48 protein-coding genes and 1 pseudogene (1 of these 49 only partly in view) are annotated in these 47,495 nt (G+C 69.1%); 20 read left to right on the top strand and 29 right to left on the bottom strand.

The window, feature by feature from the left end; all coding sequences use genetic code 11:
* Positions 1-1,219: 1,219 nt before the first annotated feature.
* Together ACZ43N_RS36590 and ACZ43N_RS36585 are read left to right on the top strand one after the other, a co-directional pair.
* The gene (locus ACZ43N_RS36590; RefSeq protein WP_468103380.1) at positions 1,220-1,918 is read left to right on the top strand and encodes a hypothetical protein; all 699 of its coding nucleotides are present in this window, start codon (positions 1,220-1,222) and stop codon (positions 1,916-1,918) included.
* The gene (locus ACZ43N_RS36585; protein ID WP_468103379.1) at positions 1,915-2,337 is read left to right on the top strand and encodes a MarR family transcriptional regulator; all 423 of its coding nucleotides are present in this window, start codon (positions 1,915-1,917) and stop codon (positions 2,335-2,337) included. Before ACZ43N_RS36590 ends, ACZ43N_RS36585 begins: the two co-directional genes overlap by 4 nt.
* A gap of 923 nt (positions 2,338-3,260) precedes the next feature.
* Here the strand turns inward: ACZ43N_RS36585 and ACZ43N_RS36580 are convergent.
* From ACZ43N_RS36580 to tpg (ACZ43N_RS36555), 6 genes are all read right to left on the bottom strand, one after another.
* Positions 3,261-3,518, bottom strand: coding sequence for a hypothetical protein (locus ACZ43N_RS36580; protein ID WP_093780635.1), 258 nt, complete (start codon positions 3,516-3,518; stop codon positions 3,261-3,263).
* Positions 3,508-3,738: a hypothetical protein gene (locus ACZ43N_RS36575; protein ID WP_468103377.1), complete on the bottom strand. Its 231-nt coding sequence runs from the start codon at positions 3,736-3,738 to the stop codon at positions 3,508-3,510. The genes ACZ43N_RS36580 and ACZ43N_RS36575 overlap by 11 nt, the downstream gene beginning before the upstream one ends.
* 308 nt (positions 3,739-4,046) lie before the next feature.
* Positions 4,047-4,214 (bottom strand): hypothetical protein, encoded by a 168-nt coding sequence (locus tag ACZ43N_RS36570; RefSeq protein WP_468103375.1) that lies wholly within the window; start codon positions 4,212-4,214, stop codon positions 4,047-4,049.
* A 361-nt stretch (positions 4,215-4,575) separates the two neighbouring features.
* The gene (locus ACZ43N_RS36565) at positions 4,576-4,845 is read right to left on the bottom strand and encodes a hypothetical protein (RefSeq protein WP_468103374.1); all 270 of its coding nucleotides are present in this window, start codon (positions 4,843-4,845) and stop codon (positions 4,576-4,578) included.
* Positions 4,842-5,450, bottom strand: coding sequence for a hypothetical protein (locus tag ACZ43N_RS36560; RefSeq protein WP_468103372.1), 609 nt, complete (start codon positions 5,448-5,450; stop codon positions 4,842-4,844). The genes ACZ43N_RS36565 and ACZ43N_RS36560 overlap by 4 nt, the downstream gene beginning before the upstream one ends.
* 129 nt (positions 5,451-5,579) lie before the next feature.
* On the bottom strand, positions 5,580-5,894 hold the full coding sequence (gene tpg / locus ACZ43N_RS36555) for a telomere-protecting terminal protein Tpg (protein ID WP_468103370.1): 315 nt from the start codon (positions 5,892-5,894) through the stop codon (positions 5,580-5,582).
* A 1,642-nt stretch (positions 5,895-7,536) separates the two neighbouring features.
* On the opposite strand from tpg (ACZ43N_RS36555), the gene ACZ43N_RS36550 reads away from it, so the two are divergent.
* Positions 7,537-8,991, top strand: a complete 1,455-nt coding sequence (locus tag ACZ43N_RS36550) for a helix-turn-helix domain-containing protein (protein WP_468103368.1) — start codon at positions 7,537-7,539, stop codon at positions 8,989-8,991.
* A gap of 203 nt (positions 8,992-9,194) precedes the next feature.
* Here the strand turns inward: ACZ43N_RS36550 and ACZ43N_RS36545 are convergent, their stop codons facing one another.
* Complete coding sequence (locus ACZ43N_RS36545; RefSeq protein ID WP_468103366.1) at positions 9,195-9,422, bottom strand: hypothetical protein; 228 nt, start codon at positions 9,420-9,422, stop codon at positions 9,195-9,197.
* 433 nt (positions 9,423-9,855) lie between these two features.
* Between ACZ43N_RS36545 and ACZ43N_RS36540 the strand changes: the two genes are divergently transcribed.
* From ACZ43N_RS36540 to ACZ43N_RS36525, 4 genes and pseudogenes are all read left to right on the top strand, one after another.
* On the top strand, positions 9,856-9,996 hold the full coding sequence (locus tag ACZ43N_RS36540; protein ID WP_468103364.1) for a hypothetical protein: 141 nt from the start codon (positions 9,856-9,858) through the stop codon (positions 9,994-9,996).
* A 118-nt stretch (positions 9,997-10,114) separates the two neighbouring features.
* Positions 10,115-10,927 carry a hypothetical protein gene (locus ACZ43N_RS36535; protein ID WP_468103363.1) on the top strand — a complete coding sequence of 271 codons (813 nt, stop codon included), beginning with the start codon at positions 10,115-10,117 and terminating at the stop codon, positions 10,925-10,927.
* A gap of 77 nt (positions 10,928-11,004) precedes the next feature.
* Positions 11,005-11,358: a hypothetical protein gene (locus ACZ43N_RS36530; protein WP_468103361.1), complete on the top strand. Its 354-nt coding sequence runs from the start codon at positions 11,005-11,007 to the stop codon at positions 11,356-11,358.
* An 80-nt stretch (positions 11,359-11,438) separates the two neighbouring features.
* Positions 11,439-12,062, top strand: a pseudogene (locus ACZ43N_RS36525) (relaxase domain-containing protein); the annotation flags it as partial.
* A gap of 33 nt (positions 12,063-12,095) precedes the next feature.
* Here the strand turns inward: ACZ43N_RS36525 and ACZ43N_RS36520 are convergent.
* Positions 12,096-13,271, bottom strand: coding sequence for a site-specific integrase (locus ACZ43N_RS36520; protein WP_468103360.1), 1,176 nt, complete (start codon positions 13,269-13,271; stop codon positions 12,096-12,098).
* Positions 13,272-13,417: 146 nt separating this feature from the next.
* Between ACZ43N_RS36520 and ACZ43N_RS36515 the strand changes: the two genes are divergently transcribed.
* Positions 13,418-14,491 (top strand): hypothetical protein, encoded by a 1,074-nt coding sequence (locus ACZ43N_RS36515; RefSeq protein ID WP_468103358.1) that lies wholly within the window; start codon positions 13,418-13,420, stop codon positions 14,489-14,491.
* A 180-nt stretch (positions 14,492-14,671) separates the two neighbouring features.
* Here the strand turns inward: ACZ43N_RS36515 and ACZ43N_RS36510 are convergent, their stop codons facing one another.
* Entirely contained in the window at positions 14,672-15,109 is a 438-nt protein-coding gene (locus ACZ43N_RS36510) for a hypothetical protein (RefSeq protein ID WP_468103356.1), read from the bottom strand.
* 508 nt (positions 15,110-15,617) lie between these two features.
* Here ACZ43N_RS36510 and ACZ43N_RS36505 point away from each other — a divergent pair.
* On the top strand, positions 15,618-16,481 hold the full coding sequence (locus ACZ43N_RS36505; protein ID WP_468103354.1) for a recombinase family protein: 864 nt from the start codon (positions 15,618-15,620) through the stop codon (positions 16,479-16,481).
* A 1,202-nt stretch (positions 16,482-17,683) separates the two neighbouring features.
* Here the strand turns inward: ACZ43N_RS36505 and ACZ43N_RS36500 are convergent.
* Both ACZ43N_RS36500 and ACZ43N_RS36495 read right to left on the bottom strand, forming a co-directional pair.
* Positions 17,684-17,818 carry a hypothetical protein gene (locus tag ACZ43N_RS36500; protein ID WP_468103353.1) on the bottom strand — a complete coding sequence of 45 codons (135 nt, stop codon included), beginning with the start codon at positions 17,816-17,818 and terminating at the stop codon, positions 17,684-17,686.
* 1,356 nt (positions 17,819-19,174) lie between these two features.
* Positions 19,175-19,300: a hypothetical protein gene (locus ACZ43N_RS36495; RefSeq protein WP_468103352.1), complete on the bottom strand. Its 126-nt coding sequence runs from the start codon at positions 19,298-19,300 to the stop codon at positions 19,175-19,177.
* A 437-nt stretch (positions 19,301-19,737) separates the two neighbouring features.
* Between ACZ43N_RS36495 and ACZ43N_RS36490 the strand changes: the two genes are divergently transcribed.
* Positions 19,738-19,974, top strand: coding sequence for a hypothetical protein (locus ACZ43N_RS36490; protein WP_468103350.1), 237 nt, complete (start codon positions 19,738-19,740; stop codon positions 19,972-19,974).
* Between the two features lie 40 nt (positions 19,975-20,014).
* On the opposite strand, the gene ACZ43N_RS36485 is transcribed toward ACZ43N_RS36490, so the two are convergent.
* The 5 genes from ACZ43N_RS36485 to ACZ43N_RS36465 all read right to left on the bottom strand — a co-directional run bounded on the left by ACZ43N_RS36485 (position 20,015) and on the right by ACZ43N_RS36465 (position 23,207).
* On the bottom strand, positions 20,015-21,052 hold the full coding sequence (locus ACZ43N_RS36485) for a hypothetical protein (RefSeq protein WP_468103349.1): 1,038 nt from the start codon (positions 21,050-21,052) through the stop codon (positions 20,015-20,017).
* A 6-nt stretch (positions 21,053-21,058) separates the two neighbouring features.
* Positions 21,059-21,235, bottom strand: coding sequence for a hypothetical protein (locus ACZ43N_RS36480; RefSeq protein ID WP_468103347.1), 177 nt, complete (start codon positions 21,233-21,235; stop codon positions 21,059-21,061).
* Positions 21,236-21,403: 168 nt separating this feature from the next.
* On the bottom strand, positions 21,404-21,667 hold the full coding sequence (locus ACZ43N_RS36475; protein WP_468103346.1) for a hypothetical protein: 264 nt from the start codon (positions 21,665-21,667) through the stop codon (positions 21,404-21,406).
* 341 nt (positions 21,668-22,008) lie between these two features.
* Complete coding sequence (locus ACZ43N_RS36470; protein WP_468103344.1) at positions 22,009-22,854, bottom strand: hypothetical protein; 846 nt, start codon at positions 22,852-22,854, stop codon at positions 22,009-22,011.
* Between the two features lie 98 nt (positions 22,855-22,952).
* A complete protein-coding gene (locus tag ACZ43N_RS36465; RefSeq protein ID WP_468103343.1) occupies positions 22,953-23,207 on the bottom strand; it encodes a hypothetical protein in 255 nt (84 codons plus the stop codon).
* A gap of 134 nt (positions 23,208-23,341) precedes the next feature.
* On the opposite strand from ACZ43N_RS36465, the gene ACZ43N_RS36460 reads away from it, so the two are divergent.
* The gene (locus tag ACZ43N_RS36460; protein ID WP_468103341.1) at positions 23,342-23,491 is read left to right on the top strand and encodes a hypothetical protein; all 150 of its coding nucleotides are present in this window, start codon (positions 23,342-23,344) and stop codon (positions 23,489-23,491) included.
* Positions 23,492-23,750: 259 nt separating this feature from the next.
* Here ACZ43N_RS36460 and ACZ43N_RS36455 read toward each other — a convergent pair whose 3' ends face one another.
* From ACZ43N_RS36455 to ACZ43N_RS36440, 4 genes are all read right to left on the bottom strand, one after another.
* Positions 23,751-24,884, bottom strand: coding sequence for a tyrosine-type recombinase/integrase (locus ACZ43N_RS36455; RefSeq protein WP_468103339.1), 1,134 nt, complete (start codon positions 24,882-24,884; stop codon positions 23,751-23,753).
* A gap of 55 nt (positions 24,885-24,939) precedes the next feature.
* Positions 24,940-25,551: a hypothetical protein gene (locus ACZ43N_RS36450; protein WP_468103338.1), complete on the bottom strand. Its 612-nt coding sequence runs from the start codon at positions 25,549-25,551 to the stop codon at positions 24,940-24,942.
* Positions 25,552-25,952: 401 nt separating this feature from the next.
* Entirely contained in the window at positions 25,953-26,120 is a 168-nt protein-coding gene (locus tag ACZ43N_RS36445; RefSeq protein ID WP_468103337.1) for a hypothetical protein, read from the bottom strand.
* A gap of 96 nt (positions 26,121-26,216) precedes the next feature.
* Positions 26,217-29,150, bottom strand: a complete 2,934-nt coding sequence (locus ACZ43N_RS36440) for a hypothetical protein (protein ID WP_468103336.1) — start codon at positions 29,148-29,150, stop codon at positions 26,217-26,219.
* Positions 29,151-29,385: 235 nt separating this feature from the next.
* Between ACZ43N_RS36440 and ACZ43N_RS36435 the strand changes: the two genes are divergently transcribed.
* Positions 29,386-29,568: a hypothetical protein gene (locus tag ACZ43N_RS36435; RefSeq protein ID WP_468103335.1), complete on the top strand. Its 183-nt coding sequence runs from the start codon at positions 29,386-29,388 to the stop codon at positions 29,566-29,568.
* 146 nt (positions 29,569-29,714) lie between these two features.
* Here ACZ43N_RS36435 and tpg (ACZ43N_RS36430) read toward each other — a convergent pair whose 3' ends face one another.
* Both tpg (ACZ43N_RS36430) and tap read right to left on the bottom strand, forming a co-directional pair.
* The gene (tpg, locus tag ACZ43N_RS36430) at positions 29,715-30,272 is read right to left on the bottom strand and encodes a telomere-protecting terminal protein Tpg (RefSeq protein ID WP_468103334.1); all 558 of its coding nucleotides are present in this window, start codon (positions 30,270-30,272) and stop codon (positions 29,715-29,717) included.
* 6 nt (positions 30,273-30,278) lie between these two features.
* Entirely contained in the window at positions 30,279-32,474 is a 2,196-nt protein-coding gene (gene tap / locus ACZ43N_RS36425) for a telomere-associated protein Tap (RefSeq protein WP_468103333.1), read from the bottom strand.
* Positions 32,475-32,717: 243 nt separating this feature from the next.
* Here tap and ACZ43N_RS36420 point away from each other — a divergent pair, with 243 nt between their 5' ends.
* On the top strand, positions 32,718-33,053 hold the full coding sequence (locus ACZ43N_RS36420) for a hypothetical protein (RefSeq protein ID WP_468103332.1): 336 nt from the start codon (positions 32,718-32,720) through the stop codon (positions 33,051-33,053).
* Between the two features lie 20 nt (positions 33,054-33,073).
* On the opposite strand, the gene ACZ43N_RS36415 is transcribed toward ACZ43N_RS36420, so the two are convergent.
* A complete protein-coding gene (locus tag ACZ43N_RS36415; protein ID WP_024126132.1) occupies positions 33,074-33,265 on the bottom strand; it encodes a hypothetical protein in 192 nt (63 codons plus the stop codon).
* 121 nt (positions 33,266-33,386) lie between these two features.
* Here ACZ43N_RS36415 and ACZ43N_RS36410 point away from each other — a divergent pair, with 121 nt between their 5' ends.
* The gene (locus ACZ43N_RS36410; protein WP_468103331.1) at positions 33,387-35,891 is read left to right on the top strand and encodes a hypothetical protein; all 2,505 of its coding nucleotides are present in this window, start codon (positions 33,387-33,389) and stop codon (positions 35,889-35,891) included.
* Positions 35,892-36,224: 333 nt separating this feature from the next.
* Here the strand turns inward: ACZ43N_RS36410 and ACZ43N_RS36405 are convergent, their stop codons facing one another.
* A complete protein-coding gene (locus ACZ43N_RS36405; protein ID WP_468103330.1) occupies positions 36,225-36,419 on the bottom strand; it encodes a hypothetical protein in 195 nt (64 codons plus the stop codon).
* Positions 36,420-36,549: 130 nt separating this feature from the next.
* Here ACZ43N_RS36405 and ACZ43N_RS36400 point away from each other — a divergent pair, with 130 nt between their 5' ends.
* The gene (locus tag ACZ43N_RS36400; protein WP_468103329.1) at positions 36,550-37,653 is read left to right on the top strand and encodes a three-Cys-motif partner protein TcmP; all 1,104 of its coding nucleotides are present in this window, start codon (positions 36,550-36,552) and stop codon (positions 37,651-37,653) included.
* Here ACZ43N_RS36400 and ACZ43N_RS36395 read toward each other — a convergent pair.
* Positions 37,640-38,395 carry a DUF5131 family protein gene (locus tag ACZ43N_RS36395; RefSeq protein ID WP_468103328.1) on the bottom strand — a complete coding sequence of 252 codons (756 nt, stop codon included), beginning with the start codon at positions 38,393-38,395 and terminating at the stop codon, positions 37,640-37,642. The two genes, ACZ43N_RS36400 and ACZ43N_RS36395, sit on opposite strands and share 14 nt — an antisense overlap.
* Positions 38,396-39,202: 807 nt before the next feature.
* Between ACZ43N_RS36395 and ACZ43N_RS36390 the strand changes: the two genes are divergently transcribed.
* The 4 genes from ACZ43N_RS36390 (at position 39,203) to ACZ43N_RS36375 (ending at position 42,054) form a co-directional block, all read left to right on the top strand.
* Complete coding sequence (locus tag ACZ43N_RS36390) at positions 39,203-40,120, top strand: hypothetical protein (RefSeq protein WP_468103327.1); 918 nt, start codon at positions 39,203-39,205, stop codon at positions 40,118-40,120.
* The gene (locus ACZ43N_RS36385) at positions 40,117-40,917 is read left to right on the top strand and encodes a hypothetical protein (protein ID WP_468103326.1); all 801 of its coding nucleotides are present in this window, start codon (positions 40,117-40,119) and stop codon (positions 40,915-40,917) included. The genes ACZ43N_RS36390 and ACZ43N_RS36385 overlap by 4 nt, the downstream gene beginning before the upstream one ends.
* Positions 40,914-41,468, top strand: a complete 555-nt coding sequence (locus ACZ43N_RS36380; RefSeq protein ID WP_468103325.1) for a hypothetical protein — start codon at positions 40,914-40,916, stop codon at positions 41,466-41,468. The genes ACZ43N_RS36385 and ACZ43N_RS36380 overlap by 4 nt, the downstream gene beginning before the upstream one ends.
* A 190-nt stretch (positions 41,469-41,658) precedes the next feature.
* Positions 41,659-42,054 carry a hypothetical protein gene (locus ACZ43N_RS36375; RefSeq protein ID WP_468103324.1) on the top strand — a complete coding sequence of 132 codons (396 nt, stop codon included), beginning with the start codon at positions 41,659-41,661 and terminating at the stop codon, positions 42,052-42,054.
* Positions 42,055-42,147: 93 nt separating this feature from the next.
* Here the strand turns inward: ACZ43N_RS36375 and ACZ43N_RS36370 are convergent, their stop codons facing one another.
* The 4 genes from ACZ43N_RS36370 to ACZ43N_RS36355 all read right to left on the bottom strand — a co-directional run bounded on the left by ACZ43N_RS36370 (position 42,148) and on the right by ACZ43N_RS36355 (position 46,781).
* Complete coding sequence (locus ACZ43N_RS36370; protein WP_468103323.1) at positions 42,148-43,170, bottom strand: hypothetical protein; 1,023 nt, start codon at positions 43,168-43,170, stop codon at positions 42,148-42,150.
* A 704-nt stretch (positions 43,171-43,874) separates the two neighbouring features.
* Positions 43,875-44,372, bottom strand: coding sequence for a lamin tail domain-containing protein (locus ACZ43N_RS36365; RefSeq protein WP_468103322.1), 498 nt, complete (start codon positions 44,370-44,372; stop codon positions 43,875-43,877).
* An 811-nt stretch (positions 44,373-45,183) separates the two neighbouring features.
* On the bottom strand, positions 45,184-45,381 hold the full coding sequence (locus tag ACZ43N_RS36360; RefSeq protein WP_468103321.1) for a hypothetical protein: 198 nt from the start codon (positions 45,379-45,381) through the stop codon (positions 45,184-45,186).
* Positions 45,378-46,781, bottom strand: a complete 1,404-nt coding sequence (locus ACZ43N_RS36355; RefSeq protein ID WP_468103320.1) for a hypothetical protein — start codon at positions 46,779-46,781, stop codon at positions 45,378-45,380. The genes ACZ43N_RS36360 and ACZ43N_RS36355 overlap by 4 nt, the downstream gene beginning before the upstream one ends.
* A gap of 369 nt (positions 46,782-47,150) precedes the next feature.
* On the opposite strand from ACZ43N_RS36355, the gene ACZ43N_RS36350 reads away from it, so the two are divergent.
* Positions 47,151-47,495: the 5' portion of a hypothetical protein gene (locus tag ACZ43N_RS36350; protein ID WP_468103384.1), read on the top strand. It continues 216 nt past the right edge of the window; 345 of the gene's 561 nt are visible here — the first part of the coding sequence; its start codon is at positions 47,151-47,153; the stop codon falls past the right edge of the window.

Below are 47,495 nucleotides of genomic sequence, written 5' to 3'. Positions count from 1 at the left end.
CCCCGCGGAGCGGGTTCCTCCGGGCTTCGCCCGGAGGAAGCGACGGTCGCGCTGCGCGCAACCGTGGCGCACCCGCTCCGCGAGTGCGCCAGCTGTGCCACTGCGTGGCACAGCGTCAACTCGCGGGCTGCGCCCGCGAGTTGCGCGCGAGCCGCTGCGCGCCACGCGCCAGCGGCCGCAGCGCGGCCGCGCCCTCACTCCCGCCCGATCCGGGGCCTCCGCTCCGCTCCAGCCCCAACACTCCCCGCCCGCAGGGGAACCGGTCGGAAAAGCAGCAGCAGTGAGAGGGGGAGGCGGTGAGTGGAGAAAGGGTGCGGGCCGAATCGGGCGAGTACGGAGAGAGGTGACGGAGGGTCATGGAGAGGTCGGGTTAGGGGAGGGGCAATCGGCCCGAGCGACACCCCGGCCGGTTGAGTGCTTCACTTTGAAGCACTAGATAGGCTCTGGAACTAGCAGGCCACACCTGGCGCGGGCTAAAAAGAGACCCTAATTTCCACTCGGCACCTTCTGGGAATCCATCGGATAGGAAGCCTGAGAATTCGACCTACCGGACTGACCTTAGCCATAGAAAGGAACCTCGGATATGGGGACTTCGAAATTCGGCGTGCGGAGGTGCAGAAGCCGATCGGCCCTCAGGGCCGGGCGGCGGAACCGAGTTCCGGCCCGAGCCACGCCCTTGCTGCTGTTTGTCCGTCACGGCCGGCACCACCCGAGACTCAGAGCCGCTGGTGCCGCCTACGGTCCGTAGCTGCTCGACGGAGCCGCACGCGAAGCCGCTTCGGCCACGACGGTGCCCGGTGCGCGCCTTACGACGAAACATCAGATAAGGGCAGACCTCGCGTTTCCGCTGGTCATAGCGTTGCCGGTGGGGTGGCTTGTGACTCCTGAGGACGGACATAGGGCCTCTCGTATGTCCCTCTTGGGTAGACACATCGCCCCCGAAAGGTCGGCATTCCTGACGTAGCAGCGCGCGAGAGGTCAGGAATGCCGACTTCCCGGGGTGCGGAAGGTCAGCATGGCTGACTTTCCGCACCGGGCGTCGCGTTCGGCGCGACACCCCATAGATTCCCGGCGCGCAGGAGTTCGTGCCAGAGATGTGTCACCCCTGGGGGGACACAAGACTCGCCGGAAGTCAGGAATGCCGACCTGGAGGTCAGAAGTACTGACCTTCTGCTACGTTGCTGCACGCCCGGGATCTTGGAACTTTGGAGAGCTGCTCGTGTCCGAGTCACAGCGCCGCCGGCGTGCCGCCAGGCCCGCGCCCAACCCCGGCCTGGCACCGGACGATCCGCTGCGTGCCTTCGGCGAGCGGCTCCGGAAGATCGATGGTCTGGACGACCTGGCGCGGGCGTATCCCGGCCGGGAGATCAGCATCGGCCGCCAGCGCCAGCAGCTGGAGTTCTACTCCGACCCGGACCGGCCCAACGCCTTCGCCATGGTGGCGCTGGAGTTCTTCCTTGTGATCGCCCAGTACTACCGCGAGGCGCTGCCGCTGCGGCTGATCCTGCTGCTGATCGCCGGGCAGAGGGCCGGCGGGCGGATCCCGCTCACCCAGGACGACATGGCGCAGATCCTGGATGTCCCGCGCCAGAAGGTGAACGAGTCGCTGCGCGAGATCATGAGCCACGGCATCGTGATCAAAATCGGGCGCGGCGTCTACCAGTTCAACCCGCCGTACTCCTACGTCGCGGCCGAACTGGTCCGGCTCTCCGACGGGACCACCGAGTATGTTCAGGTGGACCAGGCCGACGCGCTCGCGGAGCTGCGGGCCGCGGCGCTGCCGGACCTGGTCCGGTTCCCCTCGCTGCAGCACATGCGCGAGGCGATCGAAGAGTTCCGCAAGGAACGGGCCCGGCAACGCCGGGAACGGCGGGAACGGTTCGAGGCGATGACGACGCAGAAGGAGGGCGATCGGTGAGCAGGGGCATGTTGGTTACACCGGTCAACGCGGAGGGCGTCGTCGCGGCGCTAGACCTGCCAGGGCCGGCCTACCGCGTCCTGTTCACCCTGCGCTCCCGCAGCGAGCCCGGCGGGCGCGTGGAGATGGGCCAGAGCCAGATCGCCGACCTGCTCGGACTGAGCCGCCCCAGCGTCACCTCCGGCCTGCGCGAGCTGATACTCGCCCGCCTGGTGAAGAAGCAGCGCAACGGCGTCTACCGCATCAACGCGATGCTCGCCGCCTACGAGACCCCCGCCGACGCTCGGGCCGCCATCGACGCCATGGACCCCGCGGACCGGATGGACGACCCGTACTTCGTCGCCCGCTACCACCAGGCCGTCGAGGACTACCGCGAGCAGCTCGCCCGCGACCGCCGCAAGAAGCTGCGCGTCGCCTGACCCAGCCCGGCTGGCACCACGGCGCTGCACCCCACGGTGCGGCGCCGTTCGTGTGTCTCGGTGTCGGCGTCGACACCAAAGATCCCTGCCATCCTGGACAAAGGCCCCCTCGCGCAGGGACAACTCGCGCGCTGCGCGAGTTCGTGTGCGGGTGCGGTGTGTCAGCTCCGTGCACACCGTTCCCGCGGGCGGGAAACGCCCAGGTCAGTGGCCGACGGATCGAAGTGTCAACGCTCTCGGTATAAGATCAGCACCCCAGCCAAGAGACGCACCGACGACGTCCAGGACCTCACGATCGTGCTCGCCGCCGGCGACGCCCAGGCGCTGGGCGGCGACGCCCAGCTGCTCGCCACGCTGTTCGGCAGCGCCCTGCACGGGATCGCCCTGCTGCGCACCGGCGGGGCAGGCGTCGACGACCTCGCGGCCGCCATTGAGGGCCCCACCGGACTGCTGGAGCGGACTCACTGCCGCCCGGAAGGCTCAGATGCGTCAGTGCGACGCGCAGGGCGGCTCCCACGGCGTCCTGGGCAAGGCGATGGGCGTCACCCGGGCGACGGCTCAGTCCCGCCGCCCGGCTGATTCTGCAGGAGCCGCCCGGCGCCCTGGAGCAGTGGGCCACCAGCGAGACGGAGTAACCCAGAGCAGCAGCGCCGTGCAGCAAACAATCGTTTGGTTGCTGCACGGCGCTGCTGCGTGCAGCAACGGGTCCGCTACCCGAGCAGCGCCCTTGTGCCGCCTGGCCCGCGGACCGGAGTGTCAACGCCCCTCCTGCATGACGAGCAGCACCCCAGCGACTCACGAGCAGCAGCCGGGCAGCACCGAGCAACGGACGCCACTGCAACCGGCACTGCACCGTGCAGCAGCAAGCAGCAGCGCCCCGGACCGAGGAGTCCGGGGCGCTGCTGCAGGGTTCTCGAGAAGCCCTACGCCTCAACGTACGCGACGATCGTGATCGACCCCAGGGCCGTCACGTAGTAGATCACCCGCACGCCGTCGATCTCGTCCACGTAGTCGCGCAGCAGGGTGCCGGGCACCTCGGTGCCGAGCTCCGGGTTGACGCTGATCGCGACGATCGCGCGGTCCAGGCGGTGCGTCTCGGACGCGGTGAGCTTCGCCAGCTGGGTGAGCGCGGGCTCCACCAGGATGACCCGGGAGCGCCGCGCGCCGTGCTCAGGCGACACGGGGCTCCTCACCGGCGAGGCGGGCGAGGTGGGCGTCGCGGGCGACCTCCCACGGCACGCCGGCCTCCGGCGAGGGGTAGCCGTGTTCGGCGATGTCCTCGAGCACGGAGGCGAGGACCTCGACCTTGGCGCGCTGGTCGGCCGCGTACTTGCGGACTGATTCGGCGGCGGCTTCGTCGATCGGCTGGCGTTCGGGTGCGGCGGCCGGCTCCTGGCTCATCGAGGGCTCCCCGGGGCGTCATCTGGCGTGTGTTCCCACGGTATCGCCGGGGCGCGGCGCCGGTCTGCGGTACGGGCGAAACCCGCCCGATGACACAGCTGAACAGTGACACAGATGGTCACGACCACCTGGGAAAACAGGGGGTTGATGACACAGTCCGGGGTCGATGACACAGATCCACAGCCCCCGGCTGGACCCAGGACCCAGGTGGACCCAGGTCGCGTGGTCGCCTGGGAAACGCCGGACCCAGGACCCAGGGACCCAGGTTCGTACGGCGCTGCTGGGTCCCGTCGGGCGTCAGGCCGGGGTCATTGGCCGGCCTGCGACAGGCCTTTCACGAGCTGGGTGACGACGTCCAGGATCGTCTGCCCAAACGCGGTCGGCGCGATCAGTACCCCGAACGTGAGGCAGATGACCACGGTCATCTTCTCGTCGAACCGGCTCCGGGAGTGCGTCCGGCGGCGCAGCCGCACCACGATGACTCCCGGTCGCGGCTACCAGGTCACTGGCATGCTGCTCGATGCTGAGGGCGAACCGTTCCGATCCGCTGGCTGCACCCACTGCACCCAATGGATACGCCCGTCTAGTCCTTCAGCAGCTGAGTCCATTCCGCACCCGTACAACTGCGCCCGCCCGTGTCGGGTGACGCCCGGTGATCGGTCCGGGGTGCCTGGGGCGGTCATGTCACAGGGTTACAGGTCGCCTCACAGGAACGCGTCCACCTGGGAATTCGGAGGTTCGACCTCACAGGCGAACAGGGTGAATAGGGCATTCGGGCTCACAGGTTCCCGCTTGTGTCACAGGTGGGCCGGGAACCTGCGAGGTCACTCTCCGTGATCAGAACCGGGCCGGGGGCCAGGTGTGCGGGCCGCGGCACTGCCCACAAGCGGCACAGCCCGCGCACTCTATGCAGAACTGCTTCGGGAGGCGCGGGCACCAGCAGATCGGGTTGTAGTCGGGGTCGTCCTCGCCCTCGAACCACGGCTCGCCCAGCGGGGGTCGGCCGTCGACGTGCACCTGGCCGTCGGCGGTGAGCGTCTCGAACCGGGTGCCGCACCAGGTCGACTCCGTCCACACGGCGATCACCGTGTCCGGGGCGCCGGTCACGACGCGGCTCCCGGGCGCGAGCCGCGGCCGGCCTCGTGGGCGCGGGCGAGCAGGGCGTTGACGGCGAGCGCGGCCGCGGGGTCGGACTCGGGCAGCCGGCTGACGGCGGCCCGCTCGTCCTCGCTCAACCCGTCCAGCAGGCCGGTGCGGGCCAGGGTGCGCAGCAGGGCGTGGCGCAGGACGTCGGGGGCGAGCGCGGCGTGGCGGGGGGCTTCGGCCTTCTCCTCCTGGAGGCGGCGCTCGTCCTCCAGCTGCCGGGCGTGCTCGCGTTCGGCGTCGGCCGCGAGCTCGTCTTGGACCACGGCGTCGGCGTCCGGGTCGTACACGCCGCCGGTGTCGGCGAGCAGCTGCACGATGCGCGTCCACTCCGCGACTTCGGCCGGGCCGCGCTCATCGCCGGCGAGGTCCTCGTGGTCGCGGACCATGTGCTGCTGCAGCTCTGCGTCCTCGAGGGCGGCCGCCGCCTCCGGGTGGGTCATGCCGCGGGCCCGCCGTCGGACCGAGCGGCGCCCGACCTTCGCCCAGTCGATCGGCTCGCGGGGCGCGGCCGCGCGGCGGGCGGGCACGCGCGGGCGCCGGTGGGATCGGGGTGCGTGGGTGCTCACACGAGCCTCCCATTCGTCGCGGAAACGGGTGCAGGGAATCCGGCTGCCGCGCGGTGGGTGCGGCAGCCGTAGACAGGTTTTATCGCACGTCGTGAATTCCGTGCGGCTAAAACGAGATATCGAGCCGTTCTATGTCCTTGAATTCGACGTGCAGGCCCGCGCGCCCGCCTCCCTCCTTGCGAAATAGGCGTCGGCGATGGCCTCCGTAACCAACTCGTGCAGGTCATCATCCGTCGCTCCGTTCTCCTGCGCGGTCAGGATCAGGTCGACGTGCGTGGGTGAGACGGCGGTCATGACGTCCCTCATCCGTCCCGCGTCGGAGCTCCCCTCCGGGCCGAATCCGAAGTCGGCCCGGCAGGAGATGACGAGCCCTCCAGACGTGGCCGCGCGCTGCCTCGCCTGTGCCCTGACCTGCGGTTGCCACTGCGCCTCGGTCTCCTCCACCTAAGCCGCCTGGAGGCGCTTCTGCGGCCTCTTGACGGCGCCTGAGCGGTAGCGCTCCACGGTGCGCCGGGAAACGCCCAGGCGCTCGGCTTCGGCCGCCGTGGATCCCTTCGCGCGCGTGAGAAGGAATTTCATCTGGGCTTGCGGGGATTGCGGCGCGGGACGGGTGAACATGGTACGTTCGGCCAGTCTGAGGCCCTCGAAGAGCTTGCGTCGAAGCGCGGCCGACGCCGGGGTGTGTGCTGATCATCCATACAGACAGCGTCAGGCCAGGCCCCTGTGGACAAGTGGCAGGAACGATCGCGCCGTCACGGACCCGCGGCAGGCCCAGCCGCTCCCGCCCGGGGCAGGCGAACTTGACGACGCCGGCCCTGCCGCTGCGTTCCACGCCTGGTGCAGCAGGACGTACGGCTTCTCGGCGACCGTGCCCGTCGGCCGCCAGGTAGTAGCCGCTGCCGATCCGGACAGGGTCGATCGACCTCGATGGCATTGGCTGTGGCAACGGCATGCCGGAGAGTTCGTCGTCGGCTCACCGGGATGAGCGTGTTCGCCCTACCTGCGATGTCCCGAGACTGGATTTATGCAGTGGCCTTGGAAGTCAAGGCGGCTCGCGCAGGACGTTGTGTAGATAGGGGAGACATCGGTGGTCAGGGCACCCTTCACATCGAAGGTGATTTCTGTCACTTGGGGTGATTGAGTGCACAACTACCCGTTCGCGCAAATGCGTTGGGTAAGTCGATCTCCGCAGGAAAGAAGCAGCTCATCGCGGGGTGGCGCAGGATGGCGCGGAGTGGCGTTCGGAAGTGGTGAACATATGCAAATCCTCGTGGGTGCTGTCGGTGTGAGAGCAGGCCCCCTTCGTTGCCCTGTCTCGTCGTGAAGGCTGCACTTTTGCGCGGGCTGATCGGGTTATCTGTTCCCCAGAGCAATGAGGCTTGAGGCGGCTGCATCTGACCTTCGGGGCGTGAATGTCGTCGACGGGAGTGGAGAGGGAGCGACCGCCGTGAGCTGTGAGTCAGCCAGTACGGCGCTGACCGGTGGCTGTTGTCGCTATGGGGCACGCGCGGGACAGGGAGGGCTTGGTCTGGCGCCTGCCCGGTGTCGAGGCGACTCGCTGCGTCCGGGGTTCGGCTGGGCGCCTTCATCCGCAGTCGTGTCCCACCTCGGTATGCGCACAAGGTGGGACACGCTTGCGGGAAACGGGTTGGCCCCCGCGTCTGTGAGCTGGAGAAACAGGGTTCTGCGGCATGGCCTGCTGCTGGATGGCCAAAGGGACGGTTCTGCGGGATCTGCCCGCCGTGCGTTCGCTCAGCGGTGCAGGGATGCTGCACCATCACTGTTCACACGGGCAGCGCTTACCGGTAACGGCCGTACTGCGCAGCCATGTTGGCCTGCATCGCCCGCGATCCCGGGAAGGGAAAGCATGAACCTTTTGCCTTGTGTGACATCCCTCGCCCGGCCTCGCCAGATGAGACTGGACGCCCCGGTGTCAGCGCTTATCACCGGCTTCACGGAGGCTCCGGCCGTTCCCGGTCTGCCCTCGGGTCCATTGCTGCTGGGAGCGGTCCCAACCGGACGCCGGGTGCTGCGCCAGCCGCGCAGTCGCCGGCGTGACCCTGACGCCGCGGAGGTCTGACAGCGCATGGGTCGTCGTGAGCAGCCGATCAAACCGTGCAGCAGATCTCTGCACAACCTGGCCTCCTGGCTTCGTGCCGGCCGCGAGGACGCGGGACTGACCTATGAACAGCTCGCCGCCGCCACAGAGTTCAGTGCGGACACCCTGAGGCGCGCCGTTTCCGGAAACAGTGTGCCGAGGAACCTCGGCGTGGTGGTCGCCTATGCCCGTGCGTGCGGGCTGTCGGGGGCTGAGGCCGAGAAGCTCTGGAAGCTCGCCCGACGTGACGAGGCACGCGCCGCAGGGGTGGTGAGCGGCCAGCGCAGCGGCATGCACATCAGCGTCGTCAAGGACTTCGCCGACCTCCACTCGGCCATCGTCGATCTGTACCAGGGCGCCGGCAGTCCGTCGTTGCGCAGCCTGGACCGTATCGGCGGCCACGGACGGCTTCCGCACAGTACGGTGGGCCGGGTCCTCAAGGGCCAGTCACGGCCCAGCCGGTCCTTCGTCATGGCGTTTGCCGAGGTCCTCGGCGTCCGCAGATCGGAGGTCGCCGAATGGGGCAAGGCGTGGGACCGCGCGGACCGGGACCGGCGCAGCACCCGCAGCCGCCAAGTGGCCCCGGCCCAGGGCGACGTTCAGGACCGGCTGACCAAGCACCAGCATGTGACCCCCCGCGATCTGCAGTTGCTCATGAGCGATCTGGAAGCCTTCGCGCGCCGGGGGCCGGGCATCAAGCTCTTGGTCATCCCTGAGGCCGAGTACAACCAGACCTACGGGTCCGCCTCCCGTATGACGCGGGAACTCCTCGTCGACCAGGCGCAACGGCAGGGAGACCTGTCCTGCCCCCGGTGCCGTCGGCCTTCCTTCGGCTACGACGGCGCCCAGGGTTGGCGTGCGGAAGTCTGTACCGACTGCGCGAGCGGGCCCGTGTCCTCCGCAGAGTCCCGAACCGGCCTTCTGAGGCAGGAAAAGGCCATGGTCCTCGCGCCCGAGCGGCCTCAGCTGCCTCAGCGGGTCCCCGGTCAGTGCTGGCCCCCTCCGGGGCACCCCGTTCTCTTCGAGGCGCTGAGCACGGACGTGTTCGAGGCCGCTGACGCGCCCCTGCCGCAGGTGTGCTGCAGGCTGTGCAATGACTTCCATGAGGCCGAAGAGGGGTGCCGGCCGTCGTCGGGCTGCACGGCGGCAGCGTCCGCAGCCCGCACAGGTCCTGTCCCTCAGCGGGAAACCGTGCATGCGCCGGATGCTGTGAGGCGAGTTGAGGCACGAGAGCGTGCCGAAGAGGAATTCCTAGCTGCGGCTGCCGCCGCTGCCTGCGCCGGTCGTCGTGCTGCACGAGACGACGGGCGGCCAGGCACCGGGCAAGCCGCGGCCGTCGCGATGACTGTCCGGGCTGGACTTCGCCCTGGCTACAGGTTCACGGGGCCCACAGCGGGAGGGCTGCATGCCAGAGCATCGCCTGCTGCCTCCGGTCCCGGCTAGCCGTTCCAGTCCGCTACGGCTGTCACGGGACGGAGCCAGACGAGACGCGGCCATGAACCGGAGAAGAAAGGTGGTGATCGTCGAAGCACAGCAGAGCCGAGGCCCACGGGGGGCGGGCCTCGGCTCGGGAGGGACCATGACTGGGATCGGTTGTTGAGCATCGTCGTGCCCAAGTCGCCTGCCGGATCCGGTGGCTGGAACGGTCAGGCCGGGTGGGCACTGTCGGCGGAGTGATCCTTCAGGGCCGCTGCCACGTGGGCCTGGGCCTTGGCCACGTACGCCTCGCTCTGGGCGCGGAACTCGGGGCTGGCGACCCGTTCGCGCACGTAGGCGTCCATCCCCGCCCGGATGACGGCGTTGGCGGTGGTGGACTGGACGGCAGCTATGGCCTGGATACGGTCGAGTAGCTGACTGGGAAAACGGACAGACACTACGACTTGTTTGTCCTTCTCAGCCTTCTTGGAGTCGCTGGGCACGCGGGTTCCCTTCGTCGGGGCATGGTCGGCCCCGTCCACGCCAGGGTCGGGGCTGCCATCCCGGTTCATACAGGTGCTGACAGGCGAGTCGAGGCACCGTAACTGACTGACTGAACGCCCCACAGCGTAGGGCACTACAGCACTACACGGTGCGTCGCACGTCACATTCCATACGCATTCCTAGCATCCCAGTTACCGCAACTACATCCCGGATGTGGCTTACAACACTTCCGCACTTCAAAGAGTGTCGACACGTAGATGTAGTTCCACATGGGATCCTCCATACGGACTACATGAAGTACCTCGATGGTGTTCACTACGCCAAGCAACATTGCGAACACACAGCGCACATGCCCTGGGGTGCGCCTCGACGCAAGGAGGAACCGACTTGAACCACCTGCTGCCCTTCCTGGACAACGGCGCCGACGCTGTTACCGGACTTGCTGCTCAGGCTGCCCTGCACACGCTGAACACCGTCGACCGCGAGGTTTCAACCGGCCAGGACATGAACCAGACGCTCCCCCCCTGACCAGGCACTCGCCAAAGTCCTCGCCCTGCAGGACGAGTGGACGCGTTCCCCCAGGCATCGTCCGCCGGCCGGAGTCCCGAGCCAGGAAGAGGGCTGGAACGACAGGGCCACCGCCGTCATGGGCCGTGTCGCGCGCGCCGTCCAGGAGAGCCTCGACGCCACGGGCATCTCCGGAAAGCCGATCACCGTCCTGGGATCCCACGGCAGTCTGGCCGAACGCACAGAAGCCTTCCGGGAGCAGGTGCGCAGCGGCCAGCCCGTAGTCTCCGTCTCCGCCAGCGGCTGCATGCGCCGCTGGCTCACCACCAGGGACACCACCGCCACCTCCCTGTCCATCCTCACCTACGTGCCCGGCCACCCTCTCTACGCGGCCACGGTCACACCCACAACGGCACTGCTGTCGGACTGCTCCGGATCCTGGCGCCTCACCCTCAATGAGGGCTGGCGGGCCATGACCGGCGAACCCCTCGTCGCCGACCCCGCACCCGACTACGTCCTCCTGCCCCAGTCACTGGAACACCTCGCACCCCAGCTCCGCCAGCACTACAAAGAGCTCCTCTTCCCCCACGACACCAGCTCCGCCATCGTCCAGGCCGTCCTCGGCGGCGCCGTGCCCGTGGCAGTCCACTTCACCGAACACGTCCTGGATTCCGCGATCCTGCCCGTCGCCATCGGCCACGGAATGATCGTCCGCCTCCAGGACAGCGGCGACCTCCTGGAAAAGCCCTGGGAAGCCAGCAAATACATGTACAAGGCCGTCACCGGCGAAGTCGCCTTCGGAGACGGCCTCGTCATCGCCCGCAACCTCTGGGACGCCCGCCGGGTCAGCCGCATCCTCGCCCGCGAGACCACGCTCCTCGAACAGCTCAACCCGATCGACGCCTTCCTGGCCGACGAGGACGACCTCTTCGGCTTCGAAGAGAACGACTGACCCATCCTCACCTCAGCACACCTTCCCCCACCGGACCCGGCCGGCGCCCCCGGCCGCCCCCATCAAGGACAGTGCACGTGAACAACCTCACCCTCATCCCCGACACCCCCCAGGGTGACGAACAACAGAGCACCACCGGATGGCGCTTCAGCGTGATCCCACCCAAGGACGTCTGGGCCCGCTGGTACACCGGCATGAAAACCCTCCGCCGCCCCGCCGGCACCCTCGCCCTCCCCGCGATAGCCACCACCGGCGCCCTGCACTTCACCCACGTCCTCCAGGACAGCGACACCGCCATGGCACTCGGCCTGACCGCCCTCACCGTCGGCTACGACGCCGTCATCGCCATCTGCCGCACCTGGCACAAGACCAGCCTCGCCGAGCAGCAATACCCCCACCACAACGCCCACAGCAGCCGCACGGCAGCCTGAACGGCGCACGGGTGCTCCGACGGCTGTCGGGGCACCCCATACATCCGTGCGGCGACGGCCGGTGCATCAGGGTCTGTTCGATGACCACCTCCGAAGCCGCAACGTCTGCGAGTTCGATCCTGATGACTTGGAACGCTTCGAGCCCGGCCAGGAACGTGCCCCGTGGATGTGGGAGGCGGGAGGCCGACCCCCGGTTTCGTCGCGGGCATCGCGGCCTCCTTCAGGCCCTGCACGGCGAGCCGGTGCGGCTGGCGACCGGCGGTCTGCTCGCCTGGTCGGTCGAGCACCAGAGCCCCGGCCCCATCCGGGCCGGGGAGCCCGGCGACCTGCATCTGCATCTGCACCTGCACGTCACGATCGCCAACATGGCGCTGTGCTCGGACGGCGGGTGGCGGTCCATCGCCAACAGCGGCCAGGACCTGCACCGGCACGCGTCGGCCGCCGACGCTTACTTCAAGGCGCGCGTCCGGTATCTCACGTACGAGCGCTTCGGCGTACGGCGCGAGCGCAACGAGCGCACCGGCGCCTGGGAAGTCCGGGGCGTCCCCGAGGAACTGCGCGACGCCTTCAGCCGCCGGGCCGCGATCGTGGACGAGAAGGCCGGCGCCGACGCCTCCCGCACGGAGAAGCAGGCCGCCTCGATGGAGACCAAGCGCGACAAGGTCGACGTCGACGCCACCACGATGCGCGACAGCTGGCGCCGGCGCGCCGAAGCGGTCGTCGGCGACGTTGGGAGGTCAGGCGGTCGCCTGCTCCCGGGCCCTGGCCCGGGCGGCGGGCAGCGGGTTGTTGGCCTTGCCCCGGGCGGGTTCGATGTAGTGCTTGCGGACGGTGGGGGAGCCGGGTTTCCAGCGGCCCTGTGCGGTCGGGTCGCCGCCCGCTTCGGAGATCTCCTGGGCCGGGCCGCGGCGCACACCGTGCGCGGTCGCCGTGCGGCCGTCGGGTGCCGTGACCCCGGCGAGCCGGGCGCGGGCCTTGACGATGTCCCCGATGGCGTCGGGGCTGAGGAAGTCGCCGCGCGGCCCGGAACGCGGGCGGATGCTGCCGCCCCGGGTGATCTGCCGGAACAGCGGGCCCGACGTGATGCCGTGGCGGCGCAGCTCCTCCAGCCAGGCGCGCACCCGCGTCACGGGGCACACGGCCGGCTCGTCGGGGTCGGCCGGCACGAAGGTCTGCTCGCCCTTGGCGGCCTGGTCGGTCTTGGAGAACGCCACCAGCACGCTCACGCCGTCGTCCTCGACGAGCAGCTGCTCGATGAGGAGGTTCGCCAGCTCGCTGCGGCGGGCCAGCATCCCCCAGCCGAGCGTGAGCAGGGCCGCGTCCCGTGCGGCCTTGGGCCGCTCGCGGTCGCTCGCCGCGGTGCACGTGGCGACCATGGCGGCGAAGGCGGGCGTACGGATGGGCGGGGCCTTGCGGGGGGTGCGGCACCGGGCCCACTCCCGGGCCCGCTTGCGCAGGATCTGCCGGGCCTCCTTCGTGCCGGGCTGCTGCCCGTCGGGGTGGGCGGAGCGGATCGCGGACATGTGGACCTGGATCGAGGAGGGCGCCATGTCCCGCTGGACGAGGTGGCCGACGTACTCCACGAACGTCGCCGTGGTGCACGGCATCGGCACCCGGCCGTGCTCGGCGCACCAGGCCTCGAACTGCCCGAGGGCGGAGTTGTAGGTACGGGAGGTGTTGGCTGGCGGCGCGGTGTCGATCAGGTCGGCCGTCTCCTGCGAGATCCGGAAGTCGGCCTCGGTGTACGCCGGCAGGTCCGCCGCCGTCGGGACGGGCGCGGCCGGGCGCAGCAGGGTGTGCCGGTCCACGAGTGCCCGGGGCCCGGGCGCCGGCGCGGGGACGGGCAGGGGCCGTTCTTCCTCCTCGTCGACGAGCTCGGCGTCGACCACGTTGGCCTCGGCGGAGTCGGCCACGTACCCCCCCCTCAAAGTAGCCCTGTATAAGGGAAATTATACGGGGCTAAGCAGGATCTCGCCGGTACGATGGGTCGTCTGACGCTCTGTCGGACACGGACGCCCCAGGGTCGCCCGTCACCCTCGTCTCGCACCAAGGGGTTTCCTTGACCACGCTCCTCGACGTCACCCTCACCCCGGACCAGCACAACCTCCTCGCCACGATCGCCCGGTCGTGGCTCGACCGGGGCGACTGGCCGGTCTGGGGCAGCGTTCAGCACCACTTCGATCAGCGGGACGTGGACGCCGACGCGGTGTTCCACTCCCTGCCACGGATCGGGGCGGATGTGCCGTACGCCGCCGGGTACGGCTTCACCGTCCCGATGCGGGCGCCCATCAACCCGCGCGACCAGGTACGGCTGACCGTGGCCTCCTCCGTCGTCCTGCCCGAGATGCGGATGATGGCCGGCGAACCCTTCGTGCGCGCCCTCGAGTACATGGTCGACCTGTACCGGAACAGCCCCGTCCTACACAACGACACCCCCCGCGCGATCATGCGCTCTGGCTCCCTGGCGGACGCGATCCCCGGTCTCAAGCCGCAGTTCATCCAGGTGCTGCCGGACCTGCTCTCCAACGAGCCTGCCGTCAACACGAACGGAGGCGGCGGCTTCACCGACGGGACGTGGGAGCGGGAACTCAACCGCAGCGTGTGGCAGTTCCGTGACGTGCGCAGCGTAGAGGAGTACGTCAAGAAGACGTGCGAGATCGTCGCCGCGACGGCTGCCCAGTTCGTAACCGCTCCCACCGTGGAGGAGGCGGCAGCCGTGGCCGTCGACCCCGAGCCCGCGTCGTACGTCGACCTCGCTCTCCTGGCCGACCTGGAGCAGGCTGCCGCGACGACCCGCTGGAAGCTGCACAAGCTCCTCGACCTGTGCCGGGAGCTGAACCACAACTACGCGGCCGGGAACCCCTACTCCTCCGCCGCCATGATCCGGGCCATCCTCGACCACATCCCCCGGGTCTTCGGGTACTCGGACTACAAGGAGGTGGCGAACCAGCACACGTTCGCCATGAAGCACACCGACGGGCAGCACGCCAAGAAGCTCCTGGACTTCAAGGACATCGCCCACGACGCACTGCACCGGCAGATCGGCACCAGCGTTCCCGCCCTCCGCATGAACGACCTGCCGGAGTCTGTCCGACTGAACGCGATCCTCCACGAGCTGTTGACGCTCCTGTGACCCGGCAACAGCGCGGGATGGGCCGGGGCGAGGCACTGGTGTGATCGTGCCGACAGGCACACGGAACTCCGTGGGACTCCGGACGGTACCGACGACCAATCCCCGGCCTCCGAGCCGCGGGCGTGACGTGCACGCGACCGAAACCTGACACGTGGTCCGGCTTCACATGCTTGGGCGTCCTCAGAACGGTGGTTCGTCGGCGTAAAGGGCGCGGCCTCCCCAACCGGAGGGCGGCGGGGCGGACGAGGGGGGTGGAGCGTCCAGTGCCTCGTTCCACAGGCGCCGCAGGTCCTGCCGCCACGTGGACGTATCGTCCCCGAAACCGCCCGTGTGGTACTCCGCGTCGGGATCGATGTGGGCTCGCTCGCACAGCACCGTGAGAACTGCATCGACTACGGCCCAGCTCAATGGGACAGTCTTACCCCGCAGCATCTTGCGGACCGTCTCCCGGCTGACTGTGAAGGCGTCGAACTGTGACTTGCCTGCGATGTCATCAGAGATGGTCCGCAGCGTGGGACGCCCAGCATCCCGGTAGTACGAAAACAGCGCCTCAACAAACCGGCGTCGCGGGCCGCTCGGCAGCTCCGCCTCGGTCGGCATACGCAAGACCTGTGCCACGAACCCTCCCCTGGCCTCGACCAGGTAAGTCTACTGATGACAACCGATGGCACGCTAAAACCTACTAATGACCAGCCTTGGCAACCAAAGAACCCGCGCTGACCAGCGCAAACCCGAGTGACCAACTAGTCGGAGCAGCCCCCAGACTGGATGTGAGAGCGCCGAACTCCCAAGCACCTCGTGGAGTTCGCTGCGGCAGCCGTCGCCCGCAAAAAGGCGACGGCCCCCTGTTGCCTCAGGGAGCCGCCTCGTGAAGCGACCGACAGCTCCACACCAGGAGGAACCATCAGCACTACATCCGAGCCTACGGGCCAGCCGAACGAACCGTCACCCCGACTTCGCTGGATCTTCTGGAAGAGCCGGGGCCCCGACCTGCGCAAGCACCGACGTAACCGCCACCTGTGGTCCCTTCTCCGCACTGCTGGCTACGGCCTCGTTCGCGGCATCACCACGACTGCGGGCGGCGTACTCGTCACCGGCATCCTCTGGTGGATCCAGCACCAGTGACATGACGGCGTCCTGCCCCAGGGCAGGTGGCTGGGCCCCGGAGACACCTCCGGAGCCCAGCCACCTGCGCCGCCCATCTCTGGAGCCGGAGACGTCGTGCCGGGCACTCAGGGAGGCAAGGCCGCGGTCGGCTCTCCAGTGTCACAGTTATGCCCTATTCCGGGTCTCGACGGGCAGTCAGCTCGACGGGTTCGGACTGGAGGACCAGGAGCGCATCGTGCGCCGCTGGACGCGCGAGCACGGGCACCGCCTCGTAAAGCTGTTCATCGAGAAGGCCGTGCCCGGCACCGTCGCCGGAGACGAGCGGCCCGAGCTGGCCACCGCCCTGCTGTGGGTCGAGGAGAAGAAGGCCCAGGGCATCGTGGCCCCGAACCTTGACCGCCTGGCCCGCGAGTTGGTGGTGCAGGAGGCAGCCCTGGCCCAGACGTGGAAGCACGGCGGCCGCGCGTTCATGGCCGATCAGGGCGAGATCCTGCCTGACGACCCTGACGACCCGATGCGCACCGCCATGCGCCAGATGATGGGCGTCTTCGCCCAGCTGGACCGAGGCATGACTGTGGCCAAGCTCCGGCGCGGCCGCCGCATCAAGGGGGAGAAGGGGCAGTACGCCTACGGCGCCCCGCCGTACGGCTGGCAGGCCCACAAGAAGGAGCTGACCGAGGAGGAAGCCGAGCAGGCTGGCCGGACCCGTGCCCGCCAGCTCCGCGACGAGGGCGAACTGTCCTTCCGCGAGATCGCCGCCGCCCTGGACGCCGAGGGCATCCGACCCAAGCGCGGGGAGCGCTGGCACCCGGAGACCGTCCGCCGGATGCTCGCCAACACTGCCGACCGGCCATCGACCCTGCGCCCGAGATCCTCGAAGTAGTCGCCGGACACAACGGACATCAACCTCGCATTACTGCCAGGTCACAGGTAGCAGAGGTCTTGGACTGATCGCCTAACTCACCTGCTGGAAAAGGTTGTTCTGACGACACACCAAAAATCGATGAACCCGCCCGCGGTACGCTCACGGCACGTGATTGTGTGCGCGTGATCGACAGAAAGGCAGGTCGATTCAAAACGCCGAGCGTGGCCAATCACGCAACGCTGGGGGGGTGGTTGACATGAGCATGACCTGCGCTAACTCGCTTCTCGGCTTACCCCTGGACGTCTTCTGGCGGGGTCGGATAACGGGCCAGACCACATCCGCGTGGTCTTGACCAGCGTCGTCGGGCGTCGTCGGAGAGCCGACGACGGGTCTGTCAGACTCAACCCCGACCTTGACCAGGTAACCCCGGAGGCAACGCCCCCGCTTCACCGACGCATGCCAGGCAACGACTCGGGTCAACCCAGGGTGCGCGACCTGTGGATACCCGTCGACTCCTCGTCTACGGGTATCCACAGCAAGACGCCTGACCTTCTTCCCCCCTGCTCCGCCACGGTGCGCGGTCCGTGGATCCTGGCGGACGCTTGTCGACGGGGCGTCGACGGGCGTCCACAAGGAGACCGTGGTGGTGGAGCGCCGCCGGCCCGCGACTTCACCCGGTCAACCCCTCCCCCTTGACTGGAGGGCCCAGAGTCAGCCTCTGACCTTGACCGGGCAAGGGAGACAGGCTGACTCTGACAGACCCGTCGTCGGCTCTCCGACGACGCCCGACGACGCTGGTCAAGACCACGCGGATGTGGTCTGGCCCGTTATCCGACCCCGCCAGAAGACATCCAGAGGCAACCGTACGCGGCTGAGAAGTTGGGAGTCTGCAATCACGTTTGGTGAACGTGAATTATCGATGCGGGGATGTTAATTCCGGTCCCAAAGCTGACTGGTTCGCGGATAATTAACCCGACAGGCAAGAGGGAAGCTGCTGAAATATTTGGCGACACCTGAAATAGTGGTCGTGAAATATCAAAGCTGATTCGTGGTAGTGTAGCTACACGAGACAAGGAAAGTTGGTCTCGTACGCAGTCCAGACATGACTACGCCCCACGGTCCGCCAGCAGGACGAAGACGTGGGGCGCAGCCGCGATGTAGGACTCGATGGGCCCGCCCTTCGCGAGAGGGTAGGGCCCATCAGCTTCTCCAGCTGCAGGTCAGATCTTCCAGGCGTAGTACACGGCCTGCAAGACAGCACCTACGAGCCGGACCACGTCTGTGACGCGGCGGATCAGCTTCGCCCACACCGGATCATCCTTGCCCCCGTCTGCGGGGCCCGTTCCGGTGAGCACACCTACCTCCTCTCGATGGGTAGTCCACGTGGGCACCACCCAGGCATCCGAGGAGGAATAGTGACGAGAATACCATTGAGAGGGAGCGTCCCGAGACCTCTCGCGGTACCGGGGGATCTTCTTTTCCGAACCTGGGCGGCACGCCCATAAAAGGGCCCGGCAATGCCCCCGTGACGGGGTCAAAGTTCTAAGCGATATACGTAAGAGGGCTATGGCGGGCAGAAACCGGGCTCACCCAATAAACCCGCAGCTCAGGGCCGTGGGAGCAGTGGCCCGAGGGCGACCGTAGCCCGCACTCTGCGAGGCGGAAGCGCCGGCCGCGCTCCGCAGGACGTCCGACGCCGAGGGGCCCCCGCGGTAGCCGCAGCCCTTCCCCCTAGGGCACCGGCCTCGGGGAGGGAGGGGGGAGACGCACCCTTGTTGGACACGGAAACCCCGCTCCAGCCGGACGGGTCGCTGTCCTGGCGTCGTCGTCCAACAACCGATCGGTTCCTGCACACGCTCTCTCCGGCTGGGTTCGCTCACCTCGGCTGGCGCCCACCACGACGCCCATGCCTGACTGGATGCCCTCGTGGGGCACAACCGCGCTGATCACGATCATGACGTCCCTGCTCACCCTCATAATCAGCGGGCGGTACATCTCGCCTCTGCTCGAAGTCCGCAACCGGCAGTTCCAAGCGAAGATGCAGGCCCGCGAGAAGTTCCAGGCGAACATGCTGGACCTCCTGTCCGCAGTCACCCACCTACTCACCGCACCCGTCGTACCGGAGGCAACCGACACCGTCCGTGCCGCGCTGCGGGAGGAACGCACCCGCTGGCGTGCCCAGGTCGACGAGACGACCAAGTACCTAACCGACCACGCCGTACAGCTCCTCTTCGCCTACAAAGGGCCACAGCTCCCGGATCTGGCGGTGCGCTATCTCCCTTCCAGCCGGGCCCAAGTCCTCGCCGAGGTGCCCGTCCCGAGCGCAGCACGGGCACCTCGGGGCCGTCCTCGACTGAGACCGGGGCGAGTCGGCCGCGCAGTCGGGCTGTGGCGGCCGGCACCGCGGCGAGGATGCGAGCGGCCTCCGGGTCAATCGCCGCGAGGACCTCCGCCAGCATGTCGATGGCGTCGGCCGCATCTTCGACCGCGCCCGTGCTCCAAGCCCCCGGCGTCACCGCGTCGACCAGCTCGCACACCGCATCGGCCACCGCCGCCGCCCACTCCTCGACGCCCGGCCCGGCCTGTCCCAGTTCCATGTCCCGCCCAACGACCATGCCGTCTGCCAGATGCCCGCCGCACGGCGAGGGCCCGCGCCGACGGACGTGGCACGGGCCCATATCGTCCCGGACGGAACGGGGTTGGAAGGTCTATCAGGCCACTGCGGCCGTGCGCCGGCGGGACGGCGTTGCCGGGATGCCGTGCCCGTCCAGCGTCCAGGCCGCGCGCTCCCAGACTGGCGCGGTGTCGTCGGCGATGCGGTGCAGGAGAGTGGCCATGGACCGGCCGTCCTCGGCGACGTCCAGGGAACGGCTCCAAGGGACCCCGGCTCCGTCCCGGGGGACCGACGGGACCGTGGAGTACGGGTAGTCCGTCCAGGCGAACCACGCCGACCAGATGCAGGCGACGCTCGGGTAGACGTTCGAGTTCGGCGCGGCCCACGGGTGCAGCGGGTCGGGGCCGGACTTGAGCGGCTGAGTGCGGGTAGCGGCTCGAAGGGCCCATGTGGTCGGGTTCCTCGACTACCCGCCGGTCGGCGAGCGGCATCGAGCTGGTCGAGGACCTCACCGCGCTCGGGTGTGCCGTACTCCCCGGCCTGGGCCGTGTAGAGGACCGTGGTCGCGGACTCCGACGACGGCCACGCCCTGAGCGGACGGCAGCGCATCGCGTTCGACGTCGACGACCAAGAGCACGGCGGCCGACGGCGGCCGCTTTCGTGAAGACGGCCGCAGCCGTGGAGGGCTTCCACCAGGTCCGAAAGGCCGTCGACGACGAGGCCGACCCGCAGGTCCTGCGCGCCCGGCGGACACTGCGGACGACGACCCGCACCGCGTGGGCCCACTCCGATCACGCCACCACGCTCAAGCTGCTCCGGCAGGCGGGGCTGCCGAATGAGGACCTCGCGGCAGCGGGCTACAGCCCACTTCTGCTGGATGCTCTGGAACGATCGTGAGCCGGTAGCCGATTGCGTGGGCCTGTGCCGTACGTGGGCGTCACGCTGCGGATTCGGACTCCGCCAGAAGTTCCTCCATGAGGACCTGGTATCGCGCCAGGTCCTCGGCCCAGTCGGGGATGACGAGGTACTGAACGACGTTGATGGCGATGGCGGCCTCGCCGCCCATCCCGAGGACCGGGGCGAAGCCCCCGATGCGGACCCACTGGTCCCACATCTTGTCGGCCATGAGTGTCCGAAGGATCTCTGGCTGCTTCGGCACCCGCTGCAACAGCAGGATCCCCACAACCGCGTTCCCCTTGGTACAGGCACGCACCGCAGCACACAGAGTCTTGTCGTCGGCGTCCTGGATGGCACGGATCAGACCGCGCAGGCCGCCCGCCAGTGGGGACTGAGCGAGCAGGTCGACGCCCGCCAAGGCGGCGTCGCGGTGGGCAGCCCGGATGTCCTCGATCATCTCGGCGTTCTCGGGCGAGGCAGCCTCCCAGGCCTCCACCAGTTCCTCGAAACCGACGTCGTCGACACCGCCGACCATCATCCGGGCGCCCGGGTCCATGAGCGCCCTGTGGAACATGTTGGACACCGATCGCGACGGCGGCAGATCGAACTCGGCTTCGACCGCGCCGGCGCGCAGGGTCCCGTCGAAGTCCAGCCGGGGGCAGCGCCGACCGTTCAGCATCCCGGCCGCCATCTCCTGGCGGGCCTCGAAGGCCTTGTCGGACTCACCCTCGGGGACCTGACCGAGGTCGATGCCTGCCCGCCGGAAGGGCCGTTCGAGGGCATCGGCCACCGCCTTCCGCAACCGCGCCGCGGTTTGCGGGGTGTCACTGAGAGCCCAGTAGGTCCAACCGATCCAGCTGATACTGCGACCGGGCCTGGATGCGACAGCCAGCCAGGCAGCCCGGTGCACGATCTCGGCCCGGATTTCCCCCGTCCCGGGGTCGGTCCAGTCCGCAGTCCGGGGAAGCCACAGCTGCGTACGCCACCGCTCCAACTGGGTCGGGCTGACGGCGAAGCCGAGCTCCCCGACCTTGGCGACCAGCGCCAGTTCGACGGGGGAGGGGTTCGTGCGGGTCATGGTCAGTCAGCTCCTGCGGTCCTGGTTGTCGGTGGCGATGACGGTGTAGACGGCGGCCGCCGTTCCCAGCGCGCTCGCCCATGCATCGCTCTGCGCGGACAAGACGGCGGCCGCGACCACGAGGAGCCGCGTGAGTAGAGAGGGACTGTCGCCTCCCCCGGGAGCGAGATGGATGACGTTCATGAACGAGGCACCTTTCGCGGTGACGGTCCTGCCGGACACCCCGACAGGGCAGACCGGAGCCTTCCGGTAGCCGGTCCGGCCTGCACTGCCATCTCGCCACACTGCTTTCGGCGGAGTGGGGAAAACCTCGCGGGGTGCTCCTTGGGGAACCGCAAGCCGGCGCGCGTCCTACGGCGCGCTGCCGATGCGGGTCGCCATAGGGGTGGGAGCCGGGCTTCCCGAGGAGGGTTCGGCGACCTCGATGCCGCCGATGAGGAAGGCGCCGATGGTGACGACGGCCGCCGCCGCGGCGATCGCGGCCACCAGGCGCTCCCCTTTGGTCGTCGTGGTCACGGCCTGGGTGGTGGGTGCCATCCACCGGTAGACGTAGCAGCCGGCGGCCAGCGCCGTCCCCGCCACGAGGATGGTGGCCAGGTCGAACGTCAAGTTCACAGGGAGATCCCCCTTGGGTGCGGGCATGCGCCAGTCGCATGCGGGCGTGGAGCATGAGCGGGTCTCACCCCTTGTGTCGCGGGGTGATGACCAGGACCGGGACAGGGCAAGGAGTGTGCAGACGCGGGGAGTTAGCCGCGCAAGTCCGTACCGGCTCGCCGCGAAGGAGGCCGTCCGTCAGCCCCCGGAGGGGGGCCGACCTTCGCATTTCAGCGCGTGAGGCAGAGCGATCCGGGTCTCTGACACGGCGGCGGGTTACCCGGTGCAATCCAGCCGAAGGACTGAGAGACCGCACAGAAGACGTGGGGCAACCGGCCCTACGGAAAGCGGGTGAGGCCGCTTCAGGCCGACGGAAGGTCCGGGCGCTGCTGCGCGGCACGGCGGCGCCGTTCAGCGACCAGCCGCCTGACCTTGCGCCGCACGTGATCGCCGAAGGCATCCGGGTCGGCGGCCCCGGCGTACGTGGCGGCCTCCGTCCAGGTGGTCCCCTCGTCCTCGGCGTACGCGAACACGACCGCCCGCTCGGCCAGGTCGAGCGCGCGCAGAACAGCGTTGAGCCGGTCATCCACGAAGACCCCGCCCGCCGTGTGGGCCAGGTAGTCGACGTCAGTGGCGACCAGGTCGTGCAGTGACACCCCGCCCAGTTCGGCGTCCAGGGAGAGCACCCGCCCGTGCCGGGTCCGGCGCCGCCATACCGGGACCAGCTGCCGGTGTATCGTGCTGCCCTCCGCCTTCAGCGCGCCGAGCGCGGTGGCTGGCAGGTGACCGGTCTGCCACAACGGATCGCACCAGGGGCCAGCCAGCGCGGTGGACAGGGCCTCCCGCCACCGCTCGCTGCGGCGGAGCACAAGGACCTCGGCGGCGAGGCGGTCGACCTCGGTGTCCCGCTCGGCAGGTGGGAGGTTCAGAAGGTCCACTTCCTCCGGCCACGTGCCCCAGACGCCACCGCGGACCTTGATGGCCTCCACGAGGTCCGCCGCGCCAGCCGGAGGCTCCGTCGACGGGGGGAGCGTTGTGTTCCCGTTGTGACGAAGGTGTTCGGGCCGGATGAACGACAGGCGGATGCCGTCCTCGGTGTGAACGGCGTACTCGAAATCGTCTCCGGCACGCTGCCCGGGGATGATGGGGAGGTCCCCGGCTTGGGGGCGGTGCCAGTTGGGCCAGATGCGTGTCGACTCGGAGGTCACTGCCTGCTGCTCCTTACGCGATCGGGATGCTTCACCTCTCGGTCCCGGGGAGGGGGGCCACCGGCAATAAATCTTCTCAGTCGTCGGTGTGATCTGCGTCACGATGCTTGGGGTTCCGGGGAGGAAGGAAAGTCGGCGAACTCCCGGTCAGGGGTGGCGCGGTCGCGGGCTTGTACCGCGGTGGCGCGATGAGTGGCGGTGTGGTCGGCTTCCAAGTCGGCGCGTTCCTCGTGCCGCTTGGCGCTCTCCTCGCGCAACTCGGCCAGGCCGCGCAGGACCTCGGCGCGGGTGGCGGGTTCGGCGCCGTCGCTGCGGTTATCTAGGGTGCAGAGACTTCCCCGTAGGTCAGGCACCCTGATCTGGTGTCAGGCGAGTAGGGAAAGTGCGGCTTGGCATGGTCCGGGAGGTGTTTCGACCGAGCGGTCCGCGCCTCCCCGGCTCTGTAAAACTGCGGCACGCCCATTCCGGCAGCCCCTTTGGAGTCCTCATGCCGCCCACGCCCGACCGCGCTCACGTGATCGTCACCGCTGGCCTTTCGGCCGTCGTCGCAGGCCTGGCCGTTGTCATTGCCCCTGAACTGCTGCCGGTGCTAGCCCTGGCCGTCACCGTGTTCGCGGTGATGATCTCCCTGCTGTAGGAGCGCTCCGGGCGGTCGCGCCGACTACGAACGAGTCGTAGTCATCAGCTGGGAAACCCAGATACGCGCGAGGCCCGCCAGGCGCCCTAGCCGGAGGCAGCAGCAACAGGGAGGCCCGTGGGTCACAACGTCACCAACGTGCCGAACATGCCTGAACACCCCGCTGATACCTGTCAGGCAGGGTCTCCCCGATCCACATGACCGACATGCCTGACAGCCAATCTGCGCCCAAGATAATGGGTAAGACGGCGCAGGTGGATCAGGCCGCTCCGTCGTCCAGTGCACCAGCGAGGTCGGCCGCGAGGGCGTAGCCGGGGCTGTCGTCGAGCAGTTCCTTGCGCTTGTTGTAGCGCTGCGTGGTGCGCGAGTCCCGGTGGTCGGCCCACTGCTGGACCTTGTCCGGGCGGGCGTCCCGCTTCGCCAGGGCGTGGGTGATGGCGTCAACCTTGGTACCGTGCGGCCCGCGCAGCGGAAGTCCGGCCCGTTTGGCGAGGGACCGGAGCAGTCGCCACACGGCCGGTTCGTCGAGCTGGCCGCCGGTGGCGGTGCAGAACAGCCAGCCGGTTGTCCGGCCGTGGAGGTAGTCCTGGAGGGCGTCCCAGGCCACCGGCGGGATCGGCTTCTTCTTCCGGCCGCCGCCCTTCACCTTCTCCAGCAGCAGCACATGGTGCCCCCGGTCGTAGCCGAGGTCCTCGACGCGCGCGTTGAGCAGGGAGTCGATGCGCAGGCAGCAGGTGTAGAGCACGAGCAGCAGGGCGTAGGCGCGCTTGCGGTACGCCGCGACGCGGTGTTCGTCGCGTGCGACGGTCAGGAAGCGGGCCCACTCCTCCTCGGTGTAGCCGGGGGTGGCGGAGTAGTCCGGGTCGACGTAGGGCCGCTGCACGGCGTCGAAGGGATTCTTCACCCCGTCGTCGCTGACCTTGTCCAGGTAGGCGAAGAACGAGGAGGCAGCCGACAGAGCGTTCTTGCGTGAGGCATCCGAGAGCGGCTTGCCCGTGCGCGCCATCTCGCCCCGTCGGCCGCCCTTGCCCCGCACCCACGTGGGGGCGGTCTCCAGGTGGAGGCGGAAGGTGTCGGCGAGCCCGAACTTCACGGCCATCGGGTGAGTGCCGTGTTCGCGGGCGAACTCCTCGAACGCGCGGAAGCCGCGGGCATACGACCTCTGGGTGTTCACCGAGCGCTGGTGAGCAATCCACGAGGCCGCCAGGGGCGGCAGTACGTCGTCGGCGCCGTACAGACCGACGAGGAGGTCGTACAGCCGTCGGGCGTGCTCCGGCCAGAGATCGCGCGGGTCTCGGCGGGCTGTGGCCGGCGTCGCCCGCGGCGAGCGCTCCAGCACACCGTCGGTCGCCCGGCCGGCGGCGGGCATGCCTTCGAGGGCAGGTGAAGTCACGCATCCTCCTCTGGCGTGGTTCGGCGGTGGCCCTGACACTCGTTCGGGCCGGTCACTACATCCACGGCGACCGAGAGGTGCGGCGGCGGGGCGGTTCGGGGGCGGGGGCGACGTTGCTGGAGGTCGATCGCTGCCAGACCCTGCCGTCCTGGGCGCGGCACTCAAGGTGGAGGAGGACCGTGGTCGTGGTGTGGTCGTAGTCGAGCGCCACGTGAACCGTCTCCGTGCCGTTCCCGGCGGCCATCGGGCCGATGTCGGTCTCGTCCACACGGCCGTAGGAGTCGGTACCGCTGCCGTACTCGCCCCTCAGGCCCTCGACGCCGTCGCCGTCTGCGGTGACGAGTACGGAGGTGAGAGCGGGGCCGGACTCCTGTCTGAGTACGAGCACGCCGTAGGGGAAGCTGGGGTCGTGGGTGTCGGTGTGCGCCTGATCGACCACGAACTGCGGGCCGGCGGCCTGGTGGCGGTCGGCGTCCTCCGCGTCAAGCTGGCGGCGCATCAACCCGACCTGTTCCTGGGCCGCGTCCGCTTGGACCAGCGCAGCGTCGGCCTGGGTACGCGCGTAGTCCGCGGATCGTCTGGCGATGCGCGCCTGCCAGATGGCGATGACGGCCGCGACACCGCTGACCCCTGCCGCTGCGATCGCCGTGCTGAGTTCGCCGTTCATATTTCCCCGCCCTCAACCCCGGATGCCGCCGCTTCTGACGATCTAGCAGAAGCGCACAGGATAACCGTAATTATCCTGTCTGTTTCTTGCGTTCGGTGGGGGCCGCGCTAGCGGTCGGCGGCGGTGCGCAGGGCGTCGGTCTGGAAGCCGCTGAGCGTTTCGCGGGCGGCCGCCGGGGTGGGCCCGGCGAGCGCGCGGCGCTGGGGGAGGTTCCAGCGGGCGGCGCCGAGGTCGTCCTTGCAGTGGGCGTAGAAGGACTGCAGGGCGGAGACGGCGCGGCCGCTGGAGACGGCGGCGAGCGGGGTGCCGTCCAGGTTGGTGAGGCGGGCCGCCCAGTCCTGAAGGTGCTGGGGCTCGAAGTGCCAGACGAGATCGCCGATGGAGGAGAACCAGTCCTGATGCTAGCCGGGCGGGGCGTCGATTCCGGCGAGCAGCAGTCCGTAGCGGTAGCGGGTGTCGGCGTCCCAGGCGCGGCCGCGGACCTCCTGGCCGTCGGGCCGGGTGTACGCCCCGGCGAGCCAGCCGCGCAGGATCGCATGCGGGTCCGGGGCCTCGGTCGCAGAACTCATGGCGTCACTCTATGAACCGCCCTGTGCCGTGAAGCGGTACTTCTTCGCCAGACCCTTCGCACGCTCAGGTCAGCTCATCACGCTTCGCGTCCCTGATCACTCCAGGTCGCCCCACGCCCAAGGGGCAGCGACACTCCCATCAGGCTCCCGACCGAACCGGAACCGCTCCCGGTGGCCATCGATCCTGATGAACACATCGAAGCGCCCTTCGACAGGAAGCCGTTCGGTCAAGGCGGTGGCCTGCTCCTGCGCCCCGGCCTCCCGCAGTTCCCCCACCAGCCGGGCCACGGCGAACGGGTCGTCGAGGGGGACGTGGGCGGTGGGGTCACGGGCCAGCAACGCGGCGACCTGCTCCTGCGCCCCGGCCCCCCGCTTCAGCAGCCGGGCCACGGCGGACGGGGTGTCGAGGGGGACGGGGGCGACGGCCCGTTCGGCCAGGGCGGTGGCCTGCTCCTGCGCCCCGGCCTCCCGCAGTTCCCCCACCAGCCGGGCCACGGCGTCTGGGTCGTCGAGGGGGACGTGGGCGGTGGGATCACGGGCCAGCAACGCGGCGACCTGCTCATGCGCCCCGGTCTCCCGCAGTTCCTTCAGCAGCCAGGCCACGGCGTACGCGTTGTCGAGGGAGGCGTGAGCGGCGGCCCGTTCGGCCAGGGCGGTGGCCTGCTCCTGCGCCCCGGCCTCCCGCAGTTCCCCCGCCAGCCAGAGCACGGCGGACGCGTCGCCGAGGGGGACGTGGGCGGCGGCCCGTTCGGCCAGGGTGATGGCCTGCTCATGCGCCCCGGCCTTCCGCAGGTCCATTACCAGCCAGAGCACGTCGGACAAGCTGTCGAGGGAGGCATGGGCGGCGGCCCGTTCGGCCAGGGTGGCGGCCTGCTTCTGTGCCCCGGCCTCCCGCAGTTCCTCCAGCAGCAGGGCCACGGCGGACGGGTTGTCGAGGGGGACGTGGGCGGCGGGGTCACGGGCCAGCAACGCGGTGGCCTGCTCCTGCGTCCCAACCTCTCGCAGTTCCATCAACAGCCGGGCCACGGCGTCTGGGCCGTCGAGGGGGACGTGGGCGGCGGGGTCACGGGCCAGCAACGCGGCGACCTGCTCCTGCGCCCCGGCCTCCCGCAGTTCCTCCAGCAGCAGGGCCACGGCGTACGGGTCGTCGAGGGGGACGTGGGCGGCGGCCCGTTCGGCCAGGGCGGTGGCCTGCTCATGCGCCCCGGCCTCCCGCAGTTTCTCCAGCAGCCAGGCCACGGCGGACGGGTTGTCGAGGGAGGCGTGGGCGGCGGGGTCACGGGCCAGCAACGCGGCGACCTGCTCCTGCGCCCCAGCCTCCCGCAGCCTGTCCAGCAACCAGGCCACGGCGAACGGGTCGTCGAGGGAGGCGTGAGTGGCGGCCCATTGGGCGGGGTGGTGGTCGGCGGGGTGCACGGTGCGGAGGTGGTTGACGAGGGCGGATGCGGCGTGGGGATTGCCATGGGTGGCGGCGTGTTTGTGGAGTTGGGCGGCGTCGCGGTACAGGCCACGGGCCCAGGCGGCATTTCCGAGGGCGTTCAGGTCGGCGGGGTGGGCGTGGGCGGCGGCAGCGGTCCAGAAGTCGATGGGCGGGATCTCGGCGCGGTGGCGGCGGCCGTGCTGGTCGAGGTAGTCGGCCAGCCGGTACAGCGGGCCCTGCCCGACCCCGGTGCGATGCCCAGCAGGGGGACCGGTAGGGGCGCCGCTGCGGCGGTTGCGCTGGTTGCGGGGAGTGCCGGTCTTGACGGGGGTGAGGATGCCGGGGATGCCGTTGCAGGGCTTCGTGACGTAGTGCAGAGCCTGCTGAAGCCAGTCGTCACCGCTCTGGTTCCACTCGGCCTCGGTGAGGTAGCCGGGGGCAGCCTCGGCCAGCCAGGCCAGAGGGATGCGCGGACCGGCGCCGAGACGGCGGGCGTCCATAGCCGCGTGGATGAGCGCCTTCGTCGCCGGCGGGGCGTCCTCGAAGCGGCTCAGCAGGACCGGAACCCCGGCCAGGTACTGGGTGATCTGTCCGTCCGGGGCCTGTTCGGCGGCCTCCCCGAGCCGGGGGTCGGCGCCGGCCGCCTGGGTCAGCTCGCCCAGTGCGGCGCCGGTGAAGGCATCCGGCACTCTGATCCTGTGGCCGTCCAGCAGCTCCCGGGCCTGAGCGTGCCGGTCCGCCCCGGTGCGGGTGATCAGGGTGTCCCAGTGGTCCGGCCACAGGGTGGCCAGCACCAGCACCGGGGCCCGCTGCGAGTCGCGCAACAGGTTCCGCAGGCCCGCGGCGATCTGCTCCCCGAGTGGGGCGGGCAGCAGGTATTCCTGGGCCTCGTTCAGCCAGATCACGGTGTACGGGGCGATGTCGGCGAGTTCGGCCAGGGCGGCGTCGGGGCGGGTGGGGTCGATGGGATGCCACAGCCGCCAGGGCTCGTCCCGCCCGCGCAGCAGGGTGAGGGTTTCCCAGCAGGCGCGGGTCTTGCCGGTGGAGGAGCCGCCCACCAGCACCGCGATCCGGCTGGACCCGGCGACGGCCTGTACCACTACCTCGGCCAGCGCCCGGTCGTGCTCGCGCGGTACATACGCCGGCAGCACCGGCAGACCGGCGGCCGGGGAGCCGATCGCATGGTGCACCTCCAGGTGGAACGGGTCGGCCACCTCCGACAGGGGCCGGCCCGGCCGCATCCGCTCCAGCACCGCCCGGCCCTGCCCGGCTTGGACCGCGGCACTCGTGCCGTCCGCGCGCCGACGGGCCTCGGCCTGGTAGGCGCGCCGCCACTTGTGCACGTCCAGCACCGCAGCCGCCGCCGGGTCACCGGCCAGCCCAGCGCGCTCAGCCTGTGCCCGCACGGCCCGCACCAGGTTCAGCAGCTGATCGCTCTGCTGGGGGAACCGGTCGGCGCGCAGCCAGTCCCCGATCGTGGTCGGGCTGACCCCGACGGCATCGGCCAGTGCGCGCTTCGACGGCTGCTCCTGCAGACGCTCGTCGCGGAACGCCGCCAGTTCGGCGATCAGCTCGGCGTATCCCGGTTCCTGCGCCGCCGGTCCCGTCATCACGACGCCTTTCCCTCCCGCGCGGCCCGGGCACGGGTGTCCACCCCGCCCCTGGACACCCTGGTGGACACACACCCCGGCCGTGGCGTGAACCCTAACGCCCACCAGCCCGCTTCGCCGCGATGTGTCCAATCCCCACTGGGACTCCTGTGGGACGGCCCCCTGGACAGCCAGCCTCATCCGCATCCCGCACGGCCCGCCCGGGCCGTCACGACCTCCACGGGGAGTTCACGCGATGAGCCCGCTGCAGATCCTGTCCCTCCTGCTCGCCCTGTCCACGGCCCTCAACATCGGGTTCACCGCGGGCCTGCTCGCCCGCCGGACCGGCGTCGGCATCCCGCAGGCGGCCCTCACCGGCGCGGGCGCCGCGGCCACCGCGCTGGGCATCTACTTCGCCGCCGTCGGCGCCTACAACTGATCACGCTCGTATCGCAGACGGCCGCCGACCGCGTGCATGAGCGGCGGCACATCAACGAGCGGGCCCTGATCCGGTGCATGGATCAGGGCCCGCTCTTCGTATGGGGCTTCACGCCAGAGATCGCAGACGTGCGGCACGTCGGGCGATTACAGCTCGATCTGGATGTGCTCCACGTCGGTGAACTCCACACCCAGGCCCGAGGCTCGGGTGTTGCCCGCGCGGAAGTACATCTCCGCCAGGCCCTCGGCTGCGATGCGCTGGAGCTGCTGCTCGTTGGCGCCGGCGTCACGGGCCTCGAACAACCGGTCCGCCCAGCGCGGCGGCAGAGCCTGGGTGATGTCGCGGATCCGGGCGTCGTCGGTCGTGCCCGGCGCGGCGGTGAACCCAAAGCGGGCCCGGGTGGAGACGACCAGGCCGGCGGTGGTCGCGGCCTTCTTCTTCGCCTTTGCGCGGATCTGCGGCTGCCACCGCCGCTTCACCTCGCGCTCTATGCGCTCGCGCAGGTCGCGGCGGGGCCGCTTGAACTTGCCCGCCACGTACCGCTCCACGGTGCGCTGGGAGATCCCGAGGACCTCGGCAGCGGCCTTGGTGCCCTTGAGCTGCTTGACCAGGTACTTCATCTGCGCCTGGGCGCTCTGCGGGATGCGGCGGGTGAAGGCGCCCTCCAGGGCGGCGTCCAGGCTGTCCCCGATCGAGTCGGCCATGCCCTGCTACTCCCCTTCTCCGGCGCTCTGGTCGGTCTTGATGAGGTTGGAGAGGTTGAACACGGCGCCCGCCTCTTCGAACTGGGCTTCGGCCCACAGCACGGTCTGGGTGCCCTGGTGCTTGACCATGCCTGGCGATACACCGAGCCGGAACGTGCCCGGCACCGGCTTGCCCTCGTCTGTGTACGGCAGGACGTCCAGCGGGGAGGGACCGGTGGAGGGGTAGACGATGCAGTCCGTGCCGATGGCGACGGGGTAGTGGCCGGTCGCGGCGGCGGTCTTGAGGATCTTGCGGTGCATCCCGACCCGGACGGTGGACAGGACGGCGGCCCGGATGTCGGGGCGCCAGGTCTCCCGCTTCAGCGCCGGCCACGGCTCGTAGTACGGCACCTGGCCCCGGCTGCGCTGCCGCAGCTTGCCGATGCCACCCTTCGCTGTGGACTTGATCGCGTTCAGCAGCAGCGCCATGGTCGGGTCGACCTGCTTGTGCACGGCCATCGCGTCCAGGAACTCCTGGCCGCCCATTTTCGTGGTGACGCCGAGGTCGGCCATGGTCTCTACGTAGGCGTCGCGCAGCCGGTTGTACCAGGGGTCCAGGTAGCGGCCGGACTCCAGGCGTACATGCGCCTCGAGCGGCGCGACCTTGAAGCCGAGCTCCTGCGCGTAGGCGATGGTGGGGGTGGCGTACCAGGCCGGGCCGGTCGGGCGGTCGCCCTTCGGCGTGAACGGCGAGGGCAGCAGGTCGCCGTCGAGGGTGCGCCCGTCGATCTGCACGCGGGACAGGTCGACGTGGGAGAGGTCGACCAGCCACGAGCCGGGGACCTTGGGGTCGAACGCCGGACGGTTCTTCAGGTGGGTGGGGGCGCCCAGGCCGACGGTGAGGCCGTTGGTGGCGGCCGCGAACGCCATGTTGACGTCGATCGCGACCAGGTACGGCAGCATGCACTCGTCATCGGTCAGCTCACGGCACCAGTCGTACGGCTCTTCCATCAGTATCTCTGCTGGGGTCCGCAGGTGGTGGCGCTCGAACTTGCCCTTGAGAATCGGGTGCTCGTCCGGCACCTCGCACTCCACGGGCTCGTACACCGCCGTGAGCGCGTCGGCGTTGAACGCCCGCTCGAACTCGCCGGTGGCCTCGTTCTTCTCCGCGCGGGTCGGCGGCCGCAGCGCGGTCATCAGCTCGAGGCCGGTCGTCGACGTGGTGCCGCGCGGCGTCATCACCCGCTGCGCGTACGTGCCGAGATACCGGGCGAGGTCGGCCGGGTGCATGCCCGGCAGCTGCGGGTCGTCCTTCTTGTCCCACTCCCGCGCGTCCAGCGCGTTCCAGGACGGGATACACAGCTGCACGCAGCGCCGACGTGAGCCCTCCGGGGCGCGGAAGACGCGTGCCCAGGGCCCCAGCCCGCGCTGGGTGAGCTGCAGTCCGGTCCGCTGGAGCTGCTTGACGACCTTGTGGCTGTCCTTGAGCCGGCCCGCACGCCGCTCCTCATCCGACAGCGCGGCGGGCAGGCCGTAGCGCTCCAGCGCGGCCGGGGTGAGGACCAGGATCGGGTCGGCGTCACGACCGTTGCGGTGCAGGCGAGCCTGACCGAGCTTCGCCTCGGTGATCGTCCAGTCGACCAGCGCGGGCAACGACTTGGCGTGCACGTCCAGGACCAGGCCGCCGACACAGTACGCCGACACCTGCCCGTCCTGGGCGGCGTCGATGACCGCTAGCGGGCCGTTCTCGAAGCGCGGGTCCACGGCGGCCGCCGTGGTCTTCTTCGCCACCGCCTTCTTCGCACCCGGGCGCCGCGACGACGGGGCGGGCCTGGCGGTGCTGCTCGCCGCCACCTTCGGGCGGGACGGCGGGGCGGCGGCGGGCGCCGGGGTCGGCTCCGGGGTCGGGCCGGTGAACGCTTGCGGGACCACGGGTGCCGGGGCAGCGGCGGGCGCGTCGGCGGTCGGGGCTGGGAAGCGGGCGGCGAGGCCCTCGAGGAGCCGGGCGTACGCGGCGCGCTTCGGCGGCCGCGGTTCGGTCCGGCCGGTCTCCCAGTTCCCCACGGCCTCCCGGCGGGCGTCCAGCGCATTGGCGATCTGCGCCTGGCTCAGGCCGGCCGCCTCACGCAGACGCTTGCGCTCCGCGGGGACTGGCAGATCATCCTGCGCGACTTGCTCCAGCAGAGCATCGACGGCGCTGAACAGCTCGTTCTCGGTGGACACAGAGGTCACCTCCGATAGGCATCATACCCCAATCGCGCATTGATTCGCGCATCCAATCGCCCATGAATCGCGCACATAGTTGGGGTGCAACACGTGGCAGGTAAGCGACGTAACGGCTGTTCGCACAGGTCAGGGCACGGACAGCATGGGAAGTCCCGATGCGGCGGCATGGCGACGTTGCAGAATCCGGGCCTGCCGCCAGGCTGAGCACGTCTGACCCGCAGGGTGATTGGGAGCTCCACCGTGTCCGTCGCGTTCCGCATCAGCGGCTGCCTGTGCCGCAAGAACATCCCGCTCGCCGGGGGCGTCATCGCCCTCGATGGCGAGGGGCAGCGGCGTTACCCAAATATGCGCGGCACCCTCGCCTGCGAGCGGTGCGTCATCGACTACGGCTGGAACTGCTGCACCACGACCAAGGGCGGCTTCCCCGTCGGGCACGTCGCCGCGCCCGACGGGGAAGCCGACGTCGACTCCGGGAGCCACCACCTGGAGCACGGCACCCACCGTGCCCTGGTGACGCTCTATCCCCCGCTCCGGCTTGTTCCAGGGAGCGGAGCCGTACCTGCTCCGTACGAGTAGGACAGCATCCGTCTGGCGATTCAAGCGAACAGTGCTGCGAGGGCCGCGGTCACGGTCGCGGCGAGAGTGAGGACCGCTGTGAAGGCGGCGGCGGCCCGGGTGAGTGCGGTGGGGTACGTGGCGCCCTCCATGCGGGCGAGTTTGCCTGCGCCGGCGGCGGCCAGCAGTGCGACGACGATCACGAGCGCGGTGGTCAGAAGGACGACGGCCACGAGGACTCCCGATGAGTGGTGGGGCGTTGACGTGGTCGAAGGTCATGGAACCGGTGTTCGCCGGGGTTCGCTGGGACGAGAATGAACACCGGCGAACACATCGGGGCCTCGGGGAAGGTACATGGACGAGCAGAACGGCCACAGCCCGCAACTCACTGAACTGCGCGGGAGACTGGCCGACGGGCTTGCCCGGGCCCGGTTGAACCAGACCCAGCTGGCCCGGCGGGCGGGTCTGGGACGGACCACCGTCTCGGAGGCGCTCTCTCCTCAGAAGCCGGTGCCGTCCGCGGAGACGGTGGCGGCGCTGTCGCGCGCACTGCAGCTGCCCGCGGCAGAAATGCTGGCCTTGCAGCGCACCGCGGTGCAGCAAGCGGGCACAAGTACGACAGAGGGGCCGGGCCGCCCCATTGGAGAGTGGGCGCCGCATGACCTGGAGGTCCACCGGGCCGGACCCGGCCCGACGGCCGCGGGCTCCGACATGTCTGCAGAGCGGGCTTGGCCCGCCTATGTGCGCCGCGAGCATGACCGGGTGCTGGACAAAGCAGTCGATGACACCATGGCCGGCCGCAGTCGGATCATGGTGCTGGTGGGCGCCTCCTCGACGGGCAAGACACGGGCGTGCTGGGAGGCCGTCCAACCTCTTGCCGATCAGGGGTGGCGGTTGTGGCATCCCTTCGACCCGACCAGGGCGCAGGCCGCGTTGGAGCAGCTGCACCGCGTCGGGCCCCGGACGGTGGTGTGGCTGAACGAGGCCCAGCATTACCTCGGCGACCGGGCAGTAGGTGAGCAGATCGCGGCAGCCGTGCACCGTCTGCTGGTCAGCCGGGGGCGCGGGCCCGTGTTGGTGCTGGGCACGCTCTGGCCCGAGTACGCCACCCAGTACACGGCTCTGCCCATACCGGCCGAGCCGGATCGGCACAGTCGAGTACGAGAGTTACTCGCCGGCCACCTCTTGGCAGTACCCGATGCCTTTGACGCCCCGGCCCTGGCCGCGGCCAGGGCCCTCGCCAAGGATGGCGACTGGCTGCTGGCCGACGCCCTCACCCGTGCACACGCCGACGGCCGGATCACCCAGGACCTGGCCGGTGCTCCCGAGCTCCTCAACCGCTACCAGCATGCTGGCCCAGCCGCCAAGGCACTGCTGCAGGCCGCGATGGACGCGCGCCGCCTCGGCGTCGGCTTGCACCTCCCCCAGGCCTTCCTCACTGATGCCGCCACTGACTACCTCAGCCAGAGCGACTACGACCAGCTCACCGACGGTTGGGCAGAACAGGCATACGCCGAACTCGCCAAGCCTGTCCACGGCAAACAAGCTCCCTTACGACAGACCTCCCCCCGCCCCGTGCGACGCCCGCCCGCCCCTGCCTCCGCCACCACCACGGGTGCAGAGGCAGGAAGAGGACCTCAGTTCCGGCTCGCCGACTACCTCGAGCAACACGGCCGCACCAGCCGCCGTCACCTGTGCCCACCTGCATCCTTCTGGCATGCCGCCCTCACCCATCTCGCTCACCCCGATGACCTGAACCGCGTCGCGGATGAAGCTGAGAAGCGCCTTCGGCTGCAGTGGGCTCACCACTTGCGCCACAAAGCCGCCGCCCACGGAAGCCCGGTGGCCTTGGTCCTACTAGCGGTGTTGCGTGCAGAGGCCGGGGACCCAGACGGCGCCGAAGTCTTAGCCCGGCAGGCCGCCGGCCATGGCGACACCGACGCCTTGCGCCAGTTGGCGATGATGCGGGAGGAAGGCGGGGACCGGGATGGAGCCGAAGCACTGCTTCGCCAAGCCGCCGATCACGGCGACACCGACGCCTTGCATCGATTGGCGATGATGCGGGAGGAAGGCGGGGACCGGGATGGAGCCGAAGCACTGCTTCGCCAAGCCGCCGGCCTCGGCGACACCGACGCCCTGCACCAACTCGCTGAGATGCGGGAGGAAGCCGGGGACCGAGATGGCGCCGAAGCCTTGATCCAGCAGGCCGCCGACCACGGCGACACCGACGCCCTGCACCAACTGGCGGTGACCCACGAACTCGCCGGGGACCGGGACGGTGCCGAAGCCCTGGCCCGGAAGACCGTCGTCTACGGCGACGCCATCGCCCTGTGCCGACTGGCGGTGATGCGGGAATCGGCCGGGGACCGGGCGAGCGCGGAAACCTTGGCCCGGCAGGCCGCCGACCACAGCGACACCAACGCCTTGCGTCAGTTGGCGATGATGCGGGAGAAAGCCGGGGACCGGGATGGCGCCGAAGCCCTGAGCCAGCAGGCCGCCGACAGCGGTGACACCATCGCCCTGTGCCAGCTGGCGGTGATACGGGAGAAGGCCGGGGACCGGGCAAGCGCGGAAACACTGGCCCGGCAGGCCGCCGACCACGGCGACACCAACGCCCTGCACCAACTGGCGGTGATGCGGGAATCTGCCGGGGACCGGGCAAACGCGACAATCCTGGCCCGGGACGTTGCCGACTACGGCGGAGCCTCTGTCGAATACGAACACACGGCCTGGGCATCGATGCTCCGCATACGATGGCCACACGGTATGGACCCGGACGGCACTCCGACGGCCCCCTGGGAAGCGACGATGGATATCCCCCACAGCCCACTCGCACCATTCCACGCTTCAACGCCATAGGCATGCTGCCACTTCGCGGTTCGTTAACCCGGTGCTGGTCACGGCGCGCATAAGGCTCGAGCACGCCCACGAAACACCAGCCAAGGCCGTCTAGCGCGCTCGGATGACGCCCCTCGCTCGCTGGTCGTCATGGAATCGGCAGGCAGTGGTGCTGCGTCCCTGTACAGGCACACATGGACGCCGTCCTGGGGCCCCCTGGCCGCTGGCGGCAGCCCCGGTCCTCGGCGACGTTGTCCTGATCGACTACAGCTGGAACTTCTGCACAACGACCGAGAGCGGCTTCGTCGACGGCCACGTCGCCGCGGCCTGGCGGCGGCGCTGAAGTGGAACCTGCTAGATCGAGGCCGGCGCGTCGTCCGCGACGGCGTCCGGCTCGGGTAACGCCCGGTGGGACATCGCGCGCATCACGGCGACCTGCCGCTCCACCGCTTCCGCGATGGCCAGGTCCAGCCGGGACGGCACCGCAACATCCTGATGCGCGGCGAGCGCGCGGCGGTAGCCCTCGCACGCCGTCTCCCGCCTCCTCACCGGGCCCATGGAGGCGTCGGCCGGGGCCCAAGCGCGCGCACTTCAGATGTCCGTCTGGAACGCGTTCTGGCGCCGTGTAGTTACTCAGCGGACAATCTGTGCAACATTCTGCTGTCCGAGGGGGGTCGGAATGGGTGTTCTGTGGCCGCTGGAACCGGCAACGGGAGCCAAACACCGGTTGTACAAGCACTACTTCGACGCGTGGTGGCCGATCCTTCTCCAGCCCAGTCCCCGCTCCGGCGGCAGCTGGCCGAAGGTGACGTTCCTTGATGCTTTCGCGGGACCAGGCCGCTACGAGACGGGAGAAGAAGGCTCCCCCGTGTTCAACCTGCGGGGGCTTTTGAACCACAACCACCTGGACAGGATGGGCTTGTCCCGGGAACGGGTGCAGCTGATCTTCATCGAGAAGGACCGCGCCACGTATGAGCACCTGGTTAGAGAGCTGTATGAGAACTTCGGTCCGCTGGACCAGTTGCCCGTGCGGGTGGAGGTGCGCTGCGGAGAGGCGGGCCAAGACAGCGACCGGCTGCTGACTGAGCTGGATGCCTGGGGTCACCCGATCCTGGGGGTCTTCGACAGCTGGGGCAACGTCAACACTCCCCTGTCCGTGATGGCCCGTATCGCGGCGAACCCGGCCAGCGAGGTCATCGTTACCTTCGGGCCGAACTGGTTCAGCCGGCGCAAAGAACTAAACGAGGACATCGTCGACGGCGTGTTCGGCGGCCGGGAGCACTGGAGGCATGTGGCCGCGGCCCGTGACAGCGAAGAAATGTGGCGGGCCTGGCTGGACAGCTACCGTGCCGCTCTGCAGCGGGTCGGCTTCGAGTACCGCCTGCAGTTCGAGGTCGTGCCGAGGACAGGACAACCGCTGTATCTGGTCTACGGGACCAAGCACCCGCGTGGTGTGGAGGTGATGAAGGACGCCATGTGGCGGGTCGACAAGAGCGACGGCATGCGCTTCAGGGACCCCCGCGTGCGCAACGCTGTCGCACTCGGGCAGGTCTCCCTGTTCGATGACGGCGAAGTGATCGACCCCGAGTTGCTCGCCCTCGTCCAGCAGCGGCTGAGCCAGGGGCCCGTCAGTCTCGAAGAGCTGGGGCAGTGGCTCCTGCTGGAGACGTCGCAGTGGCGTGCCCGGGACGCGAAGAAGGCCGTGCAGGACCTGGACGGAGACGGCCAGGTGATCATTCCTGCCGGCCGTCTCACCAAAGCCAGTGTGGTCAGCCTGCGGTGACGCTTTCCCGGGCCGGCATCTGATCCCAGGTGCGCCCTTCGAGCTCGCGGCCGAGAGTCTTGGGCGTGCGGCCGCCCCACTGCTTGAAGAAGAACGCCACCCCGGCATCCGTGCACACGTCGCGGATGCCGGTCACCCACTCCTCTTCCACTGGCCTAAAACGCGGCCCGGACTCGCCGCCCGCGATGACCCAGTCGATGCCAGTGACGTCCAGACCATCCAGCGGCCCCAGCAGCGGCTCACACGACAGGAAGCGGACGGCTGCCGGAACGCGGCGCAGGTCGTCGATTCGGGCAAGCTCCTTGGCGCTCTCCACCGACACGCCCATCCATACATTCGCCGGCCAGTCCAGCTTGCCCGCGACCTGCCGCAGCCGACGCGCCCGCTTGGTCAGCACCTGATAGGTGTGCTGGGGAGTATCGGCCATCACCTGGAATACCTGCCGTACGAAGTCCAGCGGCACCCGGGCGTGGAACAGGTCCGACATCGAGTTCACGAACACCGTGCGGGGGCTGCGCCAGCCGTACGGAACCCGTAGGGCGTCCGGATGCACCGTCAGCCCGAAGCCCGGTCCCGATGTCCGCGGATCCCCGTCATTTTGGTACTTGGTTTGCCCCATCGCCTTGAGGCGCTTGGCCAGCGTCATGGCATAGCAGTTGTCGCACCCCGGCGAGACCTGGTCACATCCGGTCGTGGGGTTCCACGTGGCCTCTGTCCACTCGATCGCGCTGCGGTCGCTCACCGGACACCCCTCCCTATGCCGCGCCCGCCGGCCCGCGCGGCCGCGATCTGCTGCGTGTCCAACGAGGCGTCACCTCGCCGGACACCGACATCCAACCACCGGCCCTGTGGCGCGGGCGGCCAAACCGCATAAATAGAACGTGTGGACGATACCTTGCGGGAGGAAGCACTTACGAGAGTGCCAACTCGCTGGATAGCCGCCGCTCATGCCTGCCCTCAGGGGGCGTAGCAGAGCCCCAGGGGCCCGAGGCCAGCCAGGCGCTGCATCTGGTCCACGAACCGCTCGGTGAACAGCCGGCGGGTTGTAGCGACCGACATGGTCGAACACCACCTGGTGATCACGAGCGACGGCGCGTGCGCCACTCCAGAACCTGCTTGCGGGTCAGGTCCTCGAGGACGAGTTGCTGCCTGGTGGACGTCGCTGTCGACCGGATCGGGCACGGTTACCGAACGCGGCGAGGGCAGGACGACCTGCGCCACGGGCGCGGCCGGGACGGCGGCCAGCCGTGCGGCTTCGGCGTGAGCCTTGGCGGCGGCCTGCCGGGCGCGGATCTGCTCCCACTCGTGCTGGCAAGAGTCGCGCGGGGCGGTATCGGCGTTTGTCCCGTCGGCCGTTCACCGCCCTTCATCCGTCTGGGCGAACAATACGAAGCCGCGCATCCGCACATATGGAAGTTGCTGCGGGCGAATGAAGGGTTCTGTTCCTGCTACAAATGCGCCGCACTGAGGAATGTGAGTGCTCCGTCTGGGGTGCGGTGTAACTCGGACGCCGTACACGGTGTCGGTGGCTGCTTCTAACTTCGGCGGCATGAACTTCTGGGATGAGCCGGGCCGTGAACTGCACAATGCGGTCTTGCCGGAGAGTGCTGTTCGTGATGCATGGGATCAGCTAAATGCTGCTGAGTCCCGGGGAGTGGCTGCCGCGTGCGCAGCGCGCCTGTCCAAGGGTGACCTCATCCTGGCCCTTGCGCGCTCGGCCTCTGATCCGGCCGAGGTCCGTCGTGTCCTGGAGGAATTCGCCCGTGCCTGCACCATCAGCTTTGACACGGTGGACCAATATCGGCGGGTGTCTGCCTGGTACACACCGGACCGCCGGGAGGCCATGGAAGAGACCGGCGGTGCCGCCTCGTACACCGTGCTGCGCGAGGTTGCGCTCCAGACTTTCGGCGAGGCCGATCCGCACGCCCGGTTCGATGCCCTCCTGGCTGCGCTGCGGGAGACGGCGGCCTGCGGAGGTGCCCCTTTGACCGGCCCGGCCTACCGCAAGCGTCTCGGTGTCCCGGCCGCGCGGCAAGCCAGCGGCATCTCACCCATAGATGCCGCGGCGCGGCCTGACGAGCAGCTAGTTGCGGGCGTACTGCAGGCAGTCGCTGAGGACCCGCAGGGTCCTGCCCAGTTCTTCGGCGTTCTGGCTGCCGAGGGAGGCCTGGAGGCGTTGGAAAGCGCCTCCTTGATGCTCCGCAGGGCGAAGGCCGACGCCCGCACCCAGGAGGAAAGGGTCTTCGGGAAAGAGGAGCCTTCCGCGCTCGAGATCACCCTGCGGCTAGTGCTGCGAACCATGAAAGCACTGGAGAAATCAATGGATCTCGATCCAGCCCAGATTGTGTCCGTCCTGCCGCCCGAACAATTCGCGGCTCTGAACCGGGTGTGCGGGTCAGTGACGCAATGGCACGAGCTTCTGCTTGCAGCAGCGCGAGCAGCAGAATCAGGAAAGGAAGTGGCATGAGCTACCACACCATCGAACATCAGGGAACCGTGTACGCGGGGCCGTCCGAGTACGAGCGGGAGGACCAGGAAGCAGCCTTGGCGCTCTTCATGGACATGAACGACGCCAGCGCCCAATACCCCAACAATCCCGCCGCCGTCGTGGAGTACATCCGCGGCAAGCTGCCGAAGCCGACCGCGGACAACGCCGCCTACGCGGAGATCGAGCAGATCCGTCACCTGAGCGCGCTGGTCCGGCAGTTCAAGGCAGCCTGGGCAGCGCGGGCCCGTGACGAGCGCGGTCCCCAGCTGCCACCGCACAAGGTCGACAAGCCCGAGCCGCTGCCGGAGAAGCTGGTTCCCGGCCAGCGCGTGGAGATGGTCGACCCCAAGTCCGGAGAGGTCATCGAGGTCATCGTCCCGCCCCAGTCGCAGGTCGACGACGAACCGAAGGTCAACACGACCGCGGTCCAGCTGAACGCCGCCCGCTCCCACTGCTACGAGCAGCTCAGCAGCCTCGCCCGCCGCCTGGAGTCGTTGGCGCAGATCAAGGACAGCGATCTCGTCGCGGAGGCGATGCGCAAGGTGAAGGAGTGCGACGACACGATCAGATCCATCAACCGGCAGTCAAAGCAGATGCGTGGCTACTACGACGTGCTGGAACTGGTGGCCGCCGCACACCCCCGCCACCCGGAGGGAGCCAGCGTCGAAGACATCGTCCAGTCCGAGGCGATCAACCTGCGTGCGTACGGCTTGAGCCGCAGGAAACTGCGAGAATTCCTCGCCGCCTTCGCATCCACCGGGCAGGTCGCCGCATGACCTCCTCACCCCGCCACTTCCCCCTCGTGACGCACCCCACGGGCACCACGGCGGAACGGAAGCTGTGGACCCTGAGCTACCAGCGGGTCGTCGGGTCCGCACGCTCAGAGATGCGCAGCCACGGCGGCCGCCGACGCCTGGACGTGTGGGGGCGCGACGGCACGAAAATCGAGTTCCAGCAGTCCAAAGACAGCGTCCCCAATACCCACAGCAAGGAGCTGTCCCACGCCACAGGACTCATGTGGGTCTTCTGCGCCATCAACCAGCACTTCACCGAAGACCTCGTCATCACCTCGCGGCAAGGACCTCGGGCCAACTTCTCCTGGTCCCGGCCGTGGAAGCTCATCGCAACCTGCAACGCCCACGTCCTGCTGGACTTGGGCCTCTCGCCGCAGATCGGCGACCACGTCCTCCTCGAAGTCGACCACTTCGAGCTCGGCAGCGGCGCTGCTACCGGAACCGGCGTTTTGCGTGACGCCCAGGAATTCTGTCACTGGATGAGGGACGGCCATCCCTTGCTCCCGTACTCCTGGACGCCACGCGCAGCTTGAACACATTCCAGCGAGCACACCCTCGGCAGCCGCCAACCCGCGGCTGCCGACACACTCACCAAGCCGCCCACCACGGATATCACGCGGCCGACCCAGTCCCCCTGGCCTTCACCACGGCGTGTCCATCGTCGACGCGGTGCTCGGGTCAAACCGGCCCGAGTACCGCGCGGCCAAGCAGGAGACCGGACACATGCCTGCCAAACAGACCACCGCCTCCCCCTCCCTCACCCGGCCTGACCCGGACATCGCACACCTAGCCCGCAGCCGCGAACTGCCCGAGCAGGACAGTTTTCACGAACCCGCCTACGACGTCCTGATCCTCAAAGAGATCCACCTCCATGTACGGCAGCTCGGCCTGCCCATCCCCGTCCGCCCCACTGCTCCCGCACTGCTGACCGTCCTGCGCGATGCCGAACAGCACAGCAGTGGCTACGAACGGCACCTCATCGGCTACGCCGCGGCCAACCTCGACGCGGCCACCTGGATCGGCCAGGATTCGGAGGAGGGCCGGCTCCGCCTGGCCACCGCACTCGACTATCTGACCCGAGCCGCCGACATTTCCGCCCCGGAGACACCGGGACGGTAGCGGCTGAGCGCCGACCCGGCCACCCGATTGCTTGGGCACGCTCAACTCTGGCTCGGGCTCGGAGTACGGCAGCCGCGTGGGCCGCTTCGGCTATCAGTTCACGGAGTACGCCTTCTCGCCCACCATGAAGGGCGCGTCGGTCGGGCCTTTGATGTAGGGGCCGCGCCAGATGAGGCGGTGCTCCTGGGCGCTGGGGTACCACTGTCGGACTTTGTGCATCCGGACGGTCCATCGGTGGTGGTAGACCCGGCTCGTCTCGGCGTCCTCCGCCGAACGTTGTGCGGGCACCTGGTGGGCGAGGCGGATGACGCGGACGTCGGGGTCAGCCGGTTGTGTCCCAGGTCGGTTCCGGGGGCTGTCCTCGCCGGGTTCCGCCGGGGCGCCGAGGACTGTGACGCCTTGGGCGGCGAGCCGCCAGAACGCGAACGCGTAGCGGGCGGCGAAGTCGTCGTAGGTGTCCGTGATCCGCCCGCCGTCCCACTGCCCTTCCTCCGGCGGCTGTGTGTTGTGCTGGGCGACCTGGTTCAGGACGGTATTGAGCCTGCGGTGTTCTTCGGAGAGATCGGCGTGCTGCTCGCTGTGCTCGGCGGTGAGGGCGCCGTCCGCCCGCAGTCCGTAGATTCCGTCAGGAACGAGTGGAGGAAGCGGAGACCCGGCAGCGCGCGCCTGGGAGACAGCAAGGCGCCAGGACTCCGGCTGTACGGGGCCGTCCCGGTCCATGAAGCACGTGAGCTGGATCCCCGGGTACTGGGCATCGGGCAGGACCTGGTCCTGGGTGACGAACTGCCAGCCGAACGCGCGGATGTCGGAGAGCGAGCCGCCCCTGTTCTCCACCACGACCGGCTCCGGCAGTACCAGTAGCCCTGTCGGCATGGGGATGTCCCTGTCCTTGGTGAGGGTGGCGACGTCAGCGGGCTCCAGGGTGGCGGCCGCCGCCATGACCGCCGCGTGCGCGGCTGGCGAGATGACGAGGACCTCGGCGCTGTCGAGAAGCTGCAGAACCTGCCGGATCTGCCACCGCGCCGCCTCAATGGGGCTGGACGGCCACGGCCGCCGCATCCCCTGCTTGCCGAACATCATCGCGAACGCCATGTTCTCGCGGTGCTGTTCAGGCACGTTGCTGTGGTGGAGCACGGTGCGTAATTCCGTCATCCGGTTGGTTGCGTTCGACGCCATCATCGTGCGCACCCACGTGTTGTCCTGCAGGAGCCGACGGGTATCAGCTCGTGTCTGGTGCGCAGCACGGGCCGCCTTGGTAGCACTCCACGTCGTCGAGGTGTCACGGCTGCGCTGCTTCTTACCCCGGCTCGCCTTGCCCACGATCTTCCCCTCCCGGTCGCTCCGACAGGTGCTACCCGAGGCTTTCCGCCGGGACACCGCAAGGATCCGGACGGTACGACAGAAGTTCTGCTCCACCGCGGCCTACAGGGCAACCCGGGCCAGGTACCGATGACCTACTCAGGCTGCATCCTTGAGAGCCAGCTCCGCGCCACGATGGCGACCACAGTGAGCAGTACCACGATGACCGCGAGCGCGGCGGGCGGTACGTAGACGGGCACGGCAGACGCAAGATCCGTCGCGGTGACCTCGGATATAGCCGGACTTCCAGGTGACTCGCACCGACGGCTCCGCCACCAGCTGGCCGTGCAGCTCACCGCCGGCCGACGGAGCCGACTCTTCGCGGCACGCCACGAACATCAGCTTGGCAGCCAACGCGCGAAGCACGGGCTCCGGGCAGCTCCAGAAGCGCTGCTTATTCGGCACGGACGAGGTCCGGGCAGCCCGCAGTTGGACACAGCGACGACCGGCTGCGGCTGAGCTCAGTTGTGGTAGCGGATGTAGCCGTCTCCATCGGGGTCGGATCCGCTCTTGGTGTAGGAATGCACGTCTGCCCGGCTGCCGGAGGGCTTGTACAGATAGATGGTGTCGCGGTCGTTGTTCCACAGGAAGTTGCAGTTGTCGCGGTAGACGACGTTGTACTTGTCGGAGTCGGTGCCGTGGCCGCCGCGCAGCTTCACGTAGTCGCCGGGCTCCAGGTAGTGGTTGGCGGTGAAGGTGAAGCGGTTGCCGGTGGCGTCCTTGACGACGTAGCCCTTGAGGTTGACGGTCGCTGTGGTCGAGTAGTTCTTGACCGTCACGTACTCGGCGGCCGTGTTGCCGCTCGTGCAGCTGTTGGAGTCGCGGCCGGGTGCGTCGTACTGCACGCCGCGGACCTTGAGCGCCGAGCTGTACTCGGCGGCCTGAGCCGATACCGCGGGGACCAGCGCGGCAACGGCGCCGGCGGTGACGGCTGCGGCCAGGATGGAACGCTTACGCAAGAGGGTGCTCCTCCACAGTGGAATCAACGGTGCTGCACGTGGAGGACTTCCAAGCGCCTGTGACGGTTGCATACGGGAGGGGCTGACACCCATTCGGGTGACAATCTGGCGGCTCGCTGAACGAACGGTGACGCGGTGATGCAGGTGGGCTTCGAAGCGCTGGGGCAGACGGTCGTCGTCGCGTGCGTTCAAGCGCGGGCAGCGCAGATGGCGCCCGGTCAAACCGGGAGGCCACCGTCATGTGTTCTCAGCAGGATGGTGTGGGGCGCCGAAGTCCCGGTCGGTGAGCGCCCCGAGTGGAGGTCGCGTCGCAGCGGCAGGCCGGCGCGTGGGGTACACCGCGCACCGGGGGCTCGCCACAGTCTTCGCCAGCACGGCTGGGACACCGCGCTGGCGCAGGAGGCCGGCAAGCTCGGCCGACGAGGTCCGTAAGGGCGATCCACCTCCCGGTGCCAGGCCGAGTGCGACGGAGCGGGAAGTGAGCGATCACCCGTTCCCAATACCGTCCCCGGTCTTGCGGCGGGTGAGCCGGTTGGCAAGTCGCTTCACCTTCCGGCGGACCTGCTCGCCGGCGACCTCCGGCTGTGGGACGCCGACGAACCGAGCAGCTTCGGGCCACGCGCCGAGATTCGTACAGCGGGCGTGACGTACACCGAGCTCGCTCCGGACCTCGCCCTCCCCTGCAACGGCGAGGCCCGGCCACTACTCTCCGCGACCAACTGTGTACTCGGTGCCCCAAGCCCGCGACAGGGCCGCGACGCGCATCGCACCTCACGGCGTCGGCCCGGGCGCGCTGTTCGCCCGAGCCGGCTCAGCCGATCACAGACCGGGCGAAGGCCACGGTGCCGACGAAGGCTCCTCCAGCAGCCAGCACCGCGACAGCCCAGGGGTTCCCTGCCAGCACGGTCAGCACGCCGGCGGCCACGGCGATCTGCATGCCCAGCATCAAGATGACCGCGGCCCGTACGGTCATCAGCGGCTCCTGCGACCGGTCGGACGGCGTACTCACGGGAGCTCCCGGCGGCTGTTCTCGCGCCTGCGCCACTCCTTGCCGAGGCGGATCAGTTTGCGGCGGGCCCGCTCTCCTTGCGCCTCATCCTGTTGCACCAGATCCGATGCCTTGGGCCATGGCAGGGGGTGGTTCTCCGACCAGGCACGGACTACGGCCTGTTCCTGCTCGTTGAGCTGGCCGGCCACATACCGTACGGGGGCGGTCTCGAACTGCTGGGCCCACGGAACGACGCGAGGGATCACCAGATCCTCCGGTCCGGGCACGGTGTCCCGCTGCTCCCACCCGGCTGGGATGTAACCGATCGAGGCACCACGGATCTGGTGATCGCGCTCAAAGTCGCAGCCCTGGCGGGCGTACCGGATCAGGACCCTGCGCACCGACTGGTCATCGGTGAGGTCGGCCTCCTGCTCCCAGGCGCGCTCGAACATCGCAACAGCCAGGGCCTGACAGTGGTCCTCCAGCACCGGCCACAGGCGCAGGCAGCGGCGCAGGAAGTCCTTCATCGGCTCGGTGTCGCCCTTCATATAGGCGTCGAAGGCGTAGCGGGCCTCGGCAAGGACGGACGGCTTCAGTTGCTTCGCCCAGTCGGCGACGGAGCGGACGCCGGCGAAGAGGTCGGCCACATGGCCGCCGATGAGGTCCGTCAGCGGCGGGCGGGCGCGGAGGATCTCCTGCACCATCTGCGGCAGTCCCACCTGGATGGCGAATCCGTTCGGTGCCAGCGTCCCGGCGATCTTCGAGAGGCTGGTGAGGGGCGGAATCAGAGCCGGGAGGCCTTTGAACGCCGGGGCCAGGCCGACCTGCGATCGACGAATCAGTTCACCGAGACCGGCCAGCGGCTGGAAGGCGTTAGCCATCGACGACAGACGGATGGCGGGTCCCAGCATGCTTGCCAGGCTGTTGATCTGGGGTTCCATCACGGACAAGGCCGTCCTGGCCGGGTTGAGGCCGTCCAGCAGCCCCAGTGTGTTCACAGCGGAGGTCTGCAGTACCGAATTCGCGGCCTCGGACAGCGAGGGGACCTGGGGCTGCACGCTGACCAGCGCCGACAGCGCGGCATTGCGGGTCCCCAGCCCGTCCAGCAGCGACTGGCCGACCATCTCTTTGATGTTGGGAAGCCGGGGGACTGGCAGCTCGATATTGGCGATGGCCGGGGCCAGGCCGAAGTTCGTCAGGCCGGTGAACGCGCTGAGCATCGTGCCGAGACCGGCCAATGGCTGGAAGGAGTCGCTGATGCCGGACAAGAAGGAAGCCGTGTCCACAACGTCAGCCAGGCTGCCCGAGTCCAGGACGGCGTCGTCAAGCGGCGGGAAGACACCGTGGTCCAGGTCGAGCGTGTCCGTCGGTGCTGCAGGTCCGGCGTCGCCCGGCTCGTCGAGAGCCACGGCTTCGGGCACGCCGCATCCTTCCACTGAGGGGGCGAGCAGTGGTCCTGCTGCCTCGGACGGTCCTGCAGCAGGGCGCTGAGCGGCGTCCTCGGGTGCCGAGTCCGGCGTTGAAACCGCAGGCATCTCGGGCCTCCTTTGTCGCTTGGGTAAGTCTGTTCACCTACCTGCGGCGGGAGAGAGCTGATCCGGCACTCAATTTCCCGACGCCCGATGTGATTCACGCCACAACGGGCTGTCTGGCGGCCTTCCCCTGCCACCAGCCAAGCCCTCCACTCGAAGGGGCTGGCCGATCATCGCCCTGACACCGCATCACACCGCGTGGCAGGGTCGGCTGTGATCACGAACAGCTGAGATGAGGGGGCTTCCGTGGACGTGCGGATGTGGGACGCACTGGTCGGCGTAGCAAAGAGCGCGTACGCCGCCTCGCTGAGCGAGGGCACGGTCCCGCGCCCGCTCATCATGCCGCTGGTGCGCGGCGAACTGGTCGGGATGATCTGGGTCCGCCCGCTCAAGGTCGGCCAGGACGCGCTCACCGGGATCGCGGAACTCTCGAACATCGCCGCGGCCGCCCGCGCGGACGAGGTGGTCCTGGCCTGGGAGACCCACGACGTCGCCACCGCCTGCGAGCTCCCAGTCGTCGGCCCGGCGCCGTGCCTGAACATGGTGCTCGCCACCCGGGACGGGCACGTCCTGCACCAGTTCCCCTACAACGGACAGCTCCTG

This window comes from Streptomyces sp. NPDC030814, from assembly GCF_055572155.1.
This window is presented reverse-complemented; position numbering and strand designations above follow the sequence as displayed.

Bases quoted from the DNA above. Each gene is read 5' to 3' on its own strand.
- ACZ43N_RS36575 (WP_468103377.1), bottom strand. From the start codon at position 3,738: ATGAGCCAGGAGCCGGCCGCCGCACCCGAACGCCAGCCGATCGACGAA.
- ACZ43N_RS36550 (WP_468103368.1), top strand. From the start codon at position 7,537: ATGGGTCGTCGTGAGCAGCCGATCAAACCGTGCAGCAGATCTCTGCAC.
- ACZ43N_RS36535 (WP_468103363.1), top strand. From the start codon at position 10,115: ATGGGCCGTGTCGCGCGCGCCGTCCAGGAGAGCCTCGACGCCACGGGC.
- ACZ43N_RS36505 (WP_468103354.1), top strand. From the start codon at position 15,618: ATGACGGCGTCCTGCCCCAGGGCAGGTGGCTGGGCCCCGGAGACACCT.
- ACZ43N_RS36495 (WP_468103352.1), bottom strand. From the start codon at position 19,300: ATGGCCACTCTCCTGCACCGCATCGCCGACGACACCGCGCCAGTCTGG.
- ACZ43N_RS36485 (WP_468103349.1), bottom strand. From the start codon at position 21,052: ATGACCCGCACGAACCCCTCCCCCGTCGAACTGGCGCTGGTCGCCAAG.
- ACZ43N_RS36480 (WP_468103347.1), bottom strand. From the start codon at position 21,235: ATGAACGTCATCCATCTCGCTCCCGGGGGAGGCGACAGTCCCTCTCTA.
- ACZ43N_RS36460 (WP_468103341.1), top strand. From the start codon at position 23,342: ATGCCGCCCACGCCCGACCGCGCTCACGTGATCGTCACCGCTGGCCTT.
- ACZ43N_RS36450 (WP_468103338.1), bottom strand. From the start codon at position 25,551: ATGAACGGCGAACTCAGCACGGCGATCGCAGCGGCAGGGGTCAGCGGT.
- ACZ43N_RS36445 (WP_468103337.1), bottom strand. From the start codon at position 26,120: ATGAGTTCTGCGACCGAGGCCCCGGACCCGCATGCGATCCTGCGCGGC.
- ACZ43N_RS36440 (WP_468103336.1), bottom strand. From the start codon at position 29,150: ATGACGGGACCGGCGGCGCAGGAACCGGGATACGCCGAGCTGATCGCC.
- ACZ43N_RS36435 (WP_468103335.1), top strand. From the start codon at position 29,386: ATGAGCCCGCTGCAGATCCTGTCCCTCCTGCTCGCCCTGTCCACGGCC.
- tpg (WP_468103334.1), bottom strand. From the start codon at position 30,272: ATGGCCGACTCGATCGGGGACAGCCTGGACGCCGCCCTGGAGGGCGCC.
- ACZ43N_RS36410 (WP_468103331.1), top strand. From the start codon at position 33,387: ATGGACGAGCAGAACGGCCACAGCCCGCAACTCACTGAACTGCGCGGG.
- ACZ43N_RS36400 (WP_468103329.1), top strand. From the start codon at position 36,550: ATGGGTGTTCTGTGGCCGCTGGAACCGGCAACGGGAGCCAAACACCGG.
- ACZ43N_RS36390 (WP_468103327.1), top strand. From the start codon at position 39,203: ATGAACTTCTGGGATGAGCCGGGCCGTGAACTGCACAATGCGGTCTTG.
- ACZ43N_RS36385 (WP_468103326.1), top strand. From the start codon at position 40,117: ATGAGCTACCACACCATCGAACATCAGGGAACCGTGTACGCGGGGCCG.
- ACZ43N_RS36380 (WP_468103325.1), top strand. From the start codon at position 40,914: ATGACCTCCTCACCCCGCCACTTCCCCCTCGTGACGCACCCCACGGGC.
- ACZ43N_RS36375 (WP_468103324.1), top strand. From the start codon at position 41,659: ATGCCTGCCAAACAGACCACCGCCTCCCCCTCCCTCACCCGGCCTGAC.